This window comes from Pseudonocardia sp. Ae717_Ps2, from assembly GCF_001932475.1.
In the GTDB taxonomy this organism is placed as follows: Bacteria; Actinomycetota; Actinomycetes; order Mycobacteriales; family Pseudonocardiaceae; genus Pseudonocardia.
The window spans coordinates 892769-947959 of sequence record NZ_MCIS01000001.1; the positions used below are offsets into that span (position 1 = coordinate 892769).

57 protein-coding genes and 1 tRNA gene (2 of these 58 only partly in view) are annotated in these 55191 nt (G+C 74.5%); 26 read left to right on the top strand and 32 right to left on the bottom strand.

What is annotated here, in order from left to right; genetic code table 11:
• From Ae717Ps2_RS04370 to Ae717Ps2_RS04400, 7 genes are all read left to right on the top strand, one after another.
• On the top strand, positions 1-366 hold the 3' portion of the coding sequence (locus tag Ae717Ps2_RS04370) for a rhomboid family intramembrane serine protease (RefSeq protein WP_075312260.1). The gene continues 231 nt to the left of window position 1, outside the view; only the last 366 of its 597 coding nucleotides appear in the window; its start codon lies beyond the left edge, outside the window; it ends in the stop codon at positions 364-366.
• A gap of 3 nt (positions 367-369) precedes the next feature.
• The gene (gene murI, locus Ae717Ps2_RS04375) at positions 370-1200 is read left to right on the top strand and encodes a glutamate racemase (RefSeq protein WP_020624067.1); all 831 of its coding nucleotides are present in this window, start codon (positions 370-372) and stop codon (positions 1198-1200) included.
• A gap of 81 nt (positions 1201-1281) precedes the next feature.
• A complete protein-coding gene (locus Ae717Ps2_RS04380; RefSeq protein WP_043278538.1) occupies positions 1282-1656 on the top strand; it encodes a hypothetical protein in 375 nt (124 codons plus the stop codon).
• Positions 1649-2065: a hypothetical protein gene (locus Ae717Ps2_RS04385; protein WP_020624065.1), complete on the top strand. Its 417-nt coding sequence runs from the start codon at positions 1649-1651 to the stop codon at positions 2063-2065. The genes Ae717Ps2_RS04380 and Ae717Ps2_RS04385 overlap by 8 nt, the downstream gene beginning before the upstream one ends.
• 8 nt (positions 2066-2073) lie before the next feature.
• Positions 2074-2859, top strand: a complete 786-nt coding sequence (locus tag Ae717Ps2_RS04390) for an MBL fold metallo-hydrolase (protein WP_020624064.1) — start codon at positions 2074-2076, stop codon at positions 2857-2859.
• A 22-nt stretch (positions 2860-2881) separates the two neighbouring features.
• Positions 2882-3682 carry a ribonuclease PH gene (gene rph / locus Ae717Ps2_RS04395; RefSeq protein WP_255407888.1) on the top strand — a complete coding sequence of 267 codons (801 nt, stop codon included), beginning with the start codon at positions 2882-2884 and terminating at the stop codon, positions 3680-3682.
• Positions 3679-4392, top strand: a complete 714-nt coding sequence (locus Ae717Ps2_RS04400; protein WP_075333063.1) for a non-canonical purine NTP pyrophosphatase — start codon at positions 3679-3681, stop codon at positions 4390-4392. Before rph ends, Ae717Ps2_RS04400 begins: the two co-directional genes overlap by 4 nt.
• Positions 4393-4395: 3 nt before the next feature.
• On the opposite strand, the gene Ae717Ps2_RS04405 is transcribed toward Ae717Ps2_RS04400, so the two are convergent.
• Positions 4396-4794: a carboxymuconolactone decarboxylase family protein gene (locus tag Ae717Ps2_RS04405; RefSeq protein ID WP_020624061.1), complete on the bottom strand. Its 399-nt coding sequence runs from the start codon at positions 4792-4794 to the stop codon at positions 4396-4398.
• Positions 4795-4923: 129 nt separating this feature from the next.
• Here Ae717Ps2_RS04405 and Ae717Ps2_RS04410 point away from each other — a divergent pair, with 129 nt between their 5' ends.
• Positions 4924-5637 (top strand): TVP38/TMEM64 family protein, encoded by a 714-nt coding sequence (locus tag Ae717Ps2_RS04410; protein ID WP_075312258.1) that lies wholly within the window; start codon positions 4924-4926, stop codon positions 5635-5637.
• Between the two features lie 18 nt (positions 5638-5655).
• On the opposite strand, the gene Ae717Ps2_RS04415 is transcribed toward Ae717Ps2_RS04410, so the two are convergent.
• The 3 genes from Ae717Ps2_RS04415 to bcp form a co-directional block, all read right to left on the bottom strand.
• A tRNA-Leu gene (locus tag Ae717Ps2_RS04415) sits at positions 5656-5729 on the bottom strand.
• The gene (locus tag Ae717Ps2_RS04420) at positions 5729-6379 is read right to left on the bottom strand and encodes an HNH endonuclease (RefSeq protein ID WP_075307917.1); all 651 of its coding nucleotides are present in this window, start codon (positions 6377-6379) and stop codon (positions 5729-5731) included. Before Ae717Ps2_RS04420 ends, Ae717Ps2_RS04415 begins: the two co-directional genes overlap by 1 nt.
• Positions 6380-6414: 35 nt before the next feature.
• Entirely contained in the window at positions 6415-6882 is a 468-nt protein-coding gene (bcp, locus tag Ae717Ps2_RS04425) for a thioredoxin-dependent thiol peroxidase (protein WP_060714385.1), read from the bottom strand.
• A gap of 275 nt (positions 6883-7157) precedes the next feature.
• Here bcp and Ae717Ps2_RS04430 point away from each other — a divergent pair, with 275 nt between their 5' ends.
• On the top strand, positions 7158-7379 hold the full coding sequence (locus Ae717Ps2_RS04430) for a DUF3618 domain-containing protein (protein ID WP_043278533.1): 222 nt from the start codon (positions 7158-7160) through the stop codon (positions 7377-7379).
• Between the two features lie 53 nt (positions 7380-7432).
• Here the strand turns inward: Ae717Ps2_RS04430 and Ae717Ps2_RS04435 are convergent, their stop codons facing one another.
• From Ae717Ps2_RS04435 to Ae717Ps2_RS04450, 4 genes are all read right to left on the bottom strand, one after another.
• On the bottom strand, positions 7433-8650 hold the full coding sequence (locus tag Ae717Ps2_RS04435) for an NAD(P)/FAD-dependent oxidoreductase (protein ID WP_020624057.1): 1218 nt from the start codon (positions 8648-8650) through the stop codon (positions 7433-7435).
• A gap of 90 nt (positions 8651-8740) precedes the next feature.
• Complete coding sequence (locus Ae717Ps2_RS04440; protein ID WP_020624056.1) at positions 8741-9517, bottom strand: SigB/SigF/SigG family RNA polymerase sigma factor; 777 nt, start codon at positions 9515-9517, stop codon at positions 8741-8743.
• Between the two features lies 1 nt (position 9518).
• Complete coding sequence (locus Ae717Ps2_RS04445) at positions 9519-9950, bottom strand: ATP-binding protein (protein WP_020624055.1); 432 nt, start codon at positions 9948-9950, stop codon at positions 9519-9521.
• 83 nt (positions 9951-10033) lie between these two features.
• On the bottom strand, positions 10034-10462 hold the full coding sequence (locus Ae717Ps2_RS04450; protein WP_158071457.1) for an STAS domain-containing protein: 429 nt from the start codon (positions 10460-10462) through the stop codon (positions 10034-10036).
• A 215-nt stretch (positions 10463-10677) separates the two neighbouring features.
• Here Ae717Ps2_RS04450 and Ae717Ps2_RS04460 point away from each other — a divergent pair, with 215 nt between their 5' ends.
• Complete coding sequence (locus tag Ae717Ps2_RS04460) at positions 10678-12975, top strand: GAF domain-containing SpoIIE family protein phosphatase (protein WP_143510308.1); 2298 nt, start codon at positions 10678-10680, stop codon at positions 12973-12975.
• Positions 12976-13268: 293 nt separating this feature from the next.
• Complete coding sequence (locus Ae717Ps2_RS04465) at positions 13269-13814, top strand: hypothetical protein (protein ID WP_075307915.1); 546 nt, start codon at positions 13269-13271, stop codon at positions 13812-13814.
• Between the two features lie 94 nt (positions 13815-13908).
• Here the strand turns inward: Ae717Ps2_RS04465 and Ae717Ps2_RS04470 are convergent, their stop codons facing one another.
• From Ae717Ps2_RS04470 to Ae717Ps2_RS04480, 3 genes are all read right to left on the bottom strand, one after another.
• The gene (locus Ae717Ps2_RS04470) at positions 13909-14235 is read right to left on the bottom strand and encodes a WhiB family transcriptional regulator (RefSeq protein WP_060710891.1); all 327 of its coding nucleotides are present in this window, start codon (positions 14233-14235) and stop codon (positions 13909-13911) included.
• Positions 14236-14491: 256 nt separating this feature from the next.
• Entirely contained in the window at positions 14492-14905 is a 414-nt protein-coding gene (locus tag Ae717Ps2_RS04475) for an STAS domain-containing protein (RefSeq protein ID WP_075307913.1), read from the bottom strand.
• A 104-nt stretch (positions 14906-15009) separates the two neighbouring features.
• Positions 15010-15693: a hypothetical protein gene (locus tag Ae717Ps2_RS04480; protein WP_075333064.1), complete on the bottom strand. Its 684-nt coding sequence runs from the start codon at positions 15691-15693 to the stop codon at positions 15010-15012.
• 521 nt (positions 15694-16214) lie between these two features.
• Here Ae717Ps2_RS04480 and Ae717Ps2_RS04490 point away from each other — a divergent pair.
• A complete protein-coding gene (locus Ae717Ps2_RS04490) occupies positions 16215-17261 on the top strand; it encodes a PLP-dependent cysteine synthase family protein (RefSeq protein WP_205015926.1) in 1047 nt (348 codons plus the stop codon).
• Positions 17262-17280: 19 nt separating this feature from the next.
• On the opposite strand, the gene Ae717Ps2_RS04495 is transcribed toward Ae717Ps2_RS04490, so the two are convergent.
• On the bottom strand, positions 17281-18534 hold the full coding sequence (locus Ae717Ps2_RS04495) for an amidase family protein (protein WP_075307909.1): 1254 nt from the start codon (positions 18532-18534) through the stop codon (positions 17281-17283).
• Positions 18535-18675: 141 nt separating this feature from the next.
• Positions 18676-19068, bottom strand: a complete 393-nt coding sequence (locus Ae717Ps2_RS04500; RefSeq protein WP_043280132.1) for an STAS domain-containing protein — start codon at positions 19066-19068, stop codon at positions 18676-18678.
• Positions 19069-19323: 255 nt separating this feature from the next.
• Here Ae717Ps2_RS04500 and Ae717Ps2_RS04505 point away from each other — a divergent pair, with 255 nt between their 5' ends.
• A complete protein-coding gene (locus Ae717Ps2_RS04505) occupies positions 19324-19803 on the top strand; it encodes a thioesterase family protein (RefSeq protein ID WP_020625583.1) in 480 nt (159 codons plus the stop codon).
• 84 nt (positions 19804-19887) lie between these two features.
• On the opposite strand, the gene Ae717Ps2_RS04510 is transcribed toward Ae717Ps2_RS04505, so the two are convergent.
• On the bottom strand, positions 19888-21330 hold the full coding sequence (locus Ae717Ps2_RS04510; protein ID WP_075307908.1) for a glycosyltransferase family 2 protein: 1443 nt from the start codon (positions 21328-21330) through the stop codon (positions 19888-19890).
• Positions 21331-21736: 406 nt separating this feature from the next.
• Here Ae717Ps2_RS04510 and Ae717Ps2_RS04515 point away from each other — a divergent pair, with 406 nt between their 5' ends.
• Positions 21737-23029, top strand: coding sequence for a competence/damage-inducible protein A (locus Ae717Ps2_RS04515; RefSeq protein ID WP_075333066.1), 1293 nt, complete (start codon positions 21737-21739; stop codon positions 23027-23029).
• A gap of 67 nt (positions 23030-23096) precedes the next feature.
• On the opposite strand, the gene Ae717Ps2_RS04520 is transcribed toward Ae717Ps2_RS04515, so the two are convergent.
• The 6 genes from Ae717Ps2_RS04520 to sodN form a co-directional block, all read right to left on the bottom strand.
• Complete coding sequence (locus Ae717Ps2_RS04520) at positions 23097-23696, bottom strand: superoxide dismutase (protein ID WP_075307905.1); 600 nt, start codon at positions 23694-23696, stop codon at positions 23097-23099.
• A gap of 282 nt (positions 23697-23978) precedes the next feature.
• Positions 23979-24530, bottom strand: coding sequence for a DUF1697 domain-containing protein (locus Ae717Ps2_RS04525; protein WP_075307903.1), 552 nt, complete (start codon positions 24528-24530; stop codon positions 23979-23981).
• 19 nt (positions 24531-24549) lie between these two features.
• On the bottom strand, positions 24550-25071 hold the full coding sequence (locus Ae717Ps2_RS04530) for an AAA family ATPase (RefSeq protein WP_075312254.1): 522 nt from the start codon (positions 25069-25071) through the stop codon (positions 24550-24552).
• Positions 25072-25099: 28 nt separating this feature from the next.
• The gene (locus Ae717Ps2_RS04535) at positions 25100-25585 is read right to left on the bottom strand and encodes an SRPBCC family protein (protein WP_075307901.1); all 486 of its coding nucleotides are present in this window, start codon (positions 25583-25585) and stop codon (positions 25100-25102) included.
• Positions 25582-25914 carry a helix-turn-helix transcriptional regulator gene (locus tag Ae717Ps2_RS04540; protein ID WP_020628232.1) on the bottom strand — a complete coding sequence of 111 codons (333 nt, stop codon included), beginning with the start codon at positions 25912-25914 and terminating at the stop codon, positions 25582-25584. The genes Ae717Ps2_RS04535 and Ae717Ps2_RS04540 overlap by 4 nt, the downstream gene beginning before the upstream one ends.
• 128 nt (positions 25915-26042) lie before the next feature.
• Positions 26043-26450 (bottom strand): superoxide dismutase, Ni, encoded by a 408-nt coding sequence (gene sodN, locus Ae717Ps2_RS04545; RefSeq protein ID WP_020628231.1) that lies wholly within the window; start codon positions 26448-26450, stop codon positions 26043-26045.
• Here sodN and Ae717Ps2_RS04550 point away from each other — a divergent pair.
• Together Ae717Ps2_RS04550 and Ae717Ps2_RS04555 are read left to right on the top strand one after the other, a co-directional pair.
• Complete coding sequence (locus tag Ae717Ps2_RS04550) at positions 26403-26870, top strand: S24/S26 family peptidase (RefSeq protein ID WP_255407889.1); 468 nt, start codon at positions 26403-26405, stop codon at positions 26868-26870. The genes sodN and Ae717Ps2_RS04550 overlap by 48 nt on opposite strands.
• A gap of 95 nt (positions 26871-26965) precedes the next feature.
• Complete coding sequence (locus Ae717Ps2_RS04555; RefSeq protein ID WP_198932132.1) at positions 26966-28192, top strand: FIST N-terminal domain-containing protein; 1227 nt, start codon at positions 26966-26968, stop codon at positions 28190-28192.
• Positions 28193-28196: 4 nt separating this feature from the next.
• Here the strand turns inward: Ae717Ps2_RS04555 and Ae717Ps2_RS04560 are convergent, their stop codons facing one another.
• Complete coding sequence (locus Ae717Ps2_RS04560) at positions 28197-29324, bottom strand: epoxide hydrolase family protein (protein WP_075307897.1); 1128 nt, start codon at positions 29322-29324, stop codon at positions 28197-28199.
• A 57-nt stretch (positions 29325-29381) separates the two neighbouring features.
• Positions 29382-30140: an IclR family transcriptional regulator gene (locus tag Ae717Ps2_RS04565; protein WP_075307895.1), complete on the bottom strand. Its 759-nt coding sequence runs from the start codon at positions 30138-30140 to the stop codon at positions 29382-29384.
• A 70-nt stretch (positions 30141-30210) separates the two neighbouring features.
• On the opposite strand from Ae717Ps2_RS04565, the gene Ae717Ps2_RS04570 reads away from it, so the two are divergent.
• The 5 genes from Ae717Ps2_RS04570 to Ae717Ps2_RS04590 all read left to right on the top strand — a co-directional run bounded on the left by Ae717Ps2_RS04570 (position 30211) and on the right by Ae717Ps2_RS04590 (position 34390).
• Positions 30211-31434: a 4-hydroxybenzoate 3-monooxygenase gene (locus Ae717Ps2_RS04570; protein WP_020625979.1), complete on the top strand. Its 1224-nt coding sequence runs from the start codon at positions 30211-30213 to the stop codon at positions 31432-31434.
• Positions 31435-31462: 28 nt separating this feature from the next.
• On the top strand, positions 31463-32161 hold the full coding sequence (pcaH, locus tag Ae717Ps2_RS04575; protein WP_020625980.1) for a protocatechuate 3,4-dioxygenase subunit beta: 699 nt from the start codon (positions 31463-31465) through the stop codon (positions 32159-32161).
• Entirely contained in the window at positions 32158-32811 is a 654-nt protein-coding gene (locus Ae717Ps2_RS04580) for a protocatechuate 3,4-dioxygenase subunit alpha (protein ID WP_075307893.1), read from the top strand. The genes pcaH and Ae717Ps2_RS04580 overlap by 4 nt, the downstream gene beginning before the upstream one ends.
• 128 nt (positions 32812-32939) lie before the next feature.
• The gene (locus Ae717Ps2_RS04585) at positions 32940-33515 is read left to right on the top strand and encodes a GtrA family protein (RefSeq protein WP_020625982.1); all 576 of its coding nucleotides are present in this window, start codon (positions 32940-32942) and stop codon (positions 33513-33515) included.
• Entirely contained in the window at positions 33479-34390 is a 912-nt protein-coding gene (locus Ae717Ps2_RS04590; protein ID WP_198932133.1) for an alpha/beta fold hydrolase, read from the top strand. The genes Ae717Ps2_RS04585 and Ae717Ps2_RS04590 overlap by 37 nt, the downstream gene beginning before the upstream one ends.
• 13 nt (positions 34391-34403) lie before the next feature.
• Here Ae717Ps2_RS04590 and Ae717Ps2_RS40215 read toward each other — a convergent pair whose 3' ends face one another.
• The 3 genes from Ae717Ps2_RS40215 to Ae717Ps2_RS04600 all read right to left on the bottom strand — a co-directional run bounded on the left by Ae717Ps2_RS40215 (position 34404) and on the right by Ae717Ps2_RS04600 (position 37608).
• Positions 34404-35252 carry a methyltransferase domain-containing protein gene (locus Ae717Ps2_RS40215; RefSeq protein WP_083695636.1) on the bottom strand — a complete coding sequence of 283 codons (849 nt, stop codon included), beginning with the start codon at positions 35250-35252 and terminating at the stop codon, positions 34404-34406.
• Positions 35249-36064: a class I SAM-dependent methyltransferase gene (locus Ae717Ps2_RS40220; RefSeq protein WP_083695637.1), complete on the bottom strand. Its 816-nt coding sequence runs from the start codon at positions 36062-36064 to the stop codon at positions 35249-35251. The genes Ae717Ps2_RS40215 and Ae717Ps2_RS40220 overlap by 4 nt, the downstream gene beginning before the upstream one ends.
• Before the next feature lie 338 nt (positions 36065-36402).
• Positions 36403-37608 carry an acetyl-CoA hydrolase/transferase C-terminal domain-containing protein gene (locus Ae717Ps2_RS04600; RefSeq protein ID WP_075333067.1) on the bottom strand — a complete coding sequence of 402 codons (1206 nt, stop codon included), beginning with the start codon at positions 37606-37608 and terminating at the stop codon, positions 36403-36405.
• A 35-nt stretch (positions 37609-37643) separates the two neighbouring features.
• Between Ae717Ps2_RS04600 and Ae717Ps2_RS04605 the strand changes: the two genes are divergently transcribed.
• Positions 37644-38633: a glutathione S-transferase family protein gene (locus Ae717Ps2_RS04605; RefSeq protein WP_075307889.1), complete on the top strand. Its 990-nt coding sequence runs from the start codon at positions 37644-37646 to the stop codon at positions 38631-38633.
• A gap of 170 nt (positions 38634-38803) precedes the next feature.
• Complete coding sequence (locus tag Ae717Ps2_RS04610) at positions 38804-39988, top strand: glycoside hydrolase family 3 N-terminal domain-containing protein (RefSeq protein WP_369804866.1); 1185 nt, start codon at positions 38804-38806, stop codon at positions 39986-39988.
• A gap of 63 nt (positions 39989-40051) precedes the next feature.
• Here the strand turns inward: Ae717Ps2_RS04610 and Ae717Ps2_RS04615 are convergent, their stop codons facing one another.
• The 5 genes from Ae717Ps2_RS04615 to Ae717Ps2_RS04635 all read right to left on the bottom strand — a co-directional run bounded on the left by Ae717Ps2_RS04615 (position 40052) and on the right by Ae717Ps2_RS04635 (position 51885).
• Positions 40052-40819 (bottom strand): beta-ketoacyl-ACP reductase, encoded by a 768-nt coding sequence (locus Ae717Ps2_RS04615; protein WP_020625987.1) that lies wholly within the window; start codon positions 40817-40819, stop codon positions 40052-40054.
• Positions 40816-46464, bottom strand: coding sequence for a biotin carboxylase N-terminal domain-containing protein (locus tag Ae717Ps2_RS04620; RefSeq protein ID WP_075333068.1), 5649 nt, complete (start codon positions 46462-46464; stop codon positions 40816-40818). Before Ae717Ps2_RS04620 ends, Ae717Ps2_RS04615 begins: the two co-directional genes overlap by 4 nt.
• Before the next feature lie 183 nt (positions 46465-46647).
• Entirely contained in the window at positions 46648-48597 is a 1950-nt protein-coding gene (locus Ae717Ps2_RS04625; protein ID WP_075307884.1) for a 3-oxoacyl-ACP synthase III family protein, read from the bottom strand.
• Positions 48598-49135: 538 nt separating this feature from the next.
• Positions 49136-50608 (bottom strand): MFS transporter, encoded by a 1473-nt coding sequence (locus Ae717Ps2_RS04630; RefSeq protein ID WP_075333069.1) that lies wholly within the window; start codon positions 50606-50608, stop codon positions 49136-49138.
• A 104-nt stretch (positions 50609-50712) separates the two neighbouring features.
• On the bottom strand, positions 50713-51885 hold the full coding sequence (locus Ae717Ps2_RS04635) for a citrate/2-methylcitrate synthase (protein WP_075307880.1): 1173 nt from the start codon (positions 51883-51885) through the stop codon (positions 50713-50715).
• A 69-nt stretch (positions 51886-51954) separates the two neighbouring features.
• Here Ae717Ps2_RS04635 and Ae717Ps2_RS04640 point away from each other — a divergent pair, with 69 nt between their 5' ends.
• Positions 51955-53184, top strand: a complete 1230-nt coding sequence (locus tag Ae717Ps2_RS04640) for a citrate synthase (RefSeq protein ID WP_198932134.1) — start codon at positions 51955-51957, stop codon at positions 53182-53184.
• On the opposite strand, the gene Ae717Ps2_RS04645 is transcribed toward Ae717Ps2_RS04640, so the two are convergent.
• The gene (locus tag Ae717Ps2_RS04645) at positions 53124-53849 is read right to left on the bottom strand and encodes a class F sortase (protein ID WP_233147441.1); all 726 of its coding nucleotides are present in this window, start codon (positions 53847-53849) and stop codon (positions 53124-53126) included. The two genes, Ae717Ps2_RS04640 and Ae717Ps2_RS04645, sit on opposite strands and share 61 nt — an antisense overlap.
• Positions 53846-54487, bottom strand: coding sequence for a hypothetical protein (locus Ae717Ps2_RS04650; protein WP_075307878.1), 642 nt, complete (start codon positions 54485-54487; stop codon positions 53846-53848). The genes Ae717Ps2_RS04645 and Ae717Ps2_RS04650 overlap by 4 nt, the downstream gene beginning before the upstream one ends.
• Before the next feature lie 209 nt (positions 54488-54696).
• Between Ae717Ps2_RS04650 and Ae717Ps2_RS04655 the strand changes: the two genes are divergently transcribed.
• Positions 54697-55131, top strand: a complete 435-nt coding sequence (locus Ae717Ps2_RS04655) for a TIGR03618 family F420-dependent PPOX class oxidoreductase (RefSeq protein WP_020622685.1) — start codon at positions 54697-54699, stop codon at positions 55129-55131.
• A gap of 16 nt (positions 55132-55147) precedes the next feature.
• Positions 55148-55191, top strand: the beginning of a protein-coding gene (locus Ae717Ps2_RS04660; protein ID WP_075307876.1) for an MBL fold metallo-hydrolase. The gene runs 757 nt beyond the window's last position; only the first 44 of its 801 coding nucleotides appear in the window; it begins with the start codon at positions 55148-55150; its stop codon lies off the right edge, out of view.

A 55191-nucleotide genomic window follows, 5' to 3' on the forward strand; every position in this document is an offset into this window, starting at 1 on the left:
AACAGCCTGCCGTTCCTGATCTTCGGGTTCCTCGCGATGTCCGGCGGCATCGTGCAGTGGTTCGCGGTCACCGCGACGATCTGGCTGGTCAGCGGGCTGGGGGTGTGGCTGACCTCGCCCGCGGCCGTGATCGGGGCGTCCGGGATCGTGTTCGGCTGGTTCCTGTTCCTGCTCGTCCGCGGCTTCTACGCCCGCAACGGCAGGCAGATCCTGCTCGCCGTCGTGCTGTTCCTGTTCTACGGCTCCATCCTCTGGGGTGTGCTGCCCTCGGACCCGTCGGTGTCCTGGCAGGGCCACCTGTTCGGCGCGGTCGGCGGCGTGCTCGCCGCCTACTGGGTGTCCCGGGCCGACCGCCTACCCTCCTAGGGTGTGAGCGACGCACCCGGGCTCGACGCCCCGATCGGCATCTTCGACTCCGGGGTCGGCGGTCTGACCGTCGCCCGCTCGGTCATCGACCTGCTGCCCGCCGAGCAGATCGTCTACGTCGGCGACACCGCGCACAGCCCGTACGGGCCGCGCCGGCTCGCCGACATCCGGCGCCTCGCACTCGGCATCGGCGACGAGCTGGTCGACTCCGGGGTCAAGGCGCTGGTCATCGCCTGCAACTCGGCCTCGGCGGCGTGCCTGGCCGACTTCCGCGAGCGCTACCCGGTGCCGGTGGTCGAGGTCGTCCGCCCGGCCGTGCGTCGCGCCGTCGCCACCACCCGCAACGGCCGGATCGGTGTCATCGGCACCGCCGCGACGATCGCCTCGGGCGCCTACGCCGACGCCTTCGACGCCGCCCCCGACACCGAGATCACCTCGGTCGCCTGCCCCCGGTTCGTCGACTTCGTCGAGCGCGGCACCACCAGCGGCCGCCAGGTCCTCGGCGTCGCCCAGGGCTACCTGGAGCCGCTCCAGCGCGCCGGGGTCGACACCGTCGTCCTGGGCTGCACCCACTACCCGCTGCTGTCCGGGGTGCTGGAGATCGTCCTCGGCCCGGACGTGACGCTCGTGTCCTCGGCCGACGAGACCGCCCGCACCCTGGTCCGGACCCTGCACGCGCACGACCTGCTGCGCGACGACACCGCCCCGCCCGCACCGCACCGCTTCCTCGCCACCGGTGACCCGGAGCCCTTCGCCCGCCTGGGCCGCCGGTTCCTGGGCCCGGAGATCGGGTCGGTCGTGGGCCGCGCGGGTGCCGCGCTCCCGTCCGCCTGACGGCCGGGGGTGTGGATGCCCACCGGCCACGACGGTGGGTCCGGCGCCGTGTCGGAGGGGCGCGGGGGTAGCGTTCCCGCCGTGATCGGAACGCTCGTCCTGGTGATCACTGTGGCGCTCTCGGCCACCGCGCTGTTCGGGCTGGTCACGACGGCGCTGAACCGGCCCCCGAGCCGGGTGCACGCCGTCGCCGTCGGCGTCTGTGTGGCGCTCATCGTCGTGCAGGCCGCGATCGCGGCGTACCGGGTCCTGCTCGGCGGGGTCACCCTGCCCGAACAGTCGACCTTCCTCATCTACCTCGCCGTCGCGGTCTGCGTCCCGGTGATCGCGCTGCAGTTCGCCACCGCCGAGCCGAGCCGCTGGGGTGGGGCCGTGATCGCCGTCGGCGCGATCGGGACGCTCGTCGCCGTGCTGCGCCTGCAGGGCCTGTGGATCCCGGGGGTGCCCGGTGCCTGAGCCGCACGCCCCCGGGCCCCGCGCCACCGCCACCGGCCCCGGTCGCATCCTCATCGCCGTCTACGGCATCTTCGCGCTCTCGGCCTCGGCGCGGGCCGGCGTGCAGATCGCCGAACGCTTCGGCGAGGCACCGCTGGCGTACTCGCTGTCCGCGCTCGCCGGGTTCGTCTACATCCTGGCCACCGTCGGGCTGGCGGGCACCGGGCCCGGCTTCCGCCGTCTCGCCTGGTCCGCCGTGGTGTTCGAGCTCGTCGGCGTGCTCGGGGTCGGCGCGTTCACCACCTTCGTCCCCGCCGACTTCCCCCGCGAGACGGTCTGGTCGCACTTCGGCGCCGGCTACGGCTTCGTCCCGCTCGTCCTGCCGTTCGTCGGACTCTGGTGGCTGCGGCGCACCTCACGAACGGGTTAGGGTCGCGCATGCGGCTGATCGTTCTCGGGTGCTCCGGCAGCGGCCCCGGACCCGAGTCCCCGGCATCGGGCTACCTCGTCGAGGCCGGGTCGACCCGCCTCACCCTCGACCTCGGCAACGGCACCCTCGGCGCACTGCAGCGGCACGCCGACCCGTTCTCCCTCGACGCCGCGGTGTTCAGCCACCTGCATCCCGACCACTGCGCGGACTTCCCGTCGCTGGCGGTGCACCGTCGCTACCATCCCCGGCCCCCGTTCGACGCGACCGCGCGGAAGCTGCCCGTGCACGCCCCGGCCGGTGCGCACGCCCGCTTCGCCCGTGCCGACGCCGTCACCGAGGCCGACTACGCCCGCACCGACCTCACCGACGTCTTCTCCTTCCACGACCTCGTGGCGGGGGAGCCGTTCACCGTCGGCGCCGGCGACGACGTCGTCACCGTCACCGCGTACGAGGTCGTGCACGTCTGCCCCGCCTGGGCGCTGCGCCTCGAGCACCGCGGCCGGGTGCTGACCTACTCCGGGGACACCGCCGCCTGCCCCGGACTCGTCGAGGCCGCCCGCGACGCCGACCTGCTGCTCTGCGAGGCCAGCTGGCCGCACGCCGAGGCCGGACCGCCCGGGGTGCACCTGTCCGGACGGGAGGCGGGCGAGCACGCCGCGGCCGCCGGCGCCCGACGCCTGGTCGTCACCCACGTCCCGGCTTGGTTCGACCGCGAGTCCCTCGGCGCCGAGGCCAAGGCGGCCTTCGGCGGAACCGTCGAGCTCGCCCGGCCCGACGCGGTGTTCGAGGTCTGAACCGGCTTCCTACGATGGTCGGGTGACACGAACCGAGGGCAGGGCCGACGGCCGGGCCGACGACGAGATGCGGCCGGTGACCATCACCCGGGGCTTCCAGAAGCACCCCGCGGGATCGGTGCTGGTGGAGTTCGGTGACACGAAGGTGCTGTGCGCCGCCAGCGTCACCGACGGGGTACCGCGCTGGCGCAAGGGATCCGGCCTCGGCTGGGTCACCGCCGAGTACGCGATGCTGCCCTCGGCCACCGACACCCGCTCGTCGCGAGAGTCGGTGAAGGGCCGGATCGGCGGCCGCACCCACGAGATCTCCCGGCTGATCGGCCGGTCCCTGCGTGCCTGCATCGACCTGCGCGCGCTCGGCGAGAACACGATCGCGATCGACTGCGACGTCCTGCAGGCCGACGGCGGCACCCGCACCGCGGCGATCACCGGCGCCTACGTGGCCCTGTGCGACGCCGTCACCTGGCTCGGGGAGCAGGGCAAGCTGTCCGACCCCAAGCCGATCTCCTGCCAGGTCGCCGCGGTGTCGGTCGGCGTCGTCGACGGCCGCGTCCGGCTCGACCTGCCCTACGAGGAGGACTCGCGGGCCGAGGTCGACACGAACGTCGTCGCCACCGAGACCGGGACGCTGATCGAGGTCCAGGGGACCGGCGAGGGCGCCACGTTCTCCCGCTCGACCCTCGACGCGATGCTCGACTCCGCGCTCGCCGGGATCGCCGAGCTGTCCCGCCTCCAGGTCGAGGTGCTCGCCGCGCCGCACCCGAAGATCGTCGCGCAGACCGCCCCCGCCGCCCCGGGCACCGCGGGGGAGGGCGACGCGTGAGGATCCTGCTCGCCACCCGCAACGCCAAGAAGCTCGTCGAGCTGCGCCGGATCACCGAGGCCGCGGGGCTCTCCGGGGTGGAGATCGTCGGGCTCGCCGACGTCCCCGAGTTCCCCGAGGCCCCCGAGACCGGCGCGACCTTCGCCGCGAACGCGCTCGCCAAGGCCCGCGACGCCGCCGCCGCGACCGGGCTGCCCGCGATCGCCGACGACTCGGGCATCACCGTCGACGCCCTCAACGGCATGCCGGGCATCTTCTCCGCCCGCTGGTCCGGCCGGCACGGCGACGACGCGGCCAACCTGGCGCTGCTGCTCGGACAGACCGCCGACGTCCCCGACGAGCGCCGCGGCGCCGCGTTCGTGTGCGCCGCCGCGCTCGTCACGCCCGAGGCGGTGGCCGGGCTCCGTGACACCGACGACACCGACGACACCGACGACACCGACAACGCCGACGGCCCCGATGCCACCGGCGGCCCCGACGCGGAGGAGTCCGTGCCCGGGCGCACCGTGGTGCACGGGACGTGGCGCGGCACCCTGCTGCGCGCCCCGCGCGGGGAGAACGGGTTCGGCTACGACCCGATCTTCGCCCCGGAGGGCGACACCCGCTCCTCGGCCGAGCTCAGCGCCGAGGAGAAGGACGCCGCCTCCCACCGCGGGACCGCGCTGCGCGCACTCGTCCCGCACCTGCAGGCGCTGCTCGCCCGCGACTGAGGTCTACTCGGGGGCGGGCTCGGCCAGGACGCGCTGCGCGATCCGGAACGCCGAGTTCGCCGCCGGGACCCCGCAGTAGATCGCGGTCTGCAGGATGATCTCGACGATCTCGTCGGTGGTCAGGCCGTTGCGCCGGGCCGCCCGTACGTGCAGCTCGAACTCCTCCCAGTGCCCGTGCGCGACCAGTGCGGTCAGCGTCACCGCCGAGCGCATCCGGCGCTCCAGCCCGGGACGGGTCCAGATCTCGTTCCACGCGTAGCGGGTGATCAGCTTCTGGAAGTCCGCGGTCGTGTCGTCGACGCGGCCCAGCGCCGCGTCGACGTAGTCCTGGCCGAGGACCTCGCGGCGCACGGCCAGCCCGTCGGCGTCCAGTTCGGCGGGATCGATACCCGAGTCGCTCATGGTCGGCAGCCTCTCACGGCCCATCCCCACGGCACGCCGGCCGAGGTCGCCCGACGACCGGCGGCGGGGACCGGCCGGTGCGGCGACGCGGCCGACGGCACCGGCGCGGGGCTCGGTACCGTGACGTCCGTGCGGTGGTGGCGGTTTCTGCTGGGCTGCCTCGGGCTGGTGCTCGCGGCCGCACTCGTCGTACTCGTGGCCCGGTCGCTGGGCCTGTCCGCGTTCCCCCGGTTCGGTGAGCTGCGCCGGGCCGTCGAGTCGGCAGGGCTCTGGGGCCCGGTCGTGTTCGTCCTGCTCCAGGTCGCGCTCAACGTCCCGCCCTTCCCCCGGACGGTGTTCACCGTGTCCGCCGGGGTGCTGTTCGGTGCCGTCGGCGGGGCCGCGCTGACCCTGTTCGCGACCGCACTGTCCGCGGTCGTGGCGTTCGCGCTCGTCCGTGCCACCGGCGGGGGGCTCGTCGCCCGCTACGCGCGCCACCCGCGCGCGGTGTGGGTGCGCCGCAGGCTCGACCACCACGGCGTGCTGGCGGTGACGTCGCTGCGGCTGATCCCGATGGTGCCGTTCGCGGTGCTCAACTACCTGTCCGGTCTGTCCCAGGTGCGGTTCTGGCCCTACCTGGTCGGCACCGTGATCGGGTCGGCGCCGAGCACCATCGCCGTCGTGGCCCTCGGCGACGCGGTGACCGGGCACGTGCCGCCCGCGCTGCTACTGGTGTCGGGGATCTGCGCGGTGCTCGGGCTCGGCGGGGTGCTGCTCGCCGCCCGCCGGCCGCTGCCCGACGAGCCCGAGGGCGTCGCGCCCGGGGGTGCCGGGCCGACCGGGACCGCGCCGCCCGCCGGGTGAGGCGGGCGACGCGACGCGTGCCGGCGGCGGGATTCGAACCCGCACTTGCACGGACCTAAACCGTGTCTCTCTGCCAGTTGGAGTACGCCGGCTAGTTCTTTCGGCCGCACCAGGTGTCGGTGAGGGCGTGGCAGTTCGCGCACAGGATACGAAGGTTCTCGAGCCGGTTGTCGGTGTGGTCGCCGTTGACGTGGTCGAGCTGGAGTGGGACGGGCCGTCCCCGCCACTCGGTCAGGCCACACTCCTCGCACCGGGCGGCCTTCAGCCCCTCCGCGACGAGCCGCCGGCGCAGGGTCGCGCTGCTGCGGTAGCTCGAGCCGCGGACCAGGATGTCCGCCAGCGGACGGGCCCGCCGCCCCGGGAAGGTCCGGCCCCGGGCCCAGGAACGGCCCGTGAAGTGCGTCGTGTCGAGCTCGAGCGCCCGGATGTGCGCGACCACCGCCCGGAACATCCCGCCGCTGGGCTCGTACCCGAGCCGCCGGAGCACGGCGTACACGCTGACCTCCGCCTCGACGGCCGCCCGCAGCGCCTCGTCGGTGTAGCGCCGGCGGTGGTTGCGGTGCCCGGGGTCGAGCGCCCCCGGGATGTGGCTCGCGTCCACGCCGGTCCGGGCGATGTGCGCCCGTAGCTGGTCGTACCGGCCGGGCCGGATCCCGAGGCGGTGGCACACCTCGCTCAGCCGCTGCGACGCCGCCACCGCGGCGACCAGCTCCTCGTCGGTCCACCGGCGGGCGCGGGGCACGCCCGCTCACCCCGCGCCCGCCGGCCGGGCCGGCATCAGACCTTCCAGTCCCGGCGGAGCTTCGCCACGTGCCCGGTCGCCTTCACGTTGTACTGCGCGTCGACGATCGTGCCGTCCTCGCCGACCAGGAAGGTCGACCGGATCACGCCGGTGACGGTCTTGCCGTAGAGCTTCTTCTCCCCGAAGGCGCCCCAGGCGGTGAGGACCTCGCGGTCGGGGTCGGACAGCAGCGGGAAGGTCAGCTTCTCGTTGTCGCGGAAGGTCGCGAGCTTGGCGGGCTTGTCCGGGGAGATGCCCAGCACGTCGATGCCCGCCTCGTTCAGCTCGGCGAGGTTGTCGCGGAAGTCGCAGGCCTCCTTCGTGCAGCCCGGGGTGCTCGCCGCCGGGTAGAAGTAGACGACGACCTTGCGGCCGCGGTAGTCGGCCAGGGAGACGGGCGTGCCGTCGGCGTCGTCGAGGGTGAAGTCGGGGGCGGGGTCGCCCGCCTGCAGCCGTGTGCTCATGTCGATCAGCGTGCCACCCGCCGGCCGCGGCGCCGCCACGAGTGTGGTGCCTGTGGACGTACCGGCCGGTTGTGGACGGATGCGACACCGACGACCGTCGGGCGCACCCGATCGGCGGCGCGCCGGTGGCCGGGCGCGCGGTCCGCCCCCGTCGGTGGCTACGGTGTGTCCCACGCCGCTCGCGGTGCCCGGACAGAGCTGTCGGGGCAGCGTCGGGCGCGAGCAGCAGGAGTCCCGGACGCGGACGCGTACCGGCCGAACCGGAGGTGGACGTGGTGGCCCGCGACCCCGAGAACATCCAGCGCGAGATCGAGAAGACCCGGGACGCGCTGGCCGAGAGTCTGGACGCCCTGGCGGACCGGGCGAACCCGAAGAACCTCATCGAGGGCGGCAAGGCGCAGCTCGCCGAGCGGCTCGCCGACCCGAAGGTCAAGTACTCGCTCATCGCGGTCGGCGCGCTGGTCGGACTGGCGATCGTCCGCTCGATCTTCCGCTAGACCGCCTGCACGTCACGCCCGGCCGGTGCACGAACCGGCCGGGCGTCGGTGTGTCAGGACAGCGAGTCGCGCAGCTCCAGCACCGCGGCGCGGTCGGCGCCCTCGGCCAGTGGACGGCGGTAGCGGGCGACGAGCCGGGCCGCGCCGAACCCGGCGACGGCGACGAGGTCGTCGCCGCGCAGGTAGCCGAGCACCGTGCCCTTCACCGGGCCGTCGCCGAGACCCTCGCCGTGCAACGGCAGCAGCGAGTCCGCGCGGTCCGGCCACCCCACGAGCTGGATCTTCATGCCGAACTGGTCGGACCAGAAGAACGGCACCGCGGCGGGCGGTAGGTCGGTGCCGGTGATGTCCGCGGCGACCGCGGCGGCCTGGTCGCTCGCCGAGGTCCAGTGCTCCAGCCGGGTGCGCTCGCCGGTGTCCGGGTCGGTCCAGGCGGCGGCGTCGCCCGCCGCCCACACCCCGGGCAGCCCGTCGACCCGGCCCCGGTGGTCGCACGGGATCCCGGCGGAGACGTCGACGCCGGTGGCCTCCAGCCAGCCCAGGTCGAGCATCCCTCCGACGCCGACGACGATCTCGTCGGCCGTCACCGTCGACCCGTCGGAGAGGGTGGCACCCGAGGACGTCAGCTCCGACACCGCCACCCCGGTGCGCAGGTCGACCCCGGCGTCGACCATCAGCCGGGCCACCACCGCACCGGCCTGCTCGCCCAGCAGCCGCGCCATCGGCACCGTGCCGGTCTCGACGACGGTGACAGCGACACCCCGGTCCCGGGCGGTGCTCGCCACCTCGGCCCCGATGAACCCGGCACCGACCACGAGCAGCGACGACGCCGAGGCGAGCGCGTCGCGCAGCCGTTCGGCCTCGTCGACGGCGCGCAGCAGGTGCGCGGAGTCCGGCTGGCCGTCGAGCAACCGGGAGGTGACCCCCACGGCGAGGACGACGGCGTCGGCGTGCAGCACGGTGCCGTCGTCGAGCTCGACCTCGGAGCCGTCGGCCGGGCCCTCACCGGGCCGCAGGGCGACCGCGGAGCGGCCGAGATGGGTGCGCGCGCCGAGCTCGGCGAGGTCCTCGGCGGTGCACAGGTCGATCTTGGTGCGTTCCCACGCCCCGGCGAGGAACTGCTTCGACAGCGGGGGGCGGTCGTAGGGGAGGTGCTCCTCGGCCCCCACCAGGCTGATCCGGCCCTCGTAGCCGTCCCGGCGCAGGTTCTCCACCGTCCGCAGCCCGGCCAGCCCTGCGCCGACCACCAGCACGTGTTCCGGCACGCTCATCTCCTACCTCCCCGCTCCGGGGCCGGACGGCGCGCCGGTCCCGTCCCGATCTTCGCGGACGGCGTGCGACGCGGCCGCGCGGCCCGGCCGTCAGAAGGTGCGGTCGTCCGGGTCGAGCCGGTTGCGCAGCCGCGACAGGGTCTGTGCGAGCAGCCGGGAGACGTGCATCTGGGAGATGCCGACCTCCTGGGCGATCTGGGTCTGTGTGCGGTTGCCGAAGAACCGGAGCATCACGATCGTCCGCTCCCGTGGCGCGAGCTCGGCGAGCAGCGGGCGCAGCGACTCGCGGTAGTCGACCCGGTCGAGCTCGGCGTCGGCGTCGCCGACCAGCTCGCCCACGGTCGCACTGCCGTCCTCCGACGACAGCATCTCGTCGAGCGAAGAGCTGCGGTAGGCCTCGGCGGCCTCCAGGCCCTCCAGCACCTCGCCGACGGGCAGGTCGAGGTACTCCGCGAGCTCCGAGGGCCGGGGCGCGCGACCGAGGGTCTGGGACAGCTCGGACACCGCGCCGTTGATCGACACGTGCATGTCCTTGAGCCGTCGCGGTACCCGCATCGACCAGCTCTGGTCCCGGAAGTGCCGGCGCACCTCACCGGAGATCGTGGGCACGGCGAAGGAGAAGAACTCGCCGCCCTTCTCCGGGTCGAACCGGTCGATGGCGTTGATCAGCCCGACCGTCGCGACCTGCACGAGGTCGTCGAGGGGCTCGCCGCGGTGGTTGAACCGGCGGGCGATGTGCTGGGCGACGGGCAGGTAGCCGGTGACGAGCTGCTCGCGCAGCCGCTCCCGGCGGGGATCACCGTCGTCGAGGCCCGCGTACTGCTCGAGCAGCGGGGTGAGGTGGGCGTACTGGGGGTCCACCGTCACGTCACAGTCCGTGACCTGCGAGCTTGTGCAGCCGGATGGTGAGGGCGGGGCGGCCGCCGTCCTCCTCACCGGTCTCGACGGCGACGTGGTCGGCCAGGGTCTGCAGGACCCGCCAGCCGAAGCTGTCGGTGGGCAGCTGCGCGCCGCTGCCGGTCTCGACCCGGGCGGTGACCTCGATGCGCTCGTCGGACACGGCGAAGGTGCACCGCAGCGGCGTGCCGGGAGTGGCCATCGCGACGAGCGTCGCACACGCCTCGTCGACGGCCATCCGCAGATCGGAGACCGCGTCCAGGTCGAAGTCCGCGCGCGCGGCGAGGTCGGAGGCCACCGCGCGGACCGTGGGGATCAACGCGGGCCGCGCGGCGACCCGGATCTCGACGGTGTTGTCGGTGCCGGCGGGGTGCGCCGTGCCTGCCACGTCCTCCTGGGCCACGCTGACGAGTCCTTTCGTACGACGGGGGGGTGTCGGGCCGGATCATGTCGCCTCCGGCGGGGATGTGCAGACCGGGTGCCCGCTCAGGCGCCGGGAATGCCTTCCTGATCGGGCAGGACGGTGAACAGCTGGGCGGAGCCGGTGACCTCGAGCGGCCGGAGCACGGCCCGGTTGGTGGCGACGACGAACAGCCGCCGTCCGTCCCGGGCGGCCCGACGGGCGGTGTGGATGAGCACGCCCAGGCCGCTGGAGGCGAGGAACGTGACGCCCTCCAGGTCGACGGCGAGGTCGCGGCCGTCGCCGTCGGGCGGGAGGTTCAGCAGCTCGTCGAGGGCCGTCTCGAGACGCGGCGCGGTCAGGGTGTCGACCTCGCCACGCACGGTGAGCACGGTCAGGCCACTGCGCGGTGAGGACAGGCGGACCCCGAGGTGGGCGGAGTCGGCGGGGTCCAGCTCGGCGTCGCCGTCCCCCCGGGACGGTTGCGCCGGCGCGGATCCGGGCAGGGTGATCACCTCCGTGTCGGGCGCCGGGCGGCGCGGAAGCGTGGTGGAGCGCCGCCGTGCTCTCGACGGGCAGATGCCTTCTCGCATCGCGACGACGCACCGGGGGTGCGGCGGAGCCTTCCTGGCCCGCACCGGTCCGGTCCACCCACGACAGGAGACCGGGACCGACGATACCGGCCGGGCTCGGTGCGCCCGGCACGGCGCCTGCCCTTAGGCTCGCCAGGGTGACGCGGTATCCCGATCTCGGTTCCGACACCCCCGCCGGCCCGCCCGGCGACGCGGTGGACCGGGCCGTCGACCAGGCGGTCGCGACCTCGGTGGAGTCCTTCGGTGAGCAGCCGAGCACCCCCGCGATGCCGTACGTGCGCGGCGGGACCCAGGTGGCCGTCCTGATGATCGACATCGCGGACCGCCGGATCGTCTACGCCAACACCACCGCGCTGGAGCTGGCCGGCGACCGCCCGGTGCGGCTGCCGATCGGGGTCCGCGAGTGGAGCGAGTCCGTGCGGCTGACCGATCTGGACGGCCGGCCCTACACCGACGAGGGGTCACCGCTGTCCCGCATCGCCGCGGGCGACGCGGTGTCCGGCGAGCCGGTGGCACTGCACGGACCGGGCCTGATGCCCGACCGCGACGGCGTCCCGGTCCCGGGTGAGGGCGCGACGGCCAGCAGCACGCTGGTCTGGGTGACCGGGTTCGCGCTGTCGGACCCCGGCGCCCAGGGACAGGGCGCGTTCGCCCAGCCCTCGACCACCGGGCCCGGCCGGGCGCTGGCCGTGCTGCTGCCGCTGTCGGACTCCGAGGTCGGCCAGGGCGGGGACCGGGACCGGATGGGGTTCCTGCGCGACCGCGCCGTGCTGGCCACCGAGATGTCGTTCACGATCTCCGACCCGCAGCGTGAGGACGACCCGCTGGCCTGGGTGAACCCGTCGTTCGAGCGGCTGACGGGCTATCCGCTCGACGAGGTCGTCGGGCGCAACTGCCGGTTCCTGCAGGGGCCCAACACCGACCGGTCCGCGGTCCGCCGGCTGCGCGAGGCGCTGCGGGAACAGCGGCCGATCACCGAGGTGCTGCTCAACTACCGCCGCGACGGCACCGCGTTCTGGAACCAGGTGTCCGTCTCGCCGGTGCACGACGGCGACGGCGAGCTGGTCAACTTCGTCGGGGTGCAGAGCGACGTCACCGAACGGGTCGTCGTCGAGCAGGAGCGGCGGGCGGCGCTGGCCGACGCCGAGGCGGCGCGGGCCCAGCTGCGGCTGCTCGCCGAGGCGACCACCCAGATGACCTCGGCGCTCGACGTGGCCGACGCCTGCCGTCGGTTCTCCCGGATCGTGGTGCCGGAGCTGGCCGACCTGTGCACGGTGGACCTGCTCGACACCCCCAACGGGGCCAGCCGCGAGCGGATGGCCGTCGCGGCCCGCGATGCCGACGACGAGGCGCTGCTGTCGCGGTCCGGTCCGCTGGGGGCCGTGCGGATCGAGCAGCAGGCCGAGACCGCGGTGCGGACCGGCAAGCCCTACCTGGTGCAGGAGCTGCCCGACGACGGACGCGAGGTCCATCCGGACGACCCGGAGGCGGCCGACGCCTACGAGCGGCTGCGGCTCCGCTCGGCGATGGTCGTCCCGCTGCTCGGCCGCGGCCGGGTGCTCGGCCTGGTGACGCTGTCCACCCAGTTTCCCTACGGCCGTCGCTGGACCCAGCGCGACGTGCACCTGGCCTCGGACCTGGCGGGCCGCGCCGGGCTGGCCGTCGACAACGCCCGGCTCTACGAGGTGGAGCGGGCCGCGGCGGCGACCCTGCAGCACAGCCTGCTCCCGGCGTTGCCGCAGGTCCCGGGGATGCGGGTCGCGGCCCGCTACCTGGTGGGCGCGGACGGCAACCAGGTCGGCGGGGACTGGTACGACGTGCTGCCGATGCCGGACGGCTCTGTCGGTGCCGCGGTGGGCGACGTGGTGGGCCACGACCTGTCGGCGGCGGCCGCGATGGGGCAGCTGCGCGGTGTGCTGCGTTCCTATGCCTGGGGCGGCGACGCGCCAGGGCCGGTGCTCGACCGCTGCGACCAGCTGGTGCAGGGCCTGGACATCGCCGCGATGGCGACCGCGGTCTACGCCCGGTTCGGCCCGGCGGGCCCCGACGGCGCGCGCGAGCTGACCTACGCCAACGCCGGGCACCCGGCGCCGCTGCTGCGCGATCCGCAGGGCCGGCTGCACCGGCTCGACGCGCACCACTCGCCGATGCTCGGGGCGGTGCCGGAGTTCGGGCGGGCCACCGGGGCGCACCGCGACGGGGCCACCGTGCCGTGTGCGGCGGGGTTGCTGCTGGTCTTCTACACCGACGGCCTGACCGACATCGTCGGTGAGGACGCCGACGCCCGCACCGAGCTCATCGAACGCACCGTGGAGCAGCTGCCGTCCGACGCGGACCCGGAGCGGGTCGTCGAGCGGGTGCTCGAGGTGTGCCTGCCGGACCGGCTCGACGACGACATCGCGCTGCTCGCGATCCGCCTGGACCGCCCCGCCTGACGTACCGCCCTGACCGGCCGCCCTGACCGGCCGGCGCCGTTCGACCGTCCGGCCCCTCCGTACTACCGGTGGGCGGGCCGAGGTCACGGCGGAGTTGCGGTCGGGGCCGTCCGGGGGTTCGGGACAGGGGGTCGTCTCCCGCTCGTGGAACGGGTGACCCCACTCGTCCGTCCGGGTGGGTAATCGGCGATCGATCGGGGGACCCGGGCGTTGTACTGGACGGACGAGGACGTGCGGGATCGACGGGGGCGAGCGTGGGGCAGGGGACGACGCGACCGCGGAGGCTGGTCGCCGTGGCGCTGACCGCTGCGGAGTCGGAGAGGGCGGGGGGACCGCTCGCGGCGCTCTCCGGCGCGGCGGGGGAGACCGACCTGCTGGTGGTGCGGGACGACCCGGCCCCCGTCCGGCGTCCGCTGACACCGGCGCAGGCGCGGGAGCTGCTGGCGGCCGAGGACGACCTCGATGACGACACCCAGGACGGCACTGGGGACGGCACTGAGGCCGCGCCGGTGGTGATGCTGCCGGTCGAGCGGGTGCGGGTGCACCGCCTCGGGCTGCGCTGGGCGGTGCAGGACGGCGACGAGGCGGACCTCGTCGCGGCGCTCTCGGAGCTGGTCGGGTTCGACCCCGACGACGACACCTGGTGCGTGGCCCCGGCCGCCGCCGGACCGGTGTCCGACCCCGAGATCGAGGTGGTCCGTCGCGCGGTGCGCCGCGTCGCGCGGGTCTACGGCCTTCCGGTGCTGCCCTACCGACCCGCGGGCCCCGTCGCGGAGGACATCACCGAGGACATCACCCGGGACATCACCGGGCCGGAGGCCCTGCCCTCCGCGGTGTGACGCCCGGAGATGTGGCAGAACGTCCGGGCAGCAGGACGGCCCGCCCGATGCCCGGGCGGGCCGTGCCGGATCGGTGAGCCGTCGAGCAATGCCGTCAGACGACGGCGGCGAGGCCCGGGCCCTGCTCGGCGACGATGCGCTCGGCGTCGCGGCGCTCGATGATGGCGCGACGCTCGGACTCGCCCAGCCCGCCCCACACGCCGAACGGCTCACGGCTGGCCAGCGCGAAGCGGCGGCACTCCTGCAGCACGGGACAACCCCGGCAGACCTGCTTCGCGCGCTCGGTGCGACGCGACCGGGAGGGGTTGCGCTCGCCGTCGGGGTGGAAGAACACGGCGCTGTCCATGCCGCGGCACGCGCCCAGTCGCTGCCACTGCCACACGTCGTCCATCGGGCCGGGAAGCCGGGAAACGTCGCTCACGTGCTCACCTCGTCGCTCGGGGCCCGGGCGGACCGGGTTGGCTCCCCAACCCGGTTCCCGAGGGGGTCCGAGATCAAACCTGCGGGGTGGCGGGACCGGTGCCGGTGATCGGCCGCGTGCGGCCCCCGGGGGCGGGCGGTCGATCGGACCGACCGCCATCACCCCTGTTCACGACACCACCCCGCACCTGCGCGCTGCGACCGGCACGCCGGTATCGGGCGGAATCGGACCGACGATGTGTGACTCACGTCACCTGTCAGGAGGCCAGTGCGGCCTGCACGTCGTCGTGGATGTCGAACAGATGGTGCAGCCCGGCGATGCCGATCGGGCGCAGGACACGCCGCTCGGTGCACGCCAGACGCAGCTCGACGCCGGCCCGGTGGGCCTGCTCGCGCAGCTCGATCAGGGCCGCCAGTCCGGACGTGCCGAGGAAACGGACCCCGTCGAGGTCCAGCACGACCAGCGAGGACACCGAGATCTGCTCGGCCACCGAGTGCCGCAGCTCCGGCGCGGTCAGCATGTCCAGCTCGCCGGTCACCGCGACGACGACCGTCCCGTCCGCGGGCCGGGTGGTCTCCAGTCGCAGCCCGTCGCAGCTGTCGGTGACATCGGGTGACGCCGTGCCCGAGCCGTCGCTGGTGCCGGCGCCGGGTGGACGGGGGTCGGTCATTGGGTCGACGGTAGGCACCGCGGCACGGCGTCGCCACTCGGAGCCCGCTCGGTGCCCGCACGGTGCCGGCGACGCGTCCCGTCGGGCGACCGCACCGTCCAGGCTCAGGACGTCCGCTGCGCGCTGCCCTCGGAACCGGCGGCGGAGGAGGCGGGGGCTGCGGCCGGTGACGGCTCGGCGTCCCGCTGCTCCGGCAGCACCACCGCCGGGAGCGCGGCGGCCTCGTCCCGGTCCGCGACGGCGTCGGCGGCGACGGCGTCGGGGACCTCGTCCGGCCCGGCGGTCTCCCCGGTGCGCAGCGCGTGCGCCGGGCCGCCCACCGGGCGCCGGACCCGCTCGCCCTGGTCGGCGCCCCGGGAGGCGCGGGCGGGCGCGTCGAGCCTGCCCAGCTCGGCCCCCAGCATCGCGTGCAGCCGGGCGATCTCGTCGCGCACCGACGAGCGCAGGCCGGACACGTGCGCGTGCATCGACGCCGCGGTGTCCGCGACGAGCTCGCTGTCCCGCCGTGCGGCCGCCCCGGCCGCGCGCAGCCGGTCGACCTCCGCGTGGGCCTCGTCGACCATCCGGGCGGCCTCGTCGCGGGCGGCGTCCACCAGCTGCGCGGCCTCGACCTCCGCGCCGCGCCGCCGCATCGCGGCCTCGTGCTCGGCCATCCGGAGCACCTTGTCCGCGCGCATGCCGAAGGTCTCCGCGGGCCGGGAGCGGGCCTCCTCCAGCGTGGCGGCGAGCGCGTCGGCCCGGCGCTCGGCGGTGTCGCGCGCGTGCTCGGCCGCGGCGAGACGGACCATCAGGTCCTCGACGATGTGCTCGACGGTGCGGGCACCGTCGCCGCCGCGCGGGCTGCGCTGCGGCAGTCCGGCGGCCGTGGTCCCCGGGGGCGCGGCCTCGGGAACGCGCCCGGTCGGGGGGCGTCGCGTCCCCGGGCCGGGTCGCCTCGTCGTCGCGCACGTCCTCGGCCGTCACCTCGGCACCGGTCTCCGTGACACCGTCGGTCACCTCGTCGCACTCCCCGGGCAGATGTTCACGGTGCGTCAGTCTCCGGCTCCGTGACGCACCCCGACAGCCCCCGTTCGGCGGACGGCGCCGGTGCGGCGGTCGACGGTGTGTGACGTGCGCGATCACGGAGCCCCGATGCGGGCACGGGGGCGCGGAGGGCGGCGCGGGGCGGGCCGCGCGGGCACGACGTGACCCGGATCGGCGCCGTGGCCGAGGGACCGGGCCGGGCCGGCTCCGAGGCCGATCTAGGGTCGGGGGAGTGCACCCCGTCGACCGTTCCTGTGCCCGTACCCGCGCCTGGGTCGACGAGGCGATGCGCCGCGTCCAGGCCGACGCGAACCGTTCCGCCGACACCCACCTCCACGTGCTGGACCTGCCCGCCGAGTGGGGTGTGCAGGTCTACCTCAAGGACGAGTCCGTGCACCCCACCGGCAGCCTCAAGCACCGGCTGGCCCGGTCGCTGTTCCTCTACGCGCTCGCGTCGGGCTGGATCACCGACGGCACCACGGTCGTCGAGGCCAGCTCCGGGTCGACGGCGGTCTCCGAGGCCTACTTCGCCCGGCTGATCGGGGTGCCGTTCGTGGCGGTCATGCCTCGCTCGACCAGCCCGGAGAAGATCGCGCTGATCGAGCGGGAGGGCGGGCGCTGCCACTTCGTCGACCACGGCGGTGAGGTCTACGCCGAGGCCGAGCGGCTCGCCGCGGCCACCGGCGGGCACTACCTCGACCAGTTCACCTACGCCGAGCGTGCCACCGACTGGCGCGGCAACAACAACATCGCCGAGTCGATCCTGGCCCAGCTCGCCGAGGAGCCGCACCCGGTGCCGGAGTGGATCGTCGTCGGCGCCGGGACCGGGGGCACCTCGGCGACGATCGGCCGCTACCTGCGTTACCGGCGGCTCGCGACCCGGCTGGCCGTCGTCGACCCGGAGGGCTCGGCGTTCCTGCCCGGCTGGACGGCGGGGGACCCGTCGTACGCGACGGGTGCGGCGTCGCGGATCGAGGGGATCGGGCGGCCCCGGATGGAGCCGAGCTTCGTCCCGTCGGTGATCGACCGGATGGTCCCGGTCCCCGACGCCGCCAGCGTCGCCGCGGCCCGCCACCTGCGCGACCGCACCGGCCGGTGGGCCGGCGGGTCGACCGGCACCAACCTGTGGGGCGTCTACCAGGTCGTCGCCGAGATGCTGCGTGCCGGACGGTCGGGCAGCGTCGTGACCCTGCTGTGCGACGGCGGCGAGCGCTACCGGCACAGCTACTACGACGACGCCTGGGTCGCCGCCCAGGGGATGGACCTGGCGCCCTACACGGCGACCCTCGACCGGTTCGTCGCGACCGGGGTCTGGTCCCCGCCCGCTGACTGAGCGGCTCCGCCGGGCCGGGTCAGCCCTCGGCGAGCAGGGCGGCGGTCGCGAGCAGCCGTCGCTCCGACCCGGGCCGCCCCACGAGCTGCACGCAGCCGTGCTCCCCGGGCCGGTGCACCGGCGCGACCAGCGACGGCAGCCCGGCCAGGTTCCACGCCGCCACCCCGGTGGATCCGGCACCGGACGCCCCGGGCGGGGCGGGCAGCAGGCCGGCCTCGGCGCCGGCGTCGTCGAGCCAGGCGACCATCCGCTGCCGCCACGACGCGGGCGTCGCGGGACGCAGGCCGCCCAGGCGCCGGACGCGGCGGCCGCGCCGGACGAGGCTGCGGGCGCTGCGCGGCAGCTCGGCCGGGTCGAGGCCGAGGTCCTCCACCCGGCGGGCGAGCCCGGCCTGCCGGCGGCGGGCCGAGTGGACGACCAGCACGGCCCGGTACGGCGGGTCGGCGGCGACGAGGCCCAGCCCGGCGTCCTGCAGCAGCGTGATCGCCGTGTGCACCGCGGACGCCGCGTCCGGCCCGGCGAGCCGGGTGCGTCCGGTCCGCAGCGACGCGGCCAGGGAGGAGACGGGCGTCGCGCCGGACCCGGGGCCGGGACCGGTCGGGGCGGTGAGCCGCAGCACCGACGACGGCGCGGCCGGCCCCCCGGTGCCGCGGGAGAGGGCGTCGAGCACCACGGTGAGGTCCTCCGCGCACCCGGCGATCAGGGTCGGCTCGGCCAGCCCGCACCAGCGGCGCTCGGCGGCGTCGGGCAGCGGGAGCACCCGGCGGCCCGGCTTGAGCGCGGCGATCCCGTGGGCGGCGGCGGCGCAGCGCAGGGTCCCGTCGCCGTCCACGCCGATCCCGAGCGGGACGACACCGGAGGCGACCACGGTCGCGGTGGCCCGGCCGCCCGGGGTGCCGTCGAGGCCCACCTCGTGCTCGGCTGTCCGCGCCCGCCCGGCGACGAGCGCGCCCGCGGCCCGCAGCCTGCGCACGACCTCGTCCCCGCGACCCGCGACGGAGATGCCGTCCTCGACCACCACCGGGACCCCCGCCAGCGGCAGGGCGAACCGGTCGGTGCGCCGGTCGAGCGCCGCGGCGGCCGCGCGCAGCGGTCCGGCGTCCACCACGAGCCCGGCGCCCACGGGTACCGCGTCGTCGAGGGCGGCGAGGAGCCGCTCGGCGACGGTGGCCGCGCTCAGCCGTCCCTCGCGCACCGCGGCCGCGAGCCCCGACACACCGGACGGGCCGTCTCCCGAGGTGGGGGACGGCTCGTCCAGGTGCAGAGTGCTCATCGCGGTGGGGCTCGTCGTCCCGGTCGTCGGAGGGAGTGGTCGGGGAAAAGGACGGGAATCGCACCCGCCCGGCCGAGATGCTCGGCCACGTCGGCGTCGAGGACCGCGGGCGCCACCGGGCACCCGTGGACCCCCGGGGCATCAGGCCGTGCGGAGTGCCTCCGGCACACCGTCGGCCACGTCGAACAGGGACATCAGGTTGGTCGCCTCGAGCGCCCGGGTGACGGCGTGCGACCCGCAGACCAGCCGCAGCCGGCTGCCGGCGTTCTCCGCCTTCTCCTTGCCCTCGACGAGCGCCGCCAGCCCGGCCGACCCGAGGAACGTGACCCGGGTCAGGTCCACCACCAGCAGGCTCGCGGAGCCGATCCGCTCGGCGAGGCGTTCGCTCAGCACGGGCGCCGTCATCGTGTCGATCTCGCCGTGCACACCGACGACGACGGCGCCGTCACCGTGCTCGGTCACCTCGAAGCGGACGACCTCGCCGACGTCGGGGCCCTGGTCTCCCCCCACCCCGGTGGGCGTCTCACTGCTCATGTGTCGTGCTCCCTCGCGAGTCGTCGCCGTCGGCGCCGTCGACGTGCTCGTGGTCCGGTCCCGGACACGCCGTCGACTTCACCGTGAGTGACAACCGGCCGCCGTTGCTTGACGTGCCGCTCGTGCTGCCTCCGCACCAGCCTAGTCAGCGCGGTCACCCACCCTACGACCGCGGTCGGCGGTGGCACAAACGTTCCGCGACGTGGTCCGGTGCGTCGGCGGGGGTGGTCCGGCCCGGCTGGCAGGGTGGCCACCATGAGCGTCGAGATGCCTCCGCCGTTCGGGGTCCGGATCGGTGTCCGCAGCTATGAGATGGACGTGAACGGGCACGTCAACCACGCCGTCTACCACCAGTACGGCGAGCACGCCCGGATGGAGCACTTCCGTGCGGCCGGGTTGTCCCAGCACGCGCTCGGGGCGCACGGCCTGACGATCGTGCTGCTGTCGACGACGGCGCACTTCCGGGCCGAGCTGCGCGCCGGCGACGAGCTGTGGATCGACTCGGCGATCGCGTTCACGACCCGCAAGCCGTTCACGATGCGTCACCGGATCGTCCGGGAGACCGCGGCCGACGGGGCCCGGACGGACGATCTCGCGGCCGAGGTGGAGTGCACCCTCGGGGTGCTCGACACGACGACGCGACGCCTGGTCGCCGACCCGCACGGCCGGCTCGTGGCCGCGGCGTCGGACCCGGCCCTGCTGGGGCCGGGCCCGGAGGCCACGACGCCGTCGTGACGGCGGGGGCGCGCCCTCGCGGCGGGGGCGTCGAGGTGCCGGAGGCTCCGTGGCGGGGTGCCGCCGGCGCCGGCCCGAGACGGCTCAGCCGCGCCGGGCGGGGTCCGCGCCGTACGGGCCGCCGGTGCGGGCGGGGACGGGCCGGTACCCACCGCTGTCCTGCGGACGGGGTGCGGCGGCCGGACGGCCCCCGGTGCCCTCGGCCCCGGACGGAGCGACCGCGGGATACCCGCCGGTGCCGTGCGGCCGGGTGGGCGTGACGGCCCGGTGGCCGCCGGTCGCGAGGATCTTGTGCGGGGCGGTGGTCCCGGCCCGGGCCGGGCCGACGAGCGGCGGCACCGCTCCGCCGGCCCGTCGGACCGCGCGGCGCGACCGGAGGTAGGCGCGCGGGCCGGTCAGCAGTCCCCGGTTGCGCGTCTGGTCGGCGTCGGCGGGCATCGCCACGCCGGCGCCGGCCTCGCGGTCGGAGATGTGGCGCAGCCGGGCGACCGCGGCGGGGAGTCGGCGCAGTGCGACCGACCGGCCCTGCGGGGACAGCGCCACCTTGGCCAGGAAGCTGCCCAGCCCGACGGCGTAGCCCTCCATCTGCTTGCGCAGGGCGGCCTGGTCGGGGCGGTGGTGGTGCCACAGGTAGGCGCCGGGTGCGTAGCCCAGGACGTGGCCGGCGAGGATCATGCGGACGAGGAACTCGCAGTCCTCGCCGCCGTGGGTGGGGGTGCCGGGGCCCATGGCCTCGTCGAAGCCGCCGACGGCGCGGGCGGCGCTTGCGCGGACGGCGAGGTTGGCGCCGATGCCGAACAGGTCGGGGGCGAAGGGGAAGATCGGGGAGTCCGCGGGGGGTTCGGCGAGGGTGAACCGGCGGGGGGTGAAGCCCTTGTTCCAGGCCAGGGCGACGTCGGCGGCGCGTTCCTCGGGGCTGGCGAGGCGGGCGGCCAGGACGGGGCCGGAGACGCAGGCGAGTTCGGGGTCGGCGGCGAAGGCGCCGGCGATGCGGGAGGCCCAGGCGGGGTCGACCTCGGTGTCGTCGTCGGTGAAGGCGACGATCTCGGTGCGGGCCTCGGCAAGTCCGCGGTTGCGCCCGACCGAGGCCCCGCGGCGCGGCTCGCGGACGTAGCGGACCCGTGGGGACCCGGCCGCGGCGACGGCATCGCGGGTGAGCTCGTCCGGCGGATCGTTGTCGACGACGACGACCGACAATGCCGGGTGGTCCGAGGCGAGGACCGCGCGCAAGCAGCGGGCCAGCGACTCGGGGCGGTTGCGCGTCGCGATCACCACCGTCACCGGGTCGCTCGCCACCGGTGCCGGGGTCACCTCCTCGGGCGGCCCCAGGGTGATCAGCGCGGATCGCAGCTCTGCGATCGTGGCCCGTCCGCCACGCAGCGGCACGGTCACCTGACCCTGTGGAGTGCCCCCGACGGTGACGAGCAGACGGGCGGCGTGGAAGCCCGGGTCGACCCGCAGATCACGCAGCGGCCCGAGCCGGTCCAGTTCACCCACCCAGGTCGCGGCGTCGTTCGGCGCAGACATCGCTGACATGGGTCACAGTGTCGGGTATGCGAGCTGTGCTCACACTGAGAGTGCGCGGTTGCCGGATTTCGGACACTGTGCGTGTGCGCGGTCGCGGAGTTCACCGGATGCGGTGCGACGGACGGCGTCGGCGCAGGTCGGAGCCGTGGCGCCCGATCATGCGCCGTACGGGTGATGACGGCGGCCGCGCAGCGCGGTTGCCCACGGCGGTGCCGGGGCGCGACGAGCGGCAGTGGTGCTGCGACGACACGCCGTGGAAGCCCGGTTTCGGGCGTGTCGCGCCTCTCTCATCACCCGAACGGGCGCGAAGTCCACACCGGACGATCCCCCGACGCCCCGGACCAGCACCGATGGTGAGCTCGCGCGGGACGGGGTGCGGGTGTCCGGGCGCGGGTAGGTTCGGATCATGAGCGAGTCCCGCCCCACCGCCTCGGTCCTGGTCACCGGGAGCGAGCTGCTGACCGGCCACGTCGCCGACGCCAACGGCCCCTTCGTCGCCCGCTCCCTCGGCGAGCTCGGCTTCGCCGTCTCGCGGGTCCTGCTGGTGGGGGACCGCGCCGAGGACCTGCGCTCGGCCCTGGAGTTCGTCGCCTCCGACGATCTCGTCGTCACCTCGGGCGGGCTCGGACCGACCGCCGACGACCTCACGGCCGAGGTCGTCGCCGAGTTCGCGGGAGCGGAGATGGAGGTCGACACCGCGCTGCAGGGTCGGATCCATGACCGGGTCGCCGGATGGGCGAGCCGCGCCGGCTGGGCCGGCCCCGCGCTCGACGCGGCGACGGCCAAGCAGGCCAGGGTCTCGCGCGGGGCGAGCGTCCTCGAACCGGTCGGGACCGCGCCGGGGCTGGCCGTGACGCGGCCGGGCGGGCCGCTCGTCGTCGTGCTCCCGGGGCCGCCGCGGGAGCTGCAGGGCATGTGGCCCGCCGCGTTGGAGTCGGCCCCGGTCGCTGAGCTGCTGACCCGGGTACCCCGCGCGGAGGCGACGTTGCTGCGCTTCGCGGGGCTGCCGGAGTCCGAGATCGCCGAGACGCTGCGCGTCCTGGAGACCGAGCTCGACGTGTCCGGCGTGGAGGTGACCACCTGCCTGCGTCGCTCGGAGCTGAAGGTCGACCTGCACCCGCTGCCCGGGGCCGAGCCGGCGGCCCGCGAGCTGGCCGCGCGGATCGTCGACCGGCACCGCCGCGCGCTCATCAGCGACGACGGCAGCACCACCGACGAGCTGCTCGCCGCGGCGCTGGGCGCGAAGGGCTGGACGGTCGCGACCGGCGAGTCCTGCACCGGTGGGCTGCTCGCCGGGCGGCTGGTCGACCGGGCCGGGTCGTCGGCCTACGTCGCCGGGGGCGTGGTCGCCTACTCGAACGAGGCGAAGACCGCGCTGCTCGACGTCCCCGCCGCGCTCATCGAGGCGCACGGGGCGGTGTCGCCGGAGGTCGCGCGGGCACTGGCGGACGGTGCGCGGGCGCGGTTCGGGGCGGACGTCGGCGTCGGGATCACCGGCGTCGCGGGCCCCGGTGGCGGTACCGAGGCCAAGCCCGTCGGCTACGTCTGCTTCTGCGTGACCACCGCCGACGGCCAGGTCATCGCGCGCGACCCGCAGCTGCCCGGCGGGCGGGCCGACGTGCGCGAGCGCTCGGTCGACCTGGCCATGCACCTGCTGCTGCGCGCCACCGGCGTCACGGGGCCGGGCGCGCACCGCTGAGCGCACCCTCTGTGCACGACGCCCCGCCCGGGGGACCCGGACGGGGCGCTGCGCTGTGCGGGGAGGCTCAGCCCTTCGCGGCGGCGAAGCGCTGGGCGGCGTCGGCCCAGTTGACGACGTTCCACCAGGCCTTGACGTAGTCGGGCTTCACGTTCTTGTACTGCAGGTAGAAGGCGTGTTCCCACATGTCGAGCAGGACGATCGGGGTCTGTCCGGCGGGGAGCTGGGACTGCTGGTCGTAGAGCTGGTGGATCAGCAGGCGGTCGCCGAGCTGGTCGTAGCCGAGGATGGCCCAGCCGGAGCCCTGGATGGTGGTGGCGGCGGCGGTGAAGTGGGCCTGGAATCCGTCGAAGGAGCCGAAGTCCTCGTCGATGGCGGCGGCGAGGTCGCCGGTGGGCTTGTCGCCGCCGTCGGGGGAGAGGTTGTTCCAGAAGGCGGAGTGGTTGACGTGGCCGCCGAGGTTGAACGCGAGGGTCTTCTCGAGTCCGACGATGGCGCCGAAGTCGTTGCGGTCCCGGGCCTCGGCGAGCTTGTCGAGGGTGGTGTTGAGGCCCTGGACGTAGGTGTTGTGGTGCTTGGAGTGGTGCAGCTCCATGATCTCGGGCGCGATGTGCGGGGCGAGCGCGGAGTAGTCGTAGGGCAGGTCCGGAAGCGTGTACTCGGCCATGGTCCTCTCCTGGGTCGGGAACGCGCGGCGGTGTGCCACGCGGATTCACTTGCCACTATGTAGCAACTGCCGACTACCCGCGACCGGCCACGCGCACGCGTGGACGGATCGATCCGCCACATGTACTCTGCTGCAAGTCACTTGCAGGAATGCCGGTGACGCGGTGGAGATCGTTCTGGCAGCTCGACATCCGCCGCCGACGGCGCCGTGGCGTCGCGTCCGATCGGGCGCGGGCCACGGCTTCGTCGCGTCTCGTCCCAGGAGCGTTCCGCCCAGGAGTTCTCAGCCCAGGAGGTCGGCGAGCTTCCGGACGGTGGCGAGGTTGCGCATCGTGCCGCCCTGGTCCGGCGCGGTCGTACGGGCCGAGATCCGGGTGGCGAGCTCGCTGCGGCCCAGCCCGTCGGGCAGGTGCAGCCACACCGTCCGGCCACGGACGACGGCGTCACCCCGGCCGCCCTTCGCCCGCTCGGCCGCCAGCGCGGCCGCGATCCGCTCGTGGTCGTCGGGCCGTGGACCGGCCCGGAACAGGACGTGCAGCTGCTTCGGGTCGGTGACCTGCGGGAACGGGTTCGCCGCCACCGCGGTGAGGTAGTCGGCACGGCCGAACACGACCACTGGGCGCTCGATGCCGAACTCCTCCACCAGCGCCGCGGCGATCGTCGCGGCGACCTCGTCGTCGCCCGCGGGGCTGGTCAGGGCGACGTTGCCGGACTGGATGTGGGTGACGACGTCGGCACAGCCGCGTCCGCCGAGCACCCGGCGCAGGTCGGCCATCGGGACCTTCCCGTGGCCGCCGACGTTGATCCCGCGCAGCAGCGCGATGTGGGTACGCACGCCGGGAATGGTGCCCTGGCTACGCGGCGGCCAGGACGGCGTCGGCCAGCTCCGCCGGGGTGAGCCGGTCCGAGCGCAGGACCAGGGTCCCCGCCGGCTGCCGGCCCGCGGCGGTCGGGTCGAGTCGGCGCAGGGCCCAGTCGAGGGTCGACCCGTCCGGTCGGTGGTCGCCGGGTGGCGGCGTACGGGCGCGGAGCCGGTCCCGCAGCACCTCGGGGGCGGCGTCCAGGAAGACGTGCAGAACCTCCTCGCCCGCGTCGGCCAGGCCGTCGAGGATCTCCGCCCGGTAGCCGTCGCGCAGGAGCGACATCGGCACCACCAGCGTCCGCGCGTGGTGTCTGCGCAGGGACAGGGCCGTCGCGACGACCAGCTCCCGCCAGCTCGGCAGGTCCTGGAAGTCCTCGTTCGGCGGTAGCCACTTCCAGAGCATCAGGCCGACGTCCTCGGGGTCGTACACGACCGCGTCCGGGAGACGGCGGTGCAGCTCGGCGGCCAGGGTCGTCTTGCCCGCCCCGAACCCGCCGTTCAGCCACACGATCACCGGGGCACCGTAGCGCCGGGGTCCGGAGTCACCGCGGTGTCGGGGCTCCTGACCCGAGCACCGCACGGTAGTGCGCGATGAGGGCCTCGTCGGGTCCCGGTGTGGTGTCGGGGTCGCTCCCGCCGAGGTGTGCGGCGAGTGCCTCGAAGCAGCGGTCCCACCCGGCGGCGGTGTTCGCCGACCAGCGGGGGTCGAGCACGGTGTTGCTGAGCCGCAGCACGCAGCCGTCGCCGTCGGGTTCGAGGGTCCAGCGCAGCTTCTCGTCGGCCCAGGTGAACCCGAACGCCGTCGGTGGCTCGAGCTCGGTGATCTCGGCGTGGTCCTGCTCGCCGCCCTCGAAGGTCAGCGTGATCGTTCCCCCGACGCGCATCTCCGCCTGCACCTCGCAGGGGAACCAGCGGCTCATCTGGGCGGGTTCGGTCAGTGCGGCCCAGACCTTCTCGATCGGATGCGGATAGCGGCGTACGAAGCGCAGGACCGGGCCGTCGGGATCGACGGTGACCTGGATGCTCATGACGGTTCCTCTCCGGGGGGACTGTCGAGTGAGTCGAGGTGTGCGCCCAGGGCGTCGAGTCGTTCCTGCCAGAAGGCGCGATGCGGCGCGAGCCAGGTCTCGATCTCGGCCAGCGCATCCGCCCGGAGTACGTAGCGACGGCGCTGGGACTCGACGACCACGTCGACCATGCCCATGTGGCGCAACACGCGCAGGTGCTTCGACACCGCGGTCTGGTTCAGCTCCAGCGCGGTCGCGAGCTCTCCGACGACGCAGCCCTGCGGCGTCCGCAGCCGGTCCAGGATGGCTCGTCTCGTCGGGTCCGCCAGGACGTCGAAGGAATCACGCACTCGATGAACATGCCACAGCGGGCATATGCCGGTCAAGGCATATAGCTGTGACTGTGCCTCGGAGACGACAACGGCGCTGACCGACGGGAGATGGTTCCCGCTGGTCAGCGCCGCTTCAGGGCCTGTGATCAGGCAGCCTGCTTGGTCTCCCAGAAGATCTTGTCGATCTGGGCGATGTAGTCGAGCAGCTCCTGGCCGGTGGCCGGGTCGTTCGAGCCCTTGGTGCCCGACGCGCCGGCGGCCTTGGTGGCCTTGTTGAACAGCTCGTGCAGCTCCGGGTACTTCTCGAAGTGCGGCGGCTTGAAGTAGTCGGTCCAGAGCACCCAGAGGTGGTGCTTGACCAGGTCGGAGCGCTGCTCCTTGATCTCGATGGCGCGGGCCCGGAAGTCCGCGTCCTCGTTGCCCTGGTACTTCTCCTGGATCGCCTTGACCGACTCGGCCTCGATCCGGGCCTGGGCCGGGTCGTACACGCCGCAGGGGAGGTCGCAGTGCGCGGTGGCCTCCAGTCGCGGACGGAGAATGCGGGACAGCCGCATGAGTGTCCTCCCTGGTGGGGTGATCGTTCTGGCACCGGCGACCCTACCCTCGCGACGGTGGTCGGGCAGGACGACCACGTCACGAGAGATCCACTCTGGAGGGAGTCCGCGATGCGCCTGCGGCGGGTGACGGTGCGGGGGCCCTCGATGTCCCCTGCCCTCTCCGACGGCGACGTCGTGCTGGTCCGGTTCGGTGCACCCGTCCGGCCCGGCGACGTCGTCCTCGTGACCTGGGAGTCCCGCCCCGGGCAGCTGTCGGTGAAGCGGGCCGTGCACCCCGACGGCGACGGCTGGCACGTCCGCGGCGACAACCCGTTCGGCTCCACGGACTCGACCACCCTGGGCCCCGCGAGCGTCCACGCCGTCGCCCGCTACCGCCTCTGCCCCCGCCCCGGCCGCATCCCCGCCCCTCGCCGCTGAGTCCCACACGGGATCCGGTCTCCCACACGGGATCGGGACCCGTGTGGGACGCCGGATCCCGTGTGGGAGCGGCTTGCTGACGTAGCGTCGGGGGCGTGGTGGTCGGTGGGGGCACTCGGGTGGGCGACGGGTTGGCCGTGGGGCCGGATCTCGTCGGGGCCGCGGAGGTCGCGACGGGGCAGGCGCTGGCGGCGCTCGGTGCGGTCCCCGACCTCGTGGCGTTCTTCGTCTGCCCCGGTGCCGGGCCCGCCGCCCCGGTCGAGGAGGCCGAGGCCGCGGGACTGCGGGTGATGGAGCTCGCCGGACCCGGCGCGACGATCGGGACCACCGCGCACGGCGTGATGGCCGACGGCCGCGGCGTCGAGGGCGAGCCCGCCGTCGCCGTCTGGGCGGCGTCGCTGCCCGGCACCCGGGTCCGGACGTTCTTCCCGGTCGCACAGCGCCGCCCCGGCGCGGGACCGGACGGACGCGACGCGATCGCGGTGCGCGGCCTGGTCCCACCCGCCGAGGACGACCGCGTCGCCGTCCTGCTGGCCGACCCGTCCGTGTTCCCGGTCAGCGGGGTGCTGGACCGGCTCGCGTCGACCCATCCGGGGTTCCCGGTGACCGGGGGCCTGACCGGCGGACCCGGCGGACCCGGGGCCGACCGGCTGTTCGCCGGGGGCACCGTGCACCACGGCGGGGCGGTCGGGGTGCTGCTCGGCGGTGCGTCCGACGCGCGGGTCGTCGTCAGCCAGGGATGCCGCCCGATCGGGCCGCCGATGGTCGTCACCAGCGCCCGGGACAACCGGATCGCCGAGCTCGCCGGGCGGCCCGCCGCCGAGCGGCTGCGCGAGATCGTCACCGCCCTGCCGCCCGAGGAGCAGGAGCAGGCGCTGACCGGGCTGCACCTGGGCGTCGCCGTCGACGAGTACGCCGAGTCCCACGACCGCGGCGACTTCCTGGTCCGCGCGGTGCTGGCCGTCGACGTCGGCGACGGCGCCGTCATCGCGGGTGACCTCGTCGAGGTCGGCACCACCGTGCGCTTCCAGGTCCGCGACGCCGCCGGCGCCGCCCAGGACCTGCACGAGCTGCTCGCCCCGGTGCGCCGCGCCGCGCCGGCCGCGGGCGCGTTGCTGTTCTCCTGCAACGGCCGCGGCGCCGGCATGTTCGGCGACGCCGACCACGACGTGCACGCCGTGCGCGTCGGTCTCGACCCGCACGGGACCTCCCCCGGTGCGACGGGCCCCCGGGTGGCCGGCTTCTTCGCCGCCGGCGAGATCGGCCCGGTCGGGCCGGGCAGCCACCTGCACGCGTTCACCGCGTCCGTGCTGGTGGTCTGACCGCTCAGCGCAGGGTCCGGAAGAACCCCCGCACCTCGTCGACGAAGGACTCCGGCTGCTCCAGCGACGGGAAGTGCCCGCCGACGTCGGGGCGGGAGAACCAGCGCAGGTCGGTGTAGCGGCGCTCCAGCCAGGACCGGGGGAGCTTCACCATCTCCTGCGGGAACTGGGCGACACCGGTCGGGACGTCGACGTCGTCGAGGCGGCGGCGGGCGAAGCTCTCCCAGTAGATCCGCGCCGACGACGCGCCGGCCGACCCCAGCCAGTACTGCATGACGTTGTCCAGCAGCCGGTCCCGGCTGATCACGTTCTCCGGGTGGCCCGCGCAGTCGGTCCAGTCCCAGAACTTCTCCACGATCCACGTGCACTGCGCGACGGGGGAGTCGGCGAGGCCGTAGCCGATGGTCTGCGGACGGGTGGACTGCTCCGCGGAGTAGCCGGAGCCGTACCGCGAGAACTCCTTGGAGAAGCGGATGTCGGCCTTCTCCTGCGCCGACAGGGCCTCGGCGTCGTCGGGCTTGGGGGCCAGTGCCATCGTCAGGTGGATGCCGATCAGCATCTCCGGGGCGGCGGTCCCCAGCGCCGAGGTGATCATCGAGCCCCAGTCGCCGCCCTGCGCGGCGAAGCGCTCGTAGCCGAGGCGGTCCATCAGCTGCGCCCAGGCGACGGCGATCCGCTCGACCCCCCACCCGGTCGTCGTGGGCTTGCCGGAGAACCCGAACCCGGGCAGCGTCGGCACGACGACGTGGAAGGCGTCGGCCGGGTCCTCGGGGTCGGTCAGCGCGGGCAGCACGCCGAGGAACTCCACGAGCGAGCCCGGCCAGCCGTGGGTGAGCAGCAGCGGCATCGCGTCCGGGTGCTTCGACCGGGCGTGCAGCACGTGGATCTCGACCGCGTCGTCGCCGCCGCCGTCGAGACCGGTGCGGAACTGCGGCCACGCGTTGATCTCGGCCTCGACGCGGCGCCAGTCGTAGCGGGTGCGCCAGTAGTCGCAGAGCTCACGGGCGTAGTCCAGCGGCACGCCCTGGGACCAGCCGTCGACCGTCGCCGGGTCCGGCCAGCGGGTGCGGGCGAGCCGCTCGCGCAGGTCGTCCAGCTCGGCGTCGGGGATCTCGATCCGGAAGTCGCGCACCCGGCCACGGTGACACGGAACGTGACGACGGGCGCCGTGGCCACGGCATCGGAACGATCACGATGCGGCGAGGGCCCGGCTGATCCCGCGGGCCGCCGCGCGCACCGCGGGCACCAGGGTGTGCGGGTTCGTCGCGGCCGGAACGACGATCGACAGCCCGGCGACGACCGGCCCGTCCCCGCCGCGCACCGGCGCGGCCACCGACATCGACACCTCCTCGATCTGCCGGTCGGACACCACGAACCCGCTGGTCCGGGCCTGGGCGAGCAGCGCACGGACGCCGTCGGGGCGGCACACCGTCCACGGGGTGAACCGGCGGATCGGGCGGGCCAGCACCGTCTCCACCGCCGCCGGGTCGGCGTGCGCGAGCAGCACGAGCCCGACCCCGGTCGCCGTCGACGGCAGCCGGGACCCGGTCCGCGAGACGATCGAGACGGCGCCGCGGCTGGACAGGCGCTCGACGTAGACGACCTCGCCGGGGTCGTCCGGGTCGAGCACGGCGAGCGCCACGTTGTGCCGGGTGACCTCGTGCAGGTCCTCCAGGAACGGCATCGCCGCCTCCCGCAGCCCGTGGCTGGCCGGGGCCAGGTGCGCGATCTCCCAGAGCCGCAGCCCGATCCGGTAGCGGCCGTCGTCGCCGCGGTCCAGTGCCCCGCCCGCGGCGAGCTCACCGGCGATCCGGTGCACCGTCGTCAGCGGGATCCCGGTGCGCCGGGCGATGTCGGTCAACCCGAGCACCGGGGCCTGCGCGCTGAAGGCGCCCAGCACGTCCAGCACCCGCGCGGTGACCCCCGACCGGACCGGACGTGTCGCCATGACCGGGCATTCTTCCGTAGAGCGGAAGCGTGGTCGAATGCTCCGGTGCCCAGGCGGGAAGGTGACGCCCATGACGCAGCGACGCGAGACCCGGACCCAGGTCGGCATCGTCGGAGCAGGCCCCGCCGGGCTCGTCCTGGCGAAGCTGCTGGCGCTGTCCGGGATCGAGTCGGTGGTCCTGGAGTCCCGCGACCGTGCCTACGTCGAGGCGCGGGTCCGCGCCGGCGTGCTGGAGGCACCGACCGTGGAGCTGCTCCGGGAGATGGGTGTCGCCGGCCGGCTGGACCGCGAGGGCATGCCGCACACCGGCATCGCGCTGCGCTTCGCCGAGGCCCCCGGCGCACCCGCCGCCGACCACCGCATCGACTTCGCCGACCTCGTCGGCACCGGCATCACCGTCTACGGCCAGCAGGAGGTCGTGAAGGACCTGCTCGCCGACCGCGTCGACGCCACCGGGCTGCCGGTGGAGTTCGGCGTCACCGGCGTCGCCCTGCACGACGTCGACACCGACACCCCGTCGATCACCTACGCCGCGGCCGACGGCACCGAGCACGTCCTGCGCTGCGACGTCATCGCCGGCTGCGACGGCTTCCACGGCGTCTCCCGCCCGCTCGTCGCCCCGGAGATCGCCGAGCGCGTCTACCCGTTCTCCTGGCTCGGCGTGCTCGCGAAGGCCGCCCCCACCACCGACGAACTCGTCTACGCCCACCACGACGACGGCTTCGCGCTCTACTCGATGCGCAGCCCCGAGGTGACCCGGCTCTACGTCCAGGTCCCCAACGACACCGACCCGTCCGACTGGTCCGACGCCCGCATCTGGGACGCCCTGCACACCCGCCTGGCCTGCGACGGCTTCACGATCAACGAGGGCGAGTTCATCGAGAAGCCCTCGGTCACCCCGATGCGCAGCATGGTCGCCTCCCCGATGCGCCGCGGACGGCTGTTCCTCGCCGGCGACGCCGCGCACATCGTGCCGCCCACCGGCGCCAAGGGCATGAACCTCGCCATCGCCGACGTCCGGGTGCTCGCCGACGCGGTCGTCCGCGCGCTGCGCGACGGCGACGACGCGGGCCTCGACGGCTACTCCGAGACCTGCCTGCGCCGCGTCTGGCGGGCCGAGCACTTCTCCTGGTTCATGACCTCGATGCTGCACCGCTTCGACCCCGCCACCGAGGGCGGCGACGCGTTCGGCGTCGGGCTGCAACGTTCCCAGCTGCGCTACACCGTGACCTCCCGCGCCGCCGCGACGAGCCTCGCCGAGAACTACGTCGGCCTCCCGCACGGCGCCGTCTAGACCCACCCACCACGAGGAAGGACCGCCGATGCAGGGCTACGCCCCCGTCCCGGCCGGGACCCACGCACCGCTGCTCTCACCGGACTACCGCAGCACCGCGCTGCGGGCGCCGTCCGAGCAGCCGGTGATCCTGCCCCAGCGGCTCACCGAGATCACCGGGCCGCTGCTCACCGGGCCCGTCCGCCCCGGCGACGACGACCTCACCGTCGGTGCGCACGGTGAGGCCCAGGGACAGCGGATCGTCGTGTTCGGCCGGGTCCTCGACTCCGACGGCCGCCCCGTCCCGGACACCCTGGTCGAGGTCTGGCAGGCCAACGCCGCGGGCCGCTACGCCCACCGCTGGGACAACTGGCCCGCCCCGCTCGACCCGAACTTCACCGGTGGCGGCCGGGTCCTCACCGACGCCCACGGCGGCTACTCGTTCACCACGATCAAGCCCGGCGCCTACCCCTGGGGCAACCACCACAACGCCTGGCGCCCCGCGCACATCCACTTCTCGCTGTTCGGGCGCGCGTTCACCCAGCGGCTGGTGACCCAGATGTACTTCCCGGACGACCCGCTGTTCGCCCAGGACCCGATCTACAACGCGACGCCCGAGCAGGCGCGGACGCGGCTGGTGTCCACCTTCGACCTGGAGGCCACCCGCCCGGAGTGGGCGCTGGCGTTCCGGTTCGACATCGTGCTGCGCGGCCGCGGCGCCACCCCGTTCGAGGAGCCCCACGCATGAGCCTGCCGCTGACCCCGACCCAGACCGTCGGCCCCTACCTCGCGCTGGGCCTGCCCTGGCCGGACGGCCCGGACGTCGTGCCCGACGGCACCCCGGGCGCCGTCCTGATCGGCGGGACCGTGTTCGACGGGAACGGGGCACTCGTCCCGGACGCGCTGGTCGAGACCTGGCAGGCCGACCCGGACGGCCGCTTCGACCACCCCGACGACCCCCGCGGCGCGGCGAAGCCGTCCGTCGAGGGCTTCCGCGGCTTCGGCCGCTGCCCCACCGACGACGAGGGCCGGTGGTGGATCCGCACCGTGCTGCCGGGTGCGCTGCCCGCCGAGGCTCCGCAGGGTGCTGATGCGGGCTCCGCTGGGGCTCCGCAGGGTGCCGATGCGCGCTCCGCCGGGGCTCCGCACGGTGCCGATGCGCGCTCCGCCGAGGCTCCGCACGTGAACGTCTCGGTGTTCGCCCGCGGCCTGCTCGACCGCGTCGTCACCCGCATCTACTTCCCCGAGCACGCCGCGGCGCACGCCACCGACCCGCTGCTCACCGCCGTCCCGGCCGACCGCCGGCACACGCTCGTCGCCGTCGCGGACGGGCCGGGCCGGTACCGGTTCGACATCCGGCTGCGCGGTGAGGGGGAGACCGTGTTCCTCGCGTTGTGACGGCGCCCGGCCGCGCCGGCACCCGCCCGGGACCTCACCGGTGTGGCGGGTGTGACGGGTCCGGTTGATTCGGGTGATCCTTCGGGGGTACTCCTGCGAAGATCTACCCAGCAGGGGCGGGAGGACCGGTGGACGCAGCGCAGTCGGCACACGTGCCGTTCGGTGATCCGGCGCAGTCCGCCGCCCGGGTACACGGGCGCGTGACGGGCGCCGTCGCCGCCGTGTCGCGGCGGTACCCCCTCGCCGTGCAGCTCGCCCGCTACGCCGTCGTCGGCGGCGGGGCGACCGCGCTGAACGCCGCGCTGTTCCTGCTGTTGCGCCCGGTGCTCCCGGCGGTCCCGGCGAACCTGGTCGCGCTGGTCCTCACCACCGCGGTCAGCACCGAGGCCAGCCGCCGCTTCGCTTTCGACGGCGCCCCCGCGCACCGGCTGCGCGAGTGGGTGCACGACGCGGGCACCGTCGCGTTCTACGCGACCTACACCTCCGCGGTGCTGCTCGCGCTGCACCAGGTCGCCGGGGACACCACACCGGGAGAGGAGGCGGCGGTCGTCGCCGCCGCCAGCCTCGTCGGCGGGCTGCTGCGGTTCGCGGTGCTGCGGTTCTGGGTGTTCGATGTGGCACGCCCGGCTGCCGCCGGTGCGCGAGGCGACCAGGAAGGACGGCACCCGTGCCCGGAACAGCCGAGTTCGACGCCCTCGACCTGACCGTCGGGCCGCCCGAGGAGCGGGTCGTCGTCCACGGGGTGCGCGGCGGACAGGGCCCGCCGGTGCTGCTGCTGCACGGCTTCCCGCAGACCCACGCCATGTGGGGGCCGCTCGCGGCGGACCTGGCGCGCGACCACACCGTCGTCGCGACGGACCTGCGGGGATACGGCGAGTCCGGCCGCCCCGCCGACGGCGAGAACCACGCCGGCTACTCGTTCCGGGCGATGGCCGCCGACCAGGTCGACGTGATGGCCCGCCTCGGCTTCGACACCTTCGCCGTCGTCGCCCACGACCGCGGCGCCCGCGTCACCCACCGGATGCTGCTCGACCATCCCGAGCGGATCACGCGGGCGGCGTTGCTGGACATCCTCCCCACCGCCTACGTCTACGCCCACACCGACCGGGCGCTGGCGACGGCGTACTTCCACTGGTTCCTGTTCATCCAGCCCGCCGACCTGCCCGAACGGCTCATCGCCGGGGACCCGATCGGTTTCCTGCACTCGTTGCTCGGCGGCTGGGGCTCCGGGCTCGACGCGCACCCGCCCGAGGCGCTGGCCTCCTACGAGCGCGCGTTCGCCGACCCGGCCGCCCGGCACGCGATGCTGGAGGACTACCGGGCGGGCGCCTCGATCGACCTCGACCACGACGCCGCCTCGGAGCGGGCGGGGGAGCGGATCGCCGCGCCCACTCTGGTGCTGTGGGGCGAGCGCGGTGTCGTCGGTGCCAACGCCGAGAGCCCCCTGGAGGTGTGGCGCCGCGCCGCCGCCGACCCGGACCTGGTCACCGGTGAGGCGCTCACCGGGGCCGGGCACTTCCTCGTTGACGAGCAGCCCGCCGCGACCACCGCCGCGGTCCGCGCGTTCCTGGGCGGCTGACCGCTGGCGGTCCTCAGGACCGGACGGCGTGCACGATGCCCCAGGTGAGCTTCCCGGCCCGCCCGCCGTCCACCCAGTGCTGCAGGCCGGCCTTCATCGCGGTCAGGTAGGGCCGCGAGATCGACGACGACAGCTCCTCCTCGTGCGCGACGAGCTCCTCGCGCACCCGGCGGTAGTGCGTCGGCAGCTGCCCGGCGTGGTCGTGGAACCGCACACCGGTGAAGCCGCGTCGTTCCAGCCCGTCGGTGTAGAAGCCGGGTGTGCCCATCGTGGACAGCGCGATCCGGTCCAGGATCGGCTGGATCGAGGACTGGTCCAGCCCGTCGACGGCCATCGGGTCGGTGAACACCACCTGCCCGCCCGGGCGCAGCACCCTGGCGACCTCGTCGAGCACCCGGTCCCGGTCGCCGGAGTGCAGGAACGCGTCCTGGGACCACACCAGGTCCACCGAGGAGTCCTCGACCGGCACGGCCTCGTAGCTGCCGGTGGTGACGGTGACCTGCTCGTCCAGCCCCTGCTCGCGGGTCATCCGCTCGTTGCGGGCGTTCTCGACGGGGGAGAGGTTGAGGCAGTGCACCGCGGCCCCGTGCCCGGCCGCCAGCCTGCGGGCCGCGCCGCCGTAGCCGGCTCCCAGGTCCAGCACCCGGGTGCCCGGGCCGACCCCGGCGACCTGCGCCATCCGGGTCACCGTGCGGGCGCTCGCGACCGAGATCAGCTCCTCCGGGTCCTCGTACACGCCGACGTGGATGTCCTCACCGCCCCAGACCCGCGCGTAGAAGGTGTCGGCGTCGTCGGAGTCGTAGTACGACCGGGCGGTGTGTTCGGCAGTGTGCTCGGCGGTGTGCTCGGGCGTCCGCGTCACGCGACGTCCTCCTGGTCGAGGTAGGCCTTCTCGGCGATGTGCACGAAGAAGTCGGGCTCGTCGTCGGCGTAGGTCGACTGGAAGTCGCCGTAGGTGTCGATCCGCTGGAACCCGACCTCCTGCATGAGCCGCCGGGTGTAGTCCTTGCGCAGCGGGAACATGTTGAGGTGGTAGCGGGAGCCGTCCGGGAAGCTGTAGCGGAACCGGGCCAGGCCGTCGTCGACGTACTCCGGCTCGGCCACCACGTCGTCGCCGCAGTAGTAGTACTGGTGCTTGGAGCTGAAGCCGTTGTCCAGGATCGCGTCGTAGTTGCGCTGGTCGAGGATCAGCACACCGTCGTGGGAGAGCATGGCGTAGAACTCGGCGAGCGCCTTGCGGCGGTCACGCTCGGAGAACAGGTGCGTGAACGAGTTCCCGAGACAGATGATCGCGTCGTACTCGCCGTGCACGTCCCGGTTCAGCCACCGCCAGTCGGCCTGCACGACGCGCAGGACGTGCCCGCCGAACTTCATCCCGTTGGCGAAGGCCTTCGCCAGCATCTCGGCGCTGCCGTCGGCGGAGACGACGGTCTCGAAGCCCTCCTCCAGCAGCCGGACGGAGTGGAAGCCGGTGCCGGTCGCCACGTCGAGGACGCTGGTGACCCCGCGCCTGCGGAGCTGTTCGACGAAGAACTTCCCCTCGCCGGCGTAGCGGGCCCGCCAGTCGATCAGTTCGTCCCACTTGTCGACGAACGTCTGCACGTACTCCTGCCGGTAGTGGGTGGACTCGCGGACCTCGGTCGGCGCGTCGCCGAACTCCTGGTCTGCCGTCATGTGGCGCGCCTCCTCGGCGCTCGGGTGCTGGACGGCCCGACCGTAGGTGCCCCCGCGGCCCCTGTCCGCTCACCGAGGGTGATCCTGGATCGGCCGGCCGCGTTGTGCTATGCGCAACGCGGCCGGTCATCCGGGGTCTCACCGGACGGCCGCGGCCGGGCCGGGACAGGACCGGGCGGCGCGCGGGCCCACCAGTGACGTCATACGGCCGTCACACGCCGTCGGTCCGGTGGGGACGCGGAGTCACCGAGGCCCGGCCACGACGGGCCGCGCCCGGGGCGGCGCCCATCCACTCACCCCGGGTGATGGATGACTCCGGTCACACCATGGATTCGAGTTCATCCGTCCGGCGCAACGGCGCCGCCCCACAGGGAGCTCAGCGCGTGCCGCCGTTCGCCGCGGCCGAGCCCCCGCAGGTCCGCCGTACCCCGGTCGGTGACGACCACGTCGACGTCGTGCGACGGCGTGGTGACCGGCCCGCCGAGCCGCTCGACCAGCGTCGGGCGGCCGCGGTGCGCCGACGGCAACGCGATCACCGACAGGCCTGGCCCCCGGGCCGCGGCGGCCGCGAAGTCCGGGTGCCCGCCGATCATCCCGGCCGCCGACCCCGCGACGCCCTCGACGTTGACCTGGCCGTCGAGGTCGATCTCCAGGGCGGTGTTCAGCGCGACCAGCGGCCCCGGGGCCGAGGTCAGACGGGAGACGTCGTGGGTGTACTCGATCGGGCGCACGGTCGCCCGCCCGGCCCGGCCCAGCCGGTCGGCCCAGTCGTGCAGCCGGGGGCTGCCGTAGAGGGCCGTCGAGGTCGGGGTGCCGCGCAGCAGCCCGCGCTCGTCGAGGTCGACGACCGGGTCGGCGAGCAGCCCGGAGTCCACCGCTACCGGCACGTCCAGGGCCGCGACCAGCGCCGCGGCCAGCCGGCCCGGCCCGAACTGGATCCGTGCCCCGGCCGGGACCAGCGCGGCGACCGCGGCCGCGACGGCCCGGTCGGCATCGGTCGGGGCCGGGGTGCCGACGGTGTGTGGCGCCCCGATCGGTCCGTCGACCTCGCCGAGCACGGCCACCCCGCGCAGCGGCGGTCCGGTGTCGGCGTGCGGGGCCGAGGCCGACACCAGCGCGGCGACCGGGACACCGGCCTCGGCCAGACCGCGCATCCAGGACACCTCGGCGCCGAACCGCAGGTCACCGGCGTCGTCGCGGACGACGGTGGCGAGCAGCAGGTCCGGCCGCAGCGGACCGGCGAGCAGCGCCGGCACCGCGGAGAGCCGGGCGGGCACCCGGTGGGCGTGCCCGGCCTCGATCAACACCCGCGCTCCCGGCCCGCCGACGACGGTGCGGATGTCGGCGAACGCGTCCGGGTCGAGATCCGGGGCCGGGCCGGGCACCCAGCCCAGGACGAGCCGCACACCCCCGGCCCGGGCCGCCACACGCGACAGCGGACGGGCGAGCGCGTAGGGGAGCCCACAGCCGTCGGCCAGTGCCACCCGGGAGCCCGGCGCGACCAGGTCGGACAGACCGCGTTCGAGGTCACCGTCGACGCTCATGCGCCCATCCGACCACAGGGCTAGCGTTGGCGGGCATGGGGACCGACCAGGACAGCGGTGAGTTCGTACGGGAGGCGCTCGGGGTGGCCGAGCGGATCACGGCCGACGGGTCGTCGCCGTGGCCGGTCGAGGCGGGCCGCTACCGCCTCGTCGGTGCGCGCGCCTGTCCATGGGCGAACCGGGTGATCATCACCCGGCGGCTGCTCGGGCTGGAGGACGCGATCTCGCTGGGCATCGCGGGCCCGCTGCACGACGAGCGCAGCTGGCGCTTCCACCTCGACCCCGGGAACGTCGACCCGGTGCTCGGGATCGAGTACCTGCGCGAGGCCTACGAGAGGGCCGTCCCCGGCTACGCCGAGGGCGTCACCGTCCCCGCGATGGTGGAGGTCGCCTCGGGGAAGGTCGTCACCAACGAGTACGCGCTGCTGGAGCGGGACCTGTCCACCGAGTGGCGGGAGTTCCACCGCGACGGCGCACCGGACCTGTGGACCGACCCGGAGGCGATCGAGGAGATCGGGAAGGGGATCTTCCACGACGTCAACAACGGCGTCTACAAGTGCGGGTTCGCCTCGTCCCAGCGTGCCTACGACCGCGCCTACGACGCCCTCTGGTCCCGGATGGACGAGCTGTCGCAGCACCTGTCGACGCGCCGCTACCTGGTCGGGGACTCGATCACCCAGGCCGACATCCGGCTGTGGGTGACCCTGGTCCGCTTCGACGCCGCCTACCACGGCCACTTCAAGGCCAACCGGCACAAGCTGACCGAGCTGCCGGTGCTGTGGGCCTACGCCCGGGACCTGTTCCAGACCTCCGGCTTCGGCGACACCATCGATTTCGAGCAGGTCAAGCAGCACTACTACGGCGTGCACGCGTCGGTGAACCCGACCGGGATCGTCCCGAAGGGGCCCGACCTCGCCGGCTGGACGACCCCACACGGCCGCGAGGAGCTGGGCGGGCGCCCGTTCGGCGACGGCACCCCGCCCGGTCCGCCGCCGGAGTCCGAGCGGGTCCCCGCGATCGGCTGACCGCGGCGTCGGAGTCCCCGCCGTGGCGACGGCGGGGCGTCCGGGCACCGGCGGGAGGGCCCGGCCGCGTGCGGTCCGGGCGAACCGGTGGCGGCGCGGCGGGGGTGCCGGACCGGCGAGGGCCTGTCACGATGGTCGCGATGCGAGTGCCTGGACGACCCCACCCCGTGATCCGGCAGCGACGTCGTCGCAGCACCGGACTGCTCACCGCCGCCGTCGTGGGCGCGCTGACGGCGGGGCTCGTCGCCGTCGCCGGGCCGCAGCTCACCGCGAACAGCACCGGCGTCCCACAGCCGGACGCCGGTCCGGATGCGGTGCAGGCACAGCCGGCGCCGGACCCGGACACCTGCGCCCCGATGGTGGCGGCGCTGTCCCCCCGCGACCGGCTCGCCCAGCGTCTGATGGTCGGGGTGGACGCGGCCGATCCGGCCGGCGCCACCGCGATCGTGCGGGACTCGCAGGTCGGCGGGGTGTTCCTCGGCGGCAACGCGACCGCGCTGCTGCAGGACGGCCGGCTCGCGGCGCTGCAGGAGGCCTCCCGCACGCGGCTGGCCGTCGCCGTCGACGAGGAGGGCGGCCGGGTCCAGCGCATCGACGAGCTCGACGGCGACGTCCCCAGCGCCCGGCAGATGGCCGCGTCCGACAGCCCCGAGCAGGTCACCGAGATCGCCCGCGAGCGCGCCGAACAGCTGAAGGCCCGCGGCGTGACCTGGAACCTCGCGCCGTCGGTGGACGTCTCCGACCAGCCGCGCACCGCCGTCATCGGGGACCGGTCGTTCTCCGACGACCCGGCCACCGTCACCCGCTACGCCGCGGCCTGGGTGCAGGGCCAGGAGGCCGGCGGGGTGTTCGGCGTCCTCAAGCACTTCCCCGGCCACGGGCACAGCTCCGGTGACTCGCACAAGGGGTCGGTGAGCACCCCGCCGCTGGAGGAGCTGCGCGCCGGTGACCTGCGGCCCTACGCCGACCTCGTCGGACCGGGGAAGCCGCTCGACGGGCGGGTCGGGGTCATGCTCGGCCACCTCGACGTCCCCGGCCTGACCACCGACGTGCCCACCAGCATCGCCCCGGCCGCCTACCGGCTGCTGCGCGAGGACTACCGGTTCGACGGTCTCGCCATGACCGACGACCTCGGTGCGATGAAGGCGATCACCGACCGCTTCGGGCTGGCCGAGGCCACCACCCGGGCCCTGACCGCGGGCGCGGACATGGCGCTGTTCTCCAACGTCACCCCGGTCGCACCGCTGCTCGACGCCGCGGAGAAGGCGCTGGCCGACGGGCGGATCACGGCGCAGGACAACGACACCGCCGTCGCGCGGGTACTGGCGGCCAAGGGCCTCTGCCACCGCGGCTGACCCGGGTACGCACGAGGGCCCCGCACGACTCCGTGCGAGGCCCTCGGCCGGGGAGAACGACGGTCAGGACGCCATGTCCAGCCCGCCGTTCACACTGATCACCGAGCCGGTCACGTACCCGGCGCGGTCGTCGACGAGGAACTGTACGGCCCGGGCGATCTCGTCGGCCTGGCCGAGACGGCCGACCGGGATCTTCGAGACGATCTTCTCGAGCGCCTTCTCCGGCACCGCGGCGACCATCTCGGTCTCGATGAAGCCGGGTGCGACGCAGTTGACCGTGACGCCCTTCTTCGCGACCTCCTGGGCGAGGGACTTGGAGAAGCCGATCAGGCCCGCCTTGGAGGAGGCGTAGTTCGCCTGCCCGATCGAACCGATCTGGCCGATCACCGAGGAGATGTTCACGATCCGGCCGAACTCGTTGCCGGTCATGTGCTCCAGCACGGCCTTGGTCATGTAGAACGCGCCGGACAGGTTGATCCGCAGCACGGCGTGCCAGTCGTCGACGGTCAGCTTGCGGACGGTCTTGTCGACGGTGATGCCGGCGTTGTTGATCAGATAGTCGACGCGGCCCTTCTGCTCCAGCACCTCGGACACGACCCGCTGGCAGTCCTCGGGCGAGCCGACGTTGCCCTGGTGCACCGAGATCGACGCGCCCTCGGCCTCCAGCTTGCCCTTCAGCTCGTCGGCGGCCTTGGAGTTGGACGAGTACCCGGCGGCCACGTGCACGCCGGTGCGGGCCAGCGCGGTGGTGATCGCCGCACCGATCCCGCGCGCACCCCCGGTCACGATGGCGACGCGCTGCTCCGGGTTGGTGTCGGTGATCGCGGTCATGCGGTTCCTCCAAGGGTGTCGAGTGTGCGCTTCATGCCCCGCTGGACCGCATCGGCCAGGTAGGGCCGGAGCTGGTCGGGGCTGACGATCCGGTGCACCGAGCCGACGGACCGCGCCCGCTCGATGGAGTGCTTGGTGTCGAACTCCTCGGCGACCTGGCCGAGCTTCTCGGAGCGGACGTCCGGGCGGAGCGTGGCGAGGTCCCCGCGCAGCCGGGCCGCCGTCGCCTCGTCCCCGTCGGTGACGGCCCGGGTGATCCGGGCCTCCAGGTCGGTGATCCGCTCGTCCTTGGCGGTGCGGTCGTTGACCTCGCCGGCGAACACGACGGCCGCCGCGGGCGCCCCGCCGAGCACGGAGGCGTAGGAGCCGGTGATCGCGGCGACCTCCATGTTGTCGTTCAGCGTTCCGGAGAACACCACGAACGCGCCGCCGTGGTAGCGGGAGACCACGCAGAACACGATCGGGCCGTCGAAGTTGACGATGGCCCGGCCGATCTCGGCGCCGTTCTCCAGCTGCAGGCCGCGCAGCGACTCCGGCGAGCCGTCGAACCCGGACAGGTTCGCCAGCACGACCAGCGGCCGGTTGCCCGACGCGGCGTTGATGGCCCGCGCGCACTTGCGCGAGGAGCGCGGGAACAGCGTCCCGGCGGTGAACTGGGACGGCCCGTCGACCGGGCGCGGCCCGCGCCGCGGCAGCGGCCGCGACTCGATGCCGATCATCGCGATCGGCTGGCCGCCGAGGTGGGCGTCGAGCGCGACGACCGACTCGGCGTCGTGCATGTCGGCCCAGCGCTCCGACGTCGGGTGGTCGGCGTCGGCGACGCCGCGCAGCACCGAGCGGATGTCGAACGGCTTCTTGCGCTCCCGGTTGGTCTCCGGCGCCCAGATCTCGCCGAGGGTGGTGAACTCGCAGTTGGGCCCGGAGTGCGGGGCGGTCGTGACGTCGCGGGAGACCGGGTCGGTGGTCGGGGCTGGCCGCGGGAACCGCTCGCCCGGCTGGGTCCAGGTGTGGGCGTAGTGCGCCAGCAGCACGCCGACGGCGCCGCTCAGGTCCGGCGCCCAGTACTGCGCCTGCCCGTTCGGGCCCATGATCCGGTCGTAGCCGCCGATGCCGAAGTTGTCCTCGGCCGACACCCCGCCGGAGAAGTCCAGTGAGTGCTTGCCGGTCAGCACCATGGCCGAGTCCGGCGTCATCACCAGGATGCCCTTGGTGTGCATGAGCATCGTGGCCTCGGCGTTCCAGTAGGGCTGGGCGCCGACGTTGATGCCGGTGACGACGACGTTGAGCTCCCCGCCGTCCTGGGTGAACTCGATGATCCCGCGCAGCACCCGGGAGATCCAGTCCATGTTCTCGGTGCCGGAGTCCATCGCGATCTTCGCGCCGGCCGAGACGGCGAACCACTCGATCGGCACGTCCAGCTCGCGGGCCAGGTGGATCGCGGCCAGCACCCGGCGGCACTCCGGCTCGGCGATCGCGCCGAGGGCCCGGGTCGGGTCGCCGAGCAGCACGACCCGCTTCATGCCCTCCGGGTAGCGCCGGGTCGGCACCGAGACGACGCCGAGCACGAGGTTGGCCGTGTTGCCGCCGGGCGCGCGGTCGACCGGCACCGGCAGGGCCGGGTCGCCGGAGTCGACGAGGTCGTACTCCTGCCAGGTGCCCGGGCCGGCGTCGATCGGGGCGGTGAGCAGCGGGACGATCTCGTACGGGTAGACGGCACCGCGGCGACGGGCCTTGAGCACCTTCTGGTCGTAGGCGTCGAGCTCGCGCATCGGCTCGGTCGGGGGCTGGTCGAGCTTGACCTGCAGCCCCGCGCCGGGCGGGCGCGACATGCGCAGCAGCATCGAGCGCGGACCGCCCTGACCCCCGGTGACCTGCGGATCGGCCGTGCGGAACTCGACGAGGACCTGCTCCAGGCCGAGGTTGGCCGTGCGCGGCGCGAGCCGCCGGACCACCGAGTCCAGCTCGGCGAGCGGGACGTCGACCTCCGGCCACACGTAGAGGGCGATCCGGTTCCACGACATCCGGGCCAGCGTGCGGTCCCCGGCGCGGGCGGCACGCAGCGAGTTGATGCAGGCGTCGAGCGCCCGCTCGAACTGCGGCAGCGAGCGGACCTTGCCGGTCTCCTCGTCGCGCAGCACGGTCAGCTCGCGGACGTCGGCCATCGCGACGAGCCGGTCGTCGGCGGTGACCTCGCGGCCGGTGGCGCGGAACAGGTGCACGTCGGTGGCGGCGGGCAGGCGGTGCAGCTCGAAGTCGCGGAAGCGCCACAGCCGCAGCCGGTCCGCGACGAGCGGGTGCATGCCGCGCAGCGTGCGGTCCTCGACCAGCTCGCCGGTCTCGTCGGGCCGGAAGGTGAACCAGGTCGGCGGCTCGGCCTCCTCGCTCGCCGTGCCCGCGGCGCGCGGGTTCGGGCGGACGGCGACGGCGACCCGGTGCAGGTGCGCGGGCACCTTCCCCAGGGCGGCGCGGACGCGCTCGGCGCGGGCGTCGGGGTCGCCGCCGTCGTCGGCCTTGGTCGAGGTGACGTAGAGGTCGACGAGCGCGGTGCGGTCCCCGTCGAGCTCGCCGACGCGGCGGCGCAGCTCGTCGGACACGGCCTGCGCGGCGGCCGGGTCGTTGTTGTCGATCACCGAGGCGAAGAGCGTGCGGTCCCGGCCCAGGTGCTGGTAGCGGGCGGTCAGCAGCGGCTTGCCCGCGTGCTCGACGAGCTCCAGGTCGCGCAGCACCCGCACCCGGTAGTAGCGCCGGGTCATGACCTCCAGCAGGACGGCGTCGTGCCGCTCGCCGAACACGCCGAGGATCGGTTCCGAGGACCTGACGAGCGCGTCGATCCGGCGGGCCCGGTCGTCGGCGTCGGGGTTCTCGGCCAGCACGTCGAGGCTCTCCCGGACCTCGGCCAGCGCCCGGTCCCGCTCGGCCGCGACGACCGGCGCGTCGAACGCGCGGTAGCGCACCAGCCGGGCGGTGTCGCCGACGACCGGGTGCCGCAGCTGGGTGGCGACGACGACCTCGTCGAGCGTGCGCAGGTAGTCCTCGCGCGCCGCGGGGGACAGGTGCGCGACCGACTCCGGGTGGCGCAGCCGCCAGTTCAGCAGGTCCAGCACCACCGGCACCTGCTGCGGTGCGCGGCGGTGGGCCAGGAACATCCGGTACAGCGCCGGGCCGAGATCGTCGGCGCGGGCCGCGCCACCGTCGATCTCGGCGACGCCGTAGTGGGCCAGCGCCCGGCGCAGCTTGGCCTGGAAGGACTCGGGCAGGCCCTCGTCCTCGGCGTCGCGGGAGCGCAGGTAGGCGTAGAGGTACTCCTGCGGATTGCGCTCGGTCTCGCCGGTCTCGTCGTCGGTCTCGGACCGGTTGCGCGAGAGCTGGCACAGGTCGGCGAAGATCTGCAGGACGGCGGTCTCCCCGGCCAGCACGGCCGGGTCGTCGGCCGCCAGCCGTTCGCGGGCGCCGGCGAGGCGGCGCAGCTGCGGGCGGGCCTGGCGCTCGTCGACGTCGAAGCCCAGCACCTGGAAGCGCAGCGCGGACAGCGCGTCGGCCGCGGTCGCGGCGGGGTCGGTGTCGGCGCCGGTCGCGGCGAACGCGGACAGGTTGGCGCGCTCCCCGCTGGGGGCCGCGGCGTCCGCGTCGGCCGACGGCTCCAGCCGCACCAGCTTCGTGCCGCCGTCGACCTGGGTGTTGGCCGGGACGAGGATCTCGGCGACGGTGCCGTCGAACGGCGCCCGCAGCGAGGTCTCCAGCTTCATCGACTCGACGATCGCGAGGGTGTCGCCCTCGGCCACGGTCTGGCCCGCGGTGACCGGCAGCGCGACGACCATCGCCGGGGCGGGGGCGCGGACGATGCCGGCCTCGCCGCCGGAGATGCGGTGCACGGCGCCGTCGACCTCGACGAGGTAGTCCGCCTCCTGCGCGACCGACAGCACGGTCCAGGAGTGGTCGCCGACGGTGAGCCGGCGCTCGTAGGCGCCGTTGCGCTCGACGTCGACGTCGACCGACTGCGTCGAGGAGCCGCCTCCGGCGGTAGGCACGTCCAGCTCGACGGTGTAGCGCCCGGCGCGGGTCCGGGCGACCTTGAGCTTGTAGGACTGCCCGGCGACGGTGACGTCGGTCTGGTGCCAGGTCTCGTAGCCCACCTCGGGCCGGCCGGCCTCCGCGGAGCGGAACAGCCGCTCCTGCTGGCGGGCGACGTGGCCGTCGTGGCTCAGCACGGCGGTGGCGAGCAGCGCGACGTCGAGCCGGCGGGGCGGTGCGTAGCCCTCGGCCATCATCGCGTCGAGCCAGGTGGTCTGCAGCTCGCCCGAGCGGAACTCGTCGCGGTCGAGCAGGTCCAGCAGGAACGCCTTGTTCGTGGAGCCGCCGTCGATCACCGCGGCGGTCTGGCGCAGTGCCCGGGACAGCCGCGCGCGGGCCTCGTCGCGGTCGCGGCCCCAGGCGATCACCTTGGCGATCATGGAGTCGAACTGCGGCGGGATGACGTCGCCCGCTGCCACGCCGGTGTCGACCCGGATGCCGGGACCCGACGGCAGTGCCAGGTGCTCGATCCGGCCCGGGGCGGGGGCGAACTCGCGCTCCGGGTCCTCGGCGGTCAGCCGGGCCTCGATCGCCCAGCCCTGCGCCGCCGGCACCTCGCGGGCGACCTCGGCGAGCGTGCCGCCCGCGGCGACGTGCAGCTGCAGCTTGACGATGTCGACGCCGGTGCAGGCCTCGGTGACCGGGTGCTCGACCTGCAGCCGGGTGTTGACCTCGAGGAAGGAGAGCAGCTTCTCCTCGGGCTGGTAGAGGAACTCGACGGTGCCGGCGTTGACGTAGCCCGCGGCGCGGGCCAGCTCGGCGGCCGAGCTGCGCAGCAGCTCCTCCTGCGTGGGGTCGAGCGCGGTGGAGGCCGACTCCTCGATCACCTTCTGGTTGCGCCGCTGCACCGAGCAGTCGCGCACCCCGAGGGTCCAGACGTCGCCGGTGGCGTCGGCGACGACCTGCACCTCGACGTGCCGGCCGCCGGACACCGCGCGCTCCAGGAACACGGTCGCGTCGCCCGCGGTCCTCGACGCCTCCGACGCGGCCCGCTCGAAGGCCTCGTCGAGCTGCTCTGGGCCCGCCACGTAGCGGATGCCGCGCCCCCCGCCGCCCGCGGTGGCCTTCACCATGAGCGGGTAGCCGACGGTCTCGGCGGTCTTGCGGGCCGCCTCGACGTCGGCCACCGGGCCGCCCGACCACGGCGCCATCGGCACCCCGACCGACTCGGCCAGCTGCTTGGACGCGATCTTGTCCCCGAGCCGGCGCATGACCTCCGCCGACGGCCCGACGAAGGTGATCCCCAGCCGCTCGCACAGCTCCGCGAACTCGGCCTTCTCCGACACGAAGCCCCAGCCGGGCCAGACCGCGTCGGCGCGGGTGACACGCAGCGCGCGCTCCAGCTCGGCGTGGTCGAGGTAGGGGCTCGCGCCCATGTGGTCCGGGTCGTCCGGACCGATCAGGACGGCCTCGTCGGCCTCGCGGACGTACATCGCGCGGCGGTCGACGGCGGTGTGCAGCGCGATCGTGCGCAGGCGGCGGTCGGGCCCGTTCTGGGCGTTCCACTCACGGACGGCGTTGATGAGCCGCATGGCGGGCTCGCCGCGATTGACGATGGCGATGCGCGAGAACATGGCTGGGGTTCACTGCTCCTACGAGTGCGACGACGAGGTGGCGGCGGGGTGCCGCACCGACATCGTCGTCGTGCGGTCGGCGGGTCGGTACGGACGGTCGCCCGGGCTGTGCCGGAATGCGGGCGGGCTCACCTCTCGGACAGGGATCTTCCCGCCCACTGTGGCCCGTGTCACCCGGTCGTGCTACTCGCCGAAGGCGATGCGGACGTCGTCGGAGGTCGGGGCGACGGCCGGCTCGGCCACCGCGGCGGCCGTCGGGTCCAGGTGGACCTCCGGCGCCATCACGGCCGGGTCGATCTCCAGCACCGCGTAGCCGCCCACCGCGCCGGCCCCGAAGCCGGGCGCGAAGACCCGGGTCCGGCCGGCCACCACGCCGTCGGCCACGGAGTCGAACAGCGCGATCGGGATGGATGCCGCGGACACGTTGCCCATCGACTCGATGTTGAAGTACAGCTGGTCGGCCGAGAGCCCCGCCTTGCCCGCGAGCTGCAGGATCATCGTCTTGTTCGCCTGGTGCGGGACGATCAGGTCGACCGCGTCGAGCATCGTGCCCTCGCCGTCGGGTCCGGCCTGCTCGGTGAGCTCGTCGATCATCTGCGCCAGGTAGCGGGCGACCAGCGCCTTGACCTCGGGGCCGTAGACGGTGATGTCGTTGTCGAACTCCGGGTTCGGCCAGATGATCGAGTTCACCTGGGTGTCCGGGCCCGACGCGTAGGTCTGCAGCAGGTCGACGTCGCCGCGCTCGCCCTCGGCGGCCGGGGCGATGACCATCGCGGCCGCGCCGTCGCCGAAGATCATCCGCGAGGTGCGGACGTTGCCGATCTTGTCGGAGAACTTCTCGACGCAGACCAGCAGGACCGGCCGGTTCACCTCCTGCAGCTGGCGCACGGCCTCGGACAGGCCGTAGGGCAGCCCGGCGCAGGCGGCGATGATGTCGGCCGAGCAGTGCGTCTGCAGCAGGCCCAGGCGACCGGACAGCCACGTCGACAGCGACGGGATGAGCCGCTCGCTGGTGCAGGTGGCGACGAGCACGGCGCCGATCTCGGAGCGGTCGCGGCCGGAGTGCTCCAGCGCGCGGACCGCGGCGGCCCAGGCCAGGTCCTCGATGTCGAGCTCGGTGTAGCGGCGCTGGTCGATGCCGGTCTTGGCAGCGATCTCGTCGGCGCTCATCGGTGACCAGGAGAACGCGGAGTTGCGGACGACGTCGTCGTTGGAGCAGACGTGCTCACCCCGGACGACGGCGAGGGCCTCCACCTTCGGCTGCACCGCGAACGCCTCGCGCACCCGGATCGGGGGCAGCGGGGTGACGGGCTCGACCGGGTCGGACTGGGTGGAGAGCCGGCCGCGACGCGCCGGACGGGCGCCGGTGGCGCGGTCCAGGAACTGTTCGACGTCGCGGTTGCGCGGGTGGAAGGCGATGACGTACTCGTCGTCGCCGATCTCCTCGGCGGTGCGCAGCTCGGTGGCGGCACGGTCCCAGGGGTACTGGTTGTGCAGCACCATCGCCCACCGGGTCAGGGCCTCGAGCTCGGGGCGCTCGGCGTGCGCGTCGAGGATCTCGGTGAAGGAGAAGACCGGGTAGTCCGGGTCGTGGTGGGGCACGACGAAGGTCTGCGCGCCGGGCGTGGTGAGGAACTGTTCGACGGTCGGCTTGACCGCGGGCAGCTCGGTCGCGTGGTGACGGCGGTTGCCGTAGACGTCGAAGAGGAGCTCGAAGATGCGGCGCTCGGTCTCCTCGTCCCAGGTGGTGGGGAGCGCGGCGAAGGCATCGGCGACGGCCCGGATCTTCTTGTCGCCGTCGCGCCAGGGGGTGAGCAGCGGGAGGAAGACGTCGGCGCGGTGGCGGGGGAGGTCACGCCAGCGGGTCGGGCGCTTCTCGAACATGGTGAGCGTGTACCGGTTGACCCAGAACAGGTTCTGGCTCATGTCGCGCAGCAGCGCGAAGCGACTCTCGTAAGCACCGTTGGTGACCCGCTCCAGGATGTCGGTGCCGGTGGGCGCCTTTGCCTCGAAATCGCGACCGACGATGGCCGTGAACTGTTCCAGGTCGTCGATGACGGAAAAATCGAGTTCACCGAGAAAATTGGCGGGAAAGACCAGTCGGTCGTGGTTGTTGACCACGAACGGTTTCATGTGACGACCTCCAGCAGCGGCGACGACCGGCGGAATCGCCAGGCGGGACGCGGTGCGGCCTGGTCGATCGGATCGGTTGCGGTGCCTGCAACGCTATCGATGAACAGTCACGATCGGAATGTGATCCAGCCGCCGAGTGTGCGCTCTCACGGATGGTCGGTCAACTCCGACTGTTACTGGCGAGAATGTTACCGGTCGGTCTACTCGCCGGTTCTCGGAAAGAGCTCCGCAGACCCGCAGGTTGACGGGCGGGCTCGTCCACAGTGGAACGATCACCGGGCGTGGCCGGTCGGTCCCGGCACGTGCACGCCCCACAGGGGGCATGGTCGTCGGCGTCACAGTCCGCGCGGTGATCGTCACCCGCGCTCCGGGGGGGGGGGGGGGGCACCATCGTCCGAACGGGGGAGGACGGGGCTCGTCCTCCGATGTGGACGGTCGTACGCTGGCGCCGCGGCGGCCGCCCGGCGGCGCACGGTGGGAATGCGACTGCGGAATGCGATCCCGAATTCCCGGACACCGTTCCGGGGCGCTCCGGTGTTCAGCCGTGGGCGGTCGCCGGGGCCGGGGCCGCGACGGTCTCCGCCTTCGGCGCGGGCGTGAGCAGCACCAGGACCGTGGCGAGCAGCCCGGCGGCGCCCGCCGCGACGAAGGAGATCGTGTACGCCGTGGCCGAGGGCGGTCCGCCGTCGCCGAGCACGTAGGTCGCCGTCACCGCGGCGACGACCGCGGTGCACGAGCTCGTGCCGAGCTGCCGGGCCAGGGTGTTGAGGCTGTTCGCCGCGGCGGTCTCCGACTCCGGCACCGCCCGCATGATCGTCAGTGGGATCGCCGAGTAGGCGAGCGCGGCGCCGACCGCGGCCACGGTCGAGGCGGCCATCAGGAGCGGCACCGTCGAGGGCATCGCGGCGAAGGCGAAGTTGCCCGCCCCGAGGAGCAGCGTGCCGACCACCAGGGTGGTGCGCGGGCCCCGCAGCCGCGACAGCCGGGCCGAGGCCGAGGAGAACACCACCATCGACCCGCCCATCGGCAGCAGCACCAGCCCGGCGACGACGAGCGAGAGCCCGAACCCGTAGCCGGTCGAGACGGGGGCCTGCAGGATCTGGGTGGCGAGCACGAAGCCCGCGAACATCGCGAAGCCCACCAGCACCGAGGCGAGGTTGGTCAGCAGCACGGCGGGCCGTGCCGAGACCCGCAGGTCCACCAGCGGCGCGGGGACGCGCAGCTCGTACCAGGCGGTCGCGGCGACCAGCACCACGGTGCCGGCGAACAGGCCGAGCACGGTCGCCGACGTCCAGCCCCAGTCGTCGCCCTTGGAGATCGCCAGCAGCAGGCACACCAGTGCCCCGCCGACGCCGAACGCCCCCGGCACGTCGAACCGGCCGCCGGTGCGCAGCCGTGACTCGGCCACCAGCCGCCGGACCAGCAGGATCTGCAGCACGCCGAGCACCGCGGCCCCGGCGAACAGCCAGCGCCAGCCGGCGAACTGGGCGACGACGCCGGTGATCGGCAGCCCGATGGCCCCGCCGAAGCCGAGCGAGGACGACATCAGCCCGACCCCGGACCCGACCCGGTCGGCGGGCAGGACGTCGCGCATCAGGCTCATCCCGAGCGCGATCACCCCGAACGCGGCGCCCTGCAGCACCCGGGCGACGAGCAGCAGCTCGATCCCGGGCGCCAGCGCGCCGAGCAGCGACCCCACCCCGACCAGGCCGAGCGCCACGAGCAGCATCCGGCGCTTGCCGAACATGTCGCCGAGCCGCCCCAGCACCGGCGCCGACACCGCGCCGGCGACGAGGTTGGCGGTGATCAGCCACGACGCCGTCGACCCGCTGACGTCGAGCAGCTCCGGGAACCGCGGCAGCAGCGGCACGACCATCGTCTGGACCAGTGAGACGAGCAGTCCGCAGGAGGCCAGGACGGCGATCGCGACGCCGGGGCGCGGCGGCGCCGGTGCGGTTCCCCCGGGGTGGGTGCTCTCGGGCTGCTGGTGCGGACGGCGTGCCCGGAACACTCGACCTCCGTGGTGGGGTGACGGATCGTGCTGACGGCGGACCCCCGCCGAAGCGGGAGTCACCCATCAGATGAGCACGCCGGTCACCCGTCCGGCAAGCCGGGTCACTCCGCGCGCGGCGGGACCGGCTCGGGCGGCGGCGGGCCGTCGTAGGCCGCGGAGGGACGGATCAGCCGGCGCTGCGCGGCCTGCTCCAGCACGTGTGCACACCAGCCGACGACCCGGCTGACCGCGAACGTCGGCGTGAACATGCTGCGGGGGATCCCGCAGCCCTCCATCACCACGCCCGCGTGGAACTCCACGTTCGCGAACAGCGGGTGGTCCGGACGCAGCTCGGCGAGGGTGGCGGCGACCCGCCGTTCGACGTCGGCGGCTCGCGCGGGCAGCGGCCCGCCCAGCTCCGCGGCCACCTCGCGCAGCAGCGCCGAGCGCGGGTCCGGCCCGCGGTAGACGGCGTGGCCGAACCCCATGATCCGCATCCCCGCGGCGAGCCGGTCGGCCACCCAGCGCTCCGGCGAGCCGCCGGCGTCACGGTCGATCGCGTCGAGGCTCTCCAGCGCGCGGTCGGGGGCGCCCCCGTGCAGCGGCCCGGCGAACGCGCCGAGCGCGGCGACCACGCAGGACGCGACGTCGGCGCCGGTGGAGGCGACCACCCTGGCGGTGAAGGTGGAGGCGTTGAAGCCGTGGTCCACCGTCGCCACGAGGTAGGCGTCGAGCGCGCGGACGTGCGTCGGCGCGGGCTCGGCGCCGGCCAGCATCCACAGCCAGTTCGCGGCGGACGACAGGTCGGTACGCGGGGCGACCGGGTCGAGGCCGTGACGCAGCCGGTGCAGCGCGGCGAGGACGGTCGGTGTCGCGGCACAGACGGTCGCGGCGTCGCGGGGGCCCGCCGTCGGGTCGTCCCAGAGCGGCCGCATCCCGTGCTGCGGGCCGAGCAGCGACAGGGCGGTGCGCAGCCCGGCGAGCAGGTCGGGCCCGCAGGCCTCGGCGATCGCGGGCAGCTGCGCGGCGACGGCGTCGGGCAGGACCCGGCGCTGCGCGGTGGTGGCGGCGAACTTCGCGAGCTCGGCGGTGCCCGGGAGGCGGCCGTGGACGAACAGGAACCACACGTCGTCGAAGGTGCGGGTGCGCGCGAGGTCGACCGCGGAGTACGGGCCGTAGTGGTAGAAGCCCTCGTCTCCGCGGACGTCCCCGATCCGGGTAGTGGTGACGGCGACGCCGCGCAGGCCCGGTGGGACCTGCGGGGCGGCGGTGCCGGTGCTGTCGGTGCTGGTCATGACCGGACCGTCCGCCCGTCGGGAATCGTTGTCAATATTGATCGGATCAATGTTGATACGGTCCATCTCGTGGAGTACCTGACCGTCGCCGAGACCGCGGAACGCCTCGGCGTGAAGCGGGAGACCGTCTACGCCTACGCCAGCCGCGGGCTGCTGACCAGCGTGCGCGGCGCGCAGCGGCGGGGCAGCCGGTTCGCCCAGGACGAGGTGGAGGCCCTCGCCGCGCGCGGCCGGGAGGCGGGGGAGCCGTCCGGGACGGTCGAGCGCATCAGGACGCGGATCACACTCGTCGCCGACGGGGGGCCGTGGTTCCGCGGGGTGGCGGCGCCGGCGCTCGCGGGGTCGGCGGACCTCGAGCAGGTCGCGGCGCTGCTGTGGGAGGTCCCGGGCCGGGTGTCGTTCGACGCCGCCCCGGACCTGCTCGCCCCGGCGCGCGCCGTGCTCGACGCCGCCCCCGCCGGGGCACGGGCGACCGACCGGTTCCGGCTCGCCGTCGCCGCGGTGGCCGCGGCCGACCCGCTGCGTGCCGCCGCCCGGCCGGGCGCGGTGGTGGCGACGGCGTCGGCGCTGCTGGGGACGGTCGTGACCGCACTCGCCGGGGACCCGGGGTCCGGACCGTCCGACCTGGCGGAGCGGCTGCTGCCGGCGCTGCTGCGTGACCCGGGCCGGGCACCCGCGTCGGCGACGGCCGGGCACGTCCGCGCCGCGCTGGTCCTGCTCGCCGACCACGGCCTGGCGTCGTCGACGGTCGCGGCCCGGGTCGCCGCGAGCACCCTGGCCGACGTGCACGCCGTCGTCTCGGCCGGGCTCGGCGCCCTGGACGGGCCCCGCCACGGACTGGTCAGCGGGCTCGCCCACCGCTTCCTCACCGAGGCCCAGGACGACCCGTCCGGCGTGCTCGCCCAGCGGCTGCGGGCCGGCGAGCGGGTCCCGGGCTTCGGGCACTCGGTGTACCGGGGCACCGACCCGCGCACGACGGTGCTGCTCGACCGGCTCCGCGCGGACCCGGCCGCGGACCGCGTCGTGGCCTGCGTCGACGCCGTCGTCGCGGGGATGGACCGCGGTGGGGACGGCCCCGCCCCGAACGTCGACCTCGCGCTCGCCGCGCTGATGCACGCCCACGACCTGAGCCCCGACGCCGGCGAGCTGCTGTTCGCCTGCGCCCGGACCGTCGGCTGGGTGGCGCACGCCCTGGAGGAGTACGCCGAGCCCGGCCTGCGGTTCCGGCCGACCGGCGTCTACACCGGGCCGCGACCCGGGTCGACCAGCGAGGCGAGCACCACCACGTTGTCGGTGTAGCTGCGCACGCCCCGGTCGAACGTCCCGCCGCAGGTGATCATCCGCAGGCCCGCGCCGGGCAGGTCGCCGTAGACGGCCGCGGTGGGGAAGCGGTCCTTGGCGTAGCGACGGACGGCCTGGACCTCGAAGGTCGCGGCGGTGCCGTCGGCGCGGTCGACCGACACCAGGTCACCGGGGGCGAGCGCGTGCAGCCGGAAGAACGGGCCCGGCTCGTGGTCCCAGTCGACGTGTGCCGCGAGCACCGCAGGCCCCCGGGAGCCCGGCGCGGGGGCGCCGGTGTACCAGCCGGTGGCGGCACCGTCGGGTGGCACCTCCAGCGTCCCCCGCCCGGTCAGGCCGAGCGGGACGAGCCCGCTGTCGAGCCCGATCGAGGGCGCCCGCACCCGCACCAGGTCCGACGGCGGCAGCGGGGCCGCCGCCGGGCGGAGCGTGGTCGTGGGCAGCGGCGGAACCGTTCCGCCGATCGCCACCGGCGGCGCCCCGAGCGGCACGGCCAGCGCCAGCACGACGAGCACCCCCCACCACACCCGTCGCACCCCGCGCGGCCCGCGGCGGCCGTGTGGCCCGGGCAGCTCCCGCGGACCGGCCCCGCACGCGGGGCCGCAGCGCCCGCGTCCGACCGGCCTCGTGCCCGGCGGACCGGTGTGCGCGGGGGTGCGGGTCACGAGTGGCGGGTGGTCAGGGGGAGCGACGCGCGGCCGGTGCGACGCCCGCTCCACACGACGACACCCGCCCCGGCGGCGAGGACCGCACCGGTCCCGACCAGCAGGAACACCGTCGGGTCGACCCCGGCGCCGCCGGAGCCGTCACCGGCCTCGACACCGCCGCCGGGGACCGCGCGCACCTGCCCGGTGCCGGCCGCCGCGACGAGGTCCGGGCCCTCGCAGGCCCGGCCGTCGCCGTCGCGGTCCAGGTTGTTCGGGTCCGAGGGGTCGGCGGCGAGCACCGCCTGGGCCTGGGCGCGGGAGAGGTCGACGCAGTCCAGGTCGCTGCCGCGCCCGGTGGCGGGAGCACCGGCCGCGGGAGTGGTCGTCTGCGGAGCCGTGGTCGTCTCCTCGGGCGCCGTCTCCTCGGGGTCGGTGGCGTCCGGGTCGTCGTCGGCCGGCGTCGCGTCGTCGGTGGGTTCCTCGGTCGGCGGCTCCTCGGTGTCCTCCTGGGCCGGGGCCGTGACGACGCTCGTCACCGGGGTGGCGGCCGGTTCCGCGGCCGACGCCGCCCCGGCCAGCGGGAGCCCGGCGAGCGCGGCGAGGGTGACGGTGGCGGCGACGGCGCCGGTGCGGCGGACGAGCGAACGTGCGGTCATGATCCACTCCCTGTGACGAACGTGATCCTCGTGACCGGTGGGGCGAACGGGACGCCCTGTCCGATGGCGGAGAGTGAAGCGACACCCGGTCGGCGGGGCCAGACAAGTCGCCCGTACGGGGATCACCGGGGCGAGTGGTGTCGCCCGGAGTGACCGGCTCCTCGGCGTGCCGGGCGCGCCCGGGGCGTTGCGACGTCCAGGATGGCGACGTGACCACCACCCCCGTCCCGCCCCGTCGCCGTCGCCGGTCGCTCGACGACGGCGTCTCCGACGCGTTCGTCGAGCTCTGGTCCCAGCGCCGGCCGTGCGTCCTGGTGACCCTGCGCCGCGACGGCACCCCGCACGCGGCGCCGGTGGGGGTGACCGTCGACGTGGCCGAGCGCACCGCCCGGGTGATCTGCAGCGGCGGGTCGCAGAAGGCGCGCAACGTCGCCGCGGCCGGACCGGACGGGGCCCGGGTCAGCGTCACCGTCGTCGACGGGCGTACCTGGTCCACCCTGGAGGGCCGCGCCGTCGTGCGGGACGAGCCCGACGTGGTCGCCGACGCCGAGCGCCGCTACGCCGCCGAGTACAAGCAGCCCCGGCCGAACCCCCGGCGGGTGGTGCTGCAGATCGCGGTCGACCGGGTCCTCGGCAACGCCTGAGGGGATACTCGCCGGTGTGGACCTGCCGGAGACGACCTTCCTCGGCCACAGCACCCTGCG

Coding starts and splice junctions, on each gene's coding strand:
- Ae717Ps2_RS04510 (WP_075307908.1), bottom strand. CDS start 21,330: ATGTCTGCGCCGAACGACGCCGCGACCTGGGTGGGTGAACTGGACCGG.
- Ae717Ps2_RS04570 (WP_020625979.1), top strand. CDS start 30,211: ATGACGCAGCGACGCGAGACCCGGACCCAGGTCGGCATCGTCGGAGCA.
- Ae717Ps2_RS04500 (WP_043280132.1), bottom strand. CDS start 19,068: ATGAGCAGTGAGACGCCCACCGGGGTGGGGGGAGACCAGGGCCCCGAC.
- Ae717Ps2_RS04475 (WP_075307913.1), bottom strand. CDS start 14,905: ATGACCGACCCCCGTCCACCCGGCGCCGGCACCAGCGACGGCTCGGGC.
- Ae717Ps2_RS04625 (WP_075307884.1), bottom strand. CDS start 48,597: ATGAAACCGTTCGTGGTCAACAACCACGACCGACTGGTCTTTCCCGCC.
- Ae717Ps2_RS04605 (WP_075307889.1), top strand. CDS start 37,644: ATGGGGACCGACCAGGACAGCGGTGAGTTCGTACGGGAGGCGCTCGGG.
- sodN (WP_020628231.1), bottom strand. CDS start 26,450: ATGCGGCTGTCCCGCATTCTCCGTCCGCGACTGGAGGCCACCGCGCAC.
- bcp (WP_060714385.1), bottom strand. CDS start 6,882: ATGAGCACACGGCTGCAGGCGGGCGACCCCGCCCCCGACTTCACCCTC.
- Ae717Ps2_RS04620 (WP_075333068.1), bottom strand. CDS start 46,464: ATGTTCTCGCGCATCGCCATCGTCAATCGCGGCGAGCCCGCCATGCGG.
- Ae717Ps2_RS04600 (WP_075333067.1), bottom strand. CDS start 37,608: ATGAGCGTCGACGGTGACCTCGAACGCGGTCTGTCCGACCTGGTCGCG.
- Ae717Ps2_RS04390 (WP_020624064.1), top strand. CDS start 2,074: ATGCGGCTGATCGTTCTCGGGTGCTCCGGCAGCGGCCCCGGACCCGAG.
- Ae717Ps2_RS04490 (WP_205015926.1), top strand. CDS start 16,215: ATGCGCCGCGTCCAGGCCGACGCGAACCGTTCCGCCGACACCCACCTC.
- pcaH (WP_020625980.1), top strand. CDS start 31,463: ATGCAGGGCTACGCCCCCGTCCCGGCCGGGACCCACGCACCGCTGCTC.
- Ae717Ps2_RS04535 (WP_075307901.1), bottom strand. CDS start 25,585: ATGAGCATCCAGGTCACCGTCGATCCCGACGGCCCGGTCCTGCGCTTC.
- Ae717Ps2_RS04565 (WP_075307895.1), bottom strand. CDS start 30,140: ATGGCGACACGTCCGGTCCGGTCGGGGGTCACCGCGCGGGTGCTGGAC.
- Ae717Ps2_RS04635 (WP_075307880.1), bottom strand. CDS start 51,885: ATGACCAGCACCGACAGCACCGGCACCGCCGCCCCGCAGGTCCCACCG.
- Ae717Ps2_RS04615 (WP_020625987.1), bottom strand. CDS start 40,819: ATGACCGCGATCACCGACACCAACCCGGAGCAGCGCGTCGCCATCGTG.
- Ae717Ps2_RS04580 (WP_075307893.1), top strand. CDS start 32,158: ATGAGCCTGCCGCTGACCCCGACCCAGACCGTCGGCCCCTACCTCGCG.
- Ae717Ps2_RS04650 (WP_075307878.1), bottom strand. CDS start 54,487: ATGACCGCACGTTCGCTCGTCCGCCGCACCGGCGCCGTCGCCGCCACC.
- Ae717Ps2_RS04405 (WP_020624061.1), bottom strand. CDS start 4,794: ATGAGCGACTCGGGTATCGATCCCGCCGAACTGGACGCCGACGGGCTG.
- Ae717Ps2_RS04520 (WP_075307905.1), bottom strand. CDS start 23,696: ATGGCCGAGTACACGCTTCCGGACCTGCCCTACGACTACTCCGCGCTC.
- Ae717Ps2_RS04505 (WP_020625583.1), top strand. CDS start 19,324: ATGAGCGTCGAGATGCCTCCGCCGTTCGGGGTCCGGATCGGTGTCCGC.
- Ae717Ps2_RS40220 (WP_083695637.1), bottom strand. CDS start 36,064: ATGACGGCAGACCAGGAGTTCGGCGACGCGCCGACCGAGGTCCGCGAG.
- Ae717Ps2_RS04515 (WP_075333066.1), top strand. CDS start 21,737: ATGAGCGAGTCCCGCCCCACCGCCTCGGTCCTGGTCACCGGGAGCGAG.
- Ae717Ps2_RS04495 (WP_075307909.1), bottom strand. CDS start 18,534: ATGAGCACTCTGCACCTGGACGAGCCGTCCCCCACCTCGGGAGACGGC.
- Ae717Ps2_RS04435 (WP_020624057.1), bottom strand. CDS start 8,650: ATGAGCGTGCCGGAACACGTGCTGGTGGTCGGCGCAGGGCTGGCCGGG.
- Ae717Ps2_RS04480 (WP_075333064.1), bottom strand. CDS start 15,693: ATGGTCCGTCTCGCCGCGGCCGAGCACGCGCGCGACACCGCCGAGCGC.